Below are 55,701 nucleotides of genomic sequence, written 5' to 3' on the forward strand. Positions count from 1 at the left end.
GGGGAAGGCCATCGCTGACGTTGCTTCGGAGTCCGGTTTTTACGATCAGAGCCATTTCACGAGAGCTTTTGCCGGGTGCGTGGGGACAACGCCTCTTCGGTATGCAAAAGCGGCGTCATCTTAAACAAACCGCAATTTTATACAATACCGCCTCGCGCGGACGTTGATAGAATCATGAAGATCCCAATGTTGCGAGGTGTTTAACTTGAACGATTCTTTATCTGAACGGGCTTTTGCCGACGCTCTGAAGTCAGTTGCCCGTAACCTTCAGCTCAAACAATACGTCCGGCAATCCGCCGAATGGTATCCGGTCCTGCTGCGTGCAGCGGAGCGTTTTGTCGCGGGAGACGTGCTGGAACGAGGTTTGTTCTGCCGGGATGCACTGGATGCCCGAGGTTATCGGGCTTCGCTGGAATATATCGGTGAGAATACCCTGAACGAAGCCGAATGCACACAGGCTTTCCAGGAGTTCTCCCGGTTAATCGAAGCCTGTTCGAAAGGCCGGCCGGGCACCCGTATTTCGCTCGACCTGTCCCATATCGGATTATCGGTAGACGGGGATTTGGCTTACCGGCATCTTGAAGGGCTTGCCAGCCAAGCGGAGGTGGCCGATTTGGAGCTGGTCATCAGTATGGAGGAGTCCGCCAAAACGGATGCCATACTTGCGCTGCATCGCAAAATATCGGCCCGGTTCGCGAATGTCGGCATCACGCTGCAAGCCCAGCTGCCCCGAACCCTGGAAGATCTCGAACAAGTTCTTACCTACGGTTCCGGCACGATCCGCATCGTAAAGGGCGCCTATCAGGAACAAGAGGGACGCTATATTCCTCGTTCCGAGACGCTTACCTCTAGGTACATTCAAATGGTGGATTTATGCGTTCAGGCAGGCAGGCCGGTATCGGTCGCCACTCATGATGAACCTATCCTGCGGCATATGACCCGCAACGAAGTGTATCGCGGCGCAGCCGTCGAAATTGAAATGCTGTATGGCATACGAACGGACCTTGCCAAGCAACTGAAGGACGACGGCTTCCCCGTCCGAGTCTACCTGACATACGGCGAGGAGTGGTTCCTGTACTTGTGCCACCGAATCGCCGAGCACCCGCCGAATATCTATGATGCGGTGACCCGGTCGATCGCAGGCGGCACCGAGCCCATCACCCAATATTGATCAACAATTAATAAGGGAAGAAACAGCGAATAGGCGCTGTTTCTTCCCTTATTTATGATCTGGTACTAAAAAATATTTTCGGAATGCCGATGTAATAGGTGAAACTTTATTCTGGACGAATGCGTCATATTGTAGAGGAAAATAATAACAAAGCGAATTCAGGAGGTTGAGTGTGTGAAAAGAATATGGACTGCCTTGCTAGCAGCTATACTGTTAATCCCCATGACATTCCAATCGCAGGCCCAGGCGGCAGTGAACATCAGCGTCTTGATTGACGGCGTCAAGCTGTATACGCCTCAAGCGCCTGTCATGATCCAGGGGCGCGTCATGCTTCCGATGCGATCCATCTTCGAAGCCTTGGACGCATCGGTCAAATGGAATCAAAAAACGAAAACCGTCACGGCGGTCAAGGATGGCACGACCGTCATCCTAAAAATCAACTCCAAGACGGCCACCATCAATAGCAAGACGGTGGCGCTGGATGTACCGGCGAAGAACTTAAAAGGCAACACCATGGTGCCGGTCCGCTTCGTAAGCGAAGCCCTCGGCCAAAAAATCGGCTGGAATTCCAAAACGAAAACCGTAACCGTCACCACGACGAACAATTCCGGCGGAAACAATACCGGGATCGCACCGGTGAATTACGTAACCCTTCGGGATATCGGCAATGCCGGAGACGGCCGCGATTTGCAGGTCAGCTTCTCCAAATCGTCGACCGAACCTTTAATCTCGCATTACCGCGTCATGATTGTGAAGCAGTCCAAGACGTTAAACCAAACCGAGGCACAGCGCGTATCCTCCGCTGCTTACACATCGGTATATCCGACCGGCTCGGATCCGATGCTGACCCTTACATCCGGTTCAAAGGATGTGGACGGTGACCTTATCCGCGATAATCAAGCTTATAAGGCTTATGTATTGGCAGTCAGCAAAACAGGCGGCGCATATGCCCTTTCCTCGGCTTCCCCGTCGTTGACGCTGACCAACACCAATTCGGTGAACGGCGCAACCAACGTGAAAGCGAGCGATGTGAGCGACTACGGCGATGGCCGTGATCTTCAGGTCAGCTTCACGCGCGCCCAAAACGAGAGCAATGTAAGCAACTACCGAGTATTTGTCGTAAAAACGAAGGATGCAGCTAACTTCAATCTGGCGGCAGCCAAGTCTGTATCCAGCCAAAATTACTCAACGGTAAGCAAAACTAGCACGACGAACACAACGCTGTCCACGACGCTGAGCTCTTCCGCCCGCGATACTTCAGGCGAGCTCATTCGCAGCGGAGTCGCTTACACCGTATTCGTTCAGTCTGTCAGCAGCAACGAGAGCGTGCTTGCAAGCAACCTCTCGTCCGGTTCGGCCAGCATCACCCTCAGCACGGGGAATACAACGGTTCCTTTCATCACGCAGGTAACGGATATCGGCGATGCCGGTGATGGCCGCGATCTGCGCGTAAGCTTCAACAAGGTGTCCAACGAATCCAGCATTCATTCTTATCGCGTGTTTGTCGTAAAGGACAGCAGTTATAGCAGCTTCAACCTAAGCAGAGCCAACACGGCTTCCAGCTACAACTACTATACCCATGTCAATAAAACCGGCAATAACATCACGAACCTGACGCTGTCATCGGGCGCCAGAGACGTGGATGGAGCAACGATTCGCAACGGCGTGTACTATCGCGTATTCGTCATGGCGGTGGACAACAATAACGCTAATAACAACGTGCTGTCCGCTCCATCAAGCTCCATCATCTTGAGTTCCAGCTACAATGTGGGCGCGGTTACCAGCCTGTCCGTCACCGACGTGAACAACTACAATGACGGTCGCGACCTGCAGGTGTCATTCTATCGCCCGTCCGATCAATCGAATATTAGCCATTACCAGGTATTTGTTGTCAAATCATCGAATAGTTATTTTGATCTGTACAGGGCAAACAATTTAAGCAGCTATTATTATACGCAAATCAGCAAGAACAACAGCAGCAGCAACTACATGTCGCAAGTGCTGAATTCAGGCAGCCGCGATATTGACGGAGAACTGATTCGCAATGGCGTCAGCTATCGCGTTTATGTCCTGTCCGTAGGATATTCGACCAGTAACAATGCATTATCTGACTATGCTTCCATTACGCTTGGGAACGCCAATCAGAACGTTAACCCTGTTTCCACGCCGTCCCTGACGCTAAACGGCAATAACGGAAACGGAAGCGACCTGAAAGTCACCTTCGGTCCTGCTTATGGCGAAAGCTACATCGACCATTACCGGGTTATTGTCGTAAAGTCAAACAAAAGCCTGAACGTGTCGCAAGCTTACAGCAACGGGTATTACACGTTGGTTAACAAAACCGGCGGTACCATCACTCGGGATTTGGCTAACACGACCAAGGATAGCGATGGAGACCTCATTCAAAGAGGTCAAAGCTACCGCGTGTATGTCTTGTCTGTAGGCAACAGCTATTCGAATTACAGCAACGCGCTTTCGGCGGTCTCTAATGCGGTTACGATTCAAGGCGTGACCCAGGTAGCGGCAGTAACGAACGTTACAGCAGCGGATGTGAGCGACTTTAATAACGCAAGCGACTTGAAAGTATCATTCACCAATCCAGCAAATGAAGCCAATATCAAAGAATACCGAATCATGGTCGTAAAGCAAGCCAACGCCGGCAGCTTTACTGTAGCTCAAGCTAACAAAGTAGGTAATGACAACTATGATAGTGTAACGGTTGGCACCAATTTCAATAAGGTTCTGCGAGCTGAAACAAGAGACGTCGAAGGTCAGCCGATTCGCAATTCGGTGGATTACCAAGTGTTCGTACTGTCCGTAAGCAACAATGGTTCCATAAGCAATGCCCTGTCGGCACCATCGGCGACAATCAAGCTTACGGGTACGGCCGTCACGGTTCCTTCGGACGTATATGCCGGGATTGAAAGCACCAACGGGAATGCCAGTGATATTGTCGTTAGATTCACTCCAGCTTCCAATGCAGGCACCATCGCAGAATACAGAATTATGGTGGTACCATCTGATCAAGGATTTGGATTGGATGATGCCAATAGAATAACCAATGGAAATTTGTACACTTCAGTTGCACCAACAAACAGCAAGGTAGAGACAACTCTGTCTGCTAGAATAAAAGATGTAAACGGTGAGGATGTTAAATCCGGATATAAATACAAAGTATTTATTCTTGTCGTAGCCGATGGTACAGTTTCAACCACAAATGCTATGTCTAAATCGTCGAAAGAATTCGAAATCCCGAACCCGCTCCAAACCACGGCCGTCACAGCCAAACTGGATGCAAACGGGAAGCTTCAAGTCGATTTCAAGAGGGCGATCGATGAGCGAGGCATTACGGCTTACCGCCTGTTGTTTGTAGAGGAAGACAACATCAAGACCTTTACTCTTAAAGCAGCAACGGACGCCGCTGCCAAAGAAGATAAGAATGCAACAATAAAACCGGATGGCAAAGATGTCTCGACCCTCATCGATATCCCTGCCAAGGATGCCCTGGGTAAAGACATTAAAGACAATGCGAAGTACGCCGTTTATGTCCTGTCCGTGCAATCCCAGGATAAGAAACTTGCTTCGAGCGCACAATCCGCAACGCCTTTATCCGAAGCGTCCAAAACGCTTGTTGTATTAAAGAAAACGCCTTAATCCAAGGTGCATCAGAATAAGCCTTAACATGTAGAGCTGTACCTCATCACTAAGACGATGAGGTACGGCTCTTTTTTATCCGCTTCTTCCATCAAGCCCCCATTTTCAAAACACCTTGCATCTCATAACTAATTTTCACATGATTTTAAGATGAATTATCCGGGTACTTCCTCATGGAAAAATATGATAATTTAAAAACAGAAAACGCTTTCAAAAATATTATTTGGAGGTGAATCCTGACCTTAAAAGCCAATGTTGCAGCTAGGTCCTCAACAAACGGATAACGGTTATTGAATGGATCTAGTGAAAATACCGCTTCACAACTTCAAAACAAAGGAGATGCTAATGATAAACCTCAATAAGAAATCCATCTGTTCCTTGGCTCTCATCGTTTCTCTGGTCATCTCATTGTTCCCTGCTTACGCATCCGCAGCGAAACACGAACATCCAAGGCATCCAAAGAAAAATCTCCAAGCCTACGTCAATGATATGCAGCCCGGCTGGAACCTGGGCAATTCGCTGGATGCCGTGGGAGCTGACGAAACGGCATGGGGAAATCCGCGCATCACCAAAGCGCTGATCGACCAAATCGCGGCACAGGGATATAAGAGCATCCGCATTCCGGTAACCTGGAGCCATCACATCGGCAGTGCACCGAGTTATGCCATCGACGCCTCTTACATGGACCGGGTCGAGGAGGTTGTCGATTGGGCACTGGACGCCGATCTGTACGTCATGATCAATGTCCATCACGATTCGTGGCTGTGGATCAGCCATATGGAGAACAACCGCAACGAGGTCGTTGCCAAGTACAACGCCGTATGGACTCAAGTTGCCCAACGCTTCCGTACCCATTCGAACAAGCTGATGTTTGAAAGCGTCAATGAACCCCGCTTCTCGGATGGCGGGACCACCGACGAGTCCAAAGCCTTTCAGATGCTGGATGAGCTTCAAACGTCGTTCCATCGGATCGTCCGCGGATCTGGAGCACGCAATGCAACCCGGCCGCTTGTGCTCTCTACCCTTGAGGCATCCCCGACTCAAGCTAGAATGAACGAGCTGTACAACACCATGACCAAGCTGAATGATGCCAATCTCATCGCCACCGTCCATTATTATGGGTTTTGGCCGTTCAGCGTGAACATCGCGGGGTATACCCGTTTTGAGACGGATACCCGAAACGATATCGATCAGACGTTCAACCATGTATATGACACTTTTATCGCCAGAGGGATTCCCGTTATCCTTGGCGAATACGGGCTGCTTGGCTTCGATCAAAGCACAGGGGTCATTGAGCAGGGCGAGAAACTGAAGTTCTTCGAATACCTAACCTATTATCTCAAACAGAAGAACATTACCCATATGTTATGGGACAACGGCCAGCACTTTAAGCGAACCGCCTTTACCTGGTCCGATCCGGAGCTGTACAACATCATGAAGGCAGGTTGGAGCGTACGTTCTTCCACGGCTGATACCGATCTGATTTTTGTGAAAAAAGGAGCGGCTGTCCAGGATCAAAGCATCCCATTGAACTTGAACGGCAACGCACTGACCGAAATCCGCTCAAACGGACAACGGTTAGTCGCCGGGCAGGATTATACGCTGAACGGAAATACGATTACGTTTACATCCAGCCTGCTGTCCAGGCTGACCTCATCCGGGCAATTCGGAGTGAATGCCGTACTGACGGTCAAGTTCAATCGAGGCGCGGACTGGAACTTCAGGGTTGTCTATCATGATACGCCTGTGCTGCGCAGCACGCAGGGAACCACCGACTCGTTCAGCATTCCCGCGACGTTCAATGGGGATCAGCTGGCCACGATGGAGGCTGTTTACGCATCGGGAGGCAATGCAGGGCCGCAGGACTGGACCTCCTTTAAGGAATTTGAATACACGTTTTCCCCATCCTACGCGAGCCATGAAATCAAGCTTAAACCTGTCTTTTTTAACGAGGTCAGAGACGGAGAAGTCATCCTCAAGTTTCATTTCTGGAGCGGCGAGGTCATTACCTACAACCTAACGAAGAACGGCAGCAGCGTGACCGGCAGCACCTCCTAGGTTATGCTGCATGGGAATAACAAAAGCTCAAGTGAAATCACTTGAGCTTTTGTGTATTTAGGCCTGCGCAATATTTCGTTCAGCCAGAAACTGATCGATAATGGCCGAGATGACATTCAAGCTGACAGGCTTGCTGACATACTCATCCATGCCCATTCCTAAATATTTCTCCCGATCCCCCTTGATCGCATGGGCCGTCACGGCGACGATATAAGGTTGATGATCGGGCGGGGCCGATTCCTTAATGAGCTGGACCGCTTCCATGCCATCCATGAAAGGCATCTGTATATCCATGAACACCATATCATACGGATATCGCTTAAAGGCCTCTACCGCCTCGAGCCCATTAAGAACGGTAGTCGAATTGTACCCCAGCTTCTCAATCATCTTCTTGAGGACTAATTGGTTGACCTCATTATCCTCAGCAATCAAAATTTTCAGATCGCTGCCGTCGGAGTGATTCTCGTGAACCGTCCCGGCCTCCGGCATGTTGCCCGCGTTTGCACTAAACGAAAAATCGACCGTAAACGTAAAGACGGACCCCTGCTGATTCGGATTTCGCTCATACCAGATATCCCCGCCCATCAACTGAACGAGTTTTTTGCATATGGCCAGTCCGAGTCCCGTCCCTTCCACCTGCCGTGTCATATAATGATCCACCTGATAGAAGGGTTCGAACAGCTGCGCAATCTTCTCGCTTGGCACCCCTATGCCCGTATCCGTAACGGAGAATTGTATGAGCTCCGAGTTAGCTTGGTCCCTGACACACTGAACGGAGATCGAAACGGCACCGTTCGGCGTAAATTTAATGGCATTGCTGAGCAGGTTCATTAATACCTGCCGCAGCTTCGTCACATCCCCATAGACTTGATTCGGCACGTCGGACGCTACAGAGGTGGTCACCTCAATATTTTTGTCCAGCGCCTTCGGAAGAATCATATTCAATGTCTCGGACAGGGCCGTTCTTAGGCTGAATGTTTCCTCCACCAGCTCCGTTCTGCCCGATTCGATCTTCGAGAAATCCAAAATATCATTTATGATGTTCAGCAGGGTTGTCCCGCTCTTCTTGATGATCTGCACGTACTCCTGCTGCTCCTCATCCAGCTCGGTTTCCAGTATCAAATCCGTCATTCCGATTACGCCGTTCATCGGCGTACGGATCTCATGGCTCATCATCGCCAGAAACTCGCTTTTGGCTTTATTCGTCTTCTCGGCTGCTTCCTTCTCGATGATAAGCCTTTTCTGCTCCGTCATATCCTTGGCTATAATGTAGAAGCCCACATTTTTGCCATGAATGACAATGGGAGCAAGCGTCGCGAGCACTTCAACCTGATGCCCGTCCTTGTGATGGATGCAGTTAATCCCCTTCTCGGCGGCAACATAATCGGCCGCAGAAGAAAGCACTCGGGCGAGATTGCGTTCGCCGATCAAATTCGAGATTTTGGTTCCGATTAACTCCGGAATCTTAAAACCCGTCAGCTGCTCCGCCATCTGGTTCCCGTTAATAATCCTGCCTTCCAGATTGAAGGAAATAATCGCATCATGGTTATACTTCTTCAGCGAGGTGTATCGCTCAATACTCTCCTGGAGCTTCTGCTCGGCTACCTTGCTGTCGGTAATATCAACAATTTGCGAAATGAAGAACAAGGGAGTTTGATCCTGATCGTCGCGAACGAGAGAAACATGTATCGACGCCCAGATGACATTGCCATCCCTATGTACGAATTGTTTCTCCACCGAAATGGTTGAGGACGCTTCATCCAGAGATTGTAACAGCTTGTCTTTATTGTTAATGCATTCAGAGTAAATATAATCGGTTGCCGGCTGTGCCATCAATTCTTCGTCCGTGTAGCCAAACATCTTGCACGCCGCAGGATTTACGCTGATCCAGCTTCCTTCTATCGTAACCAGGGCAATGCCAATTGGAGCACTTTTATAGACATGTTCAAACAGAGCCTGATGGCCGAAAATGTTGATATCACTCATACTCTGCACCTCCTGATACCGCTTATTATACATCAGCGTCTTCAAAATAGGAGTTTTTTCAGAGTAATTTTATATTGCTAATCATTAGTAGAGTCATCGGTATACCTTATGATAGTCGTAATCCCTTGTTAGCTGAAATTACTTCCGCATTACCAAGCGATTCTTTGCCGTTCACGAAAAAAATTCCCGCTGGGTCCATCATCCTCCATCATCGCCAGCCATACCGCCGTATCGGCCCCTTCGGCAACGGTTAACGGAGCGTCTGCTCCTCCCATATCGGTCTGAACCCGGCCCGGGCACACCGCATTCACCTTTATTCCGGTATTGGCTACATCCTGCGAGACGAGGCAGGTTAACGCGTTCAGCATCGTTTTGGAGATGCGGTATGCCGCGGATGAGCCTTGTAAACCATAACCGCCCTGCATGATTTCGAAGGCTCCAAGACCCGAAGAGATGTTTACGATACGCCCGTATTGATGCTGCTTCATCAAAGGTATTGCAGCCTGCGTCATTCGCAGAGCCCCGAAAAAATTCGTCTCCAGCGTTGCGCGCAAGACCGACTCCTCTACATCGATCACAGAAACGCCTCGATCCAAAATCACCCCGGCATTGTTCACCAGCACGTCAAGGCGCCCATAGTCAGACTGTATTCGATTCATCATTCCTGCCACATCGCGGACCTCATGGACATCCGCTACATGCAGTTTCACACGGAGCCCCTCGGCAAGCAGTTCCAGGACTGCCAGCCTTCCATTCTCTTCGTCACGGGATGTAATCAGCACCTGAAGCCCTTTGGCAGCGAGCTGTCTGGCTATCTCTTTTCCAATCCCGCGGTTGCCTCCCGTCACAACGGCCATTCGCTGTACCTCTTCCCCTTTAGCCTTGTTCACGACGCCCGTCCCCCTTATGCAAAATAGCTTCCCATGTCGCAATGCTCTTCTCCAAATGGAGTTCCGCCTGTTTCAGCATCTCCATCTGCAGCTGGATGTCATCCAGCTTCCGCCTTCCCACCTCAATGGCATTAGGAAGACATTCGATTTTGATCTGCTCATCGAACGCGCATTGAAAAAAACTCATAATTTCCTTCACCGTCAATCCCAGGCTAAAATACATCTGAATCAAGCGGACCCGCTCGATATCCGTTGCCCTGTATTCGCGATAGCCATTATCCAGACGCTCCGGACACAGCAGCTCCTTCTCCTCGTAATAACGCAAGGAACGAAGACTTACGCCCGTTTTTCGTGACAATTCACTAATATGCACGCCAAGCAGCTCCTTTTTCATCGGTTATCCGCATTTTAAAGCATCACATCATGTGAGGGTCAATCCGTCATTTTACAAGGCTATCCCGGGAGCCCGACACCCCTACACTCAAATCATCCCGAACAGCATCAAACCGATCGCATTGATCGCAAAATTGGCAAACATATGCACCATCCAGGACGCATAAATATTGCCGTTTCGCTCATTCAGCCAGTTAAACAACAGTCCCGCCACAACCAGTCCCGCGATTAACAAGAGGAACAGTCCTACCGAGAACCAGCTGGACATCATCGCAACATGATACACGGCAAAAGCCCCGGCACTGAATACATATGCAAACCTGCGCCCAACCTGCTCCTTCAGCGTGAAAAAAGCAAATCCCCGGAAAAAGAACTCTTCCAGCAATGAATTCACGATGGATATGTAAAGGGAGACCAATACGAAATTGCCTGCATTGACACCCATATTATCCTCCAGTGCCCCTGTCACCTTGGTAAAGTCGAATAAAGGCCCCAGCCCAAAATAGGCGCCGAGTATGAAGGCGAATACGCCGAGTCCCAGCAGCAGGGAGGTTAGGAGACCCCTTCTCTCGAAAGCGAACAGCCTGCGAAACGGAACCCCGCCGGCGATGATGGCGTAGCCAATCGGCAGTGTCAGAAAGAGGATGATTTTGATGGCGGATTTGACGGCGTAATCCGGACGGATCACCGCGTCGACCAAGCTCATGGCTAGACAGCTAAATACGATGATGGCCATAAGAGAAACGATTTTCCTTCTTGATCTCATTGAAAGTATCTCCTTTAAACAGGTTAGATCCATACATCTTCCATATATTAGAGTTCGATACGCCGGGCGTAATGCCCTCTACTCCAAAAGAAAACGCCCCTGACATCACCATATCAGAGGCGTTTTCGCTATTCATTCATTTTATGATACATAACGGCCCAGCGCCGCTTGGTATACACTCTTCGGCCGGAGCCCTATCAGTTTATCTGCCGGTTCTCCGTTATGAAACACAATCACCGTCGGCATGGACATGATGCCGAATTGGGCAGCAAGCTCGGGGGATTCGTCACAATCCACCTGATAGATGTCCAGGCGACCCGCCTCCTCCCGGCTCAGCTCTTCCAGAATGGGAAGCAGCACTTTACAGGGCGGACACCATGCGGCTCCGAATTCAACAAGCGTGACCCCGTTCTGGTTGATCGAGCTTTGAAAGCTCCCTGCGTCTAATCGTGGTAAACTCATTTGCATTCCTCCGCTTCCTCCGATTTCCGTTCATCCAGAATCGATTGCATGCGTTCCTCCAGATTCATCTTGATATGATTCAGCTGGTGAATCTGCGCTTCGATCTCTGCGATTTTTTTGACGAAAAATCGGGAACACCTCCGCGCAAAACGCCTCTTTGTTTTTCAGGACGCAATGCAAGAAACCGGCGATCTGCTCGGTGGTCAATCCAAGGTTTAGATATAACTGGATGGTACGCACCTGCTCTTCCGCAAGCATCGAATATTCCCGATAACCGTTCTCGTTTCGGACCGGCGTCAGCAATCCTTGCTGCTCGTAGTACCGCAGCGAACGAATGCTGACGCCGGTACGGGCCGCGAGTTCTCCGATTTTCATGCTTTCACACCTCCTGGACAAACGATTCGATTTCATTGTAAACCCTGACACTAGTGTCAGGGTCAAGAGGATTTCGCGATTTTTTTCAAAAAGCGAAGATTAGTAGCGCAGGCTCACGCTCCCAAAGTCACTTTCTTTTCTTGGACTTGCTTCCAGCGCCCTTGCGAAGCTTCGGCCAGCGATTCGCAGGCACATGCTGGAGCATCGTATGAAAGACGGTCCCCCACTGCTCTTCGTTCAGCCGACCGATGGGGAGCTCTCGGTCCACTCTCAGCACTTTAACGAGCTTCGCCATCTGGGGAGGCGTAAACACGCCCGATAGAGCCGCAAATAACGGCAGCCGGGCATCCCGCAGACCATAGGCGGCCAGCGCCGTAAACTTGGGCTGACTCGATGCGGCAATGAGCGGCTTCTTCCTCCGGTGAATGGTCAGAATGGCTGAATCCACTTGGGGAGGCGGCGCAAAATGATGGGGCGAAACGGTCCGCACGAGCCGAATGTCGTATTGCATCCTCCAGCTGAGAATTCGCGGATCTTGAATGGGAACGGCCGTAAAACGTTTGGATGCCCCCATCTCCACAAGCAGTGCGGCCCGCTGCAGAGGGAGGCCGGGGCACTCCAAAAGCTTCCCCATGATCGGCGTGGTGATCGAATACGGAATATTGGCCACGACGGCAAATGGATTTCTCGGCAGCGGGATTTCCAGAAAATCCGACTGCTTGACGCGAATGTTGCTGCTATCCTTCATCTTGCCCAGCAGTTTATCCACAAATGCCGGATCCGTCTCGATCGCAAGCACGTGTCCTGCTTTCTCTGCAAGAGGAAGGGTTAACGCCCCTGTACCCGCGCCGATATCAAGAACGGTATCGGTGGAGCGAATCTGGGCCAAGTCGATCATATCATGAATCAGCCTTTTGCTGATTAACAGATGCTGCGCGGAAAAGTTGGACGGTTTCTTCAGCTTTTCACGATGTTTTTTATGATATTTGGACACAAAAAAGCACCTCATTCATTCGTATAGTAATGAAAAAGGCACAGCACAAATAATCCTTCGCATTTTTACATGAAAATGGATGGATGTAGATGTTCTGTACCCTCATTAACGAATACGTATGAATGCGATGCAGCACATGTCAGGACAATCCTCCCTTAGATGGAACGGATAAAATAACACTGACAGTATAACATAGCTCCCCCCGCTGGCTCACGGGTACATTCTGTTAAAAGGATTTTTTACCGCCGGTACATGCAGTACATATGGTATGTTGAGGAGGATAGCTAGCATAACCCGTGTTCGAATCCTGCGAACACCTCGCATCCGGCATACCAGAAGGAGTAAAACGATATGAGTATCTATTTCACGAATGAATCAAATGAAACCAATAGCGTGGACAAACATTACGTAAGAAACCAAATGATTGCGTATAATCTGAAGCATTTCCCTGACGAATTAAAAGGCCGTTACCAGGAAATCAACTTGTTGTTAAGGAAGGAGGACGGTCAGATTTTGGGCGGGGTCGTTGGGGAAATATGCTGGAACTGGCTGGAGATCCACTATTTGTTCGTGGATGAACCCTTCCGTCAATCGGGGTACGGTGCCAAACTGTTAAACAAGGCCGAAAACATCGCAAAGGAAAAGCAATGCGACTTCGTTAAATTGGATACGCTGAGCTTTCAAGCCTTGGATTTTTACCTCAGGCAGGGTTACGAAGTGTATGGCAAAATCGAGAACGCCGGGCGGCATACCCACTACTATATGAAGAAAAATCTATAAGATAAACGAAGGCAGCAAGGCTGCCTTCCCCTCCCGAGCACTTTGCCTACCTCTTCTTCTTCGCTTTGCTTTCTGCCTTCTCCAGGTTTTGCTGAACCCGATATTGGACGATTCGGCGTATCAGTTCATAAGGCAGCGGCTGATCGATCGGAAATTGCAAGGTTCCCTTGGACGTATGATATTCCTTCAGCTCATCCTGGAACGCCTCGATCCCGCTGGGCGCGGGGTAAAAGCCGATATGTTTCTTGAATGCCGCAAAATGCACGAGGTTCCCGTGGAGGTCGAAGGTTGGCATCTGGTAGCTGATTTTTTCCTTGGCATGCGAGGCTGATTCCTGTATCACACGCCTTAATGTCTGCAGAATTCCCTGGACCTCCGGTGCACAGCTCGAAATGTATTCGTCGATCGACCCGTATACGATTTTGTCATTCATCAGATATAACAGCCCTTTCGCAGGTTAATACGTTTCATAAACGAGATCCCCGTTCATTTCAAGCTTGTCATTAAACAGGACGTATATGTATAGTTGTCCCGCCGGCGTATCGCCTGCATCATACCCTAGCCGAAACGTGCCGTCCTTGTCGAAGGCAAGCTCGGATAGAACCAACTCGTTCACGTCTTCGTCGGGATGCATCCCGGCAATCAGATCCAGCGCTCGATCATTCAGCTCCCCAAAATTCGCCCAGGCATTCCGGATGACCGGGGACAGCCGGTTCATATCCGCTTCGGCAGAGGCCTCCGTGCTGACGGAGAGCTCCGTCTCCTTCCATTGAAGCCTGGCCCCGTAAAAAGACAGCGAGACATCGTATTCGAAGGTCCCAACGCCCTTAACGGTATGGTCCGGCTCCATGATGAGATTGTTGGAATGGTTCAGCCGCTCCAGCTTGGGATTACGATGCGTATCCAGTTTGGAGATTTTGTTCTCCGAGCAATAGAGCTCCGTTAATAGCACATTGCGAGTGAGATCCAATTCGGTGATGTGATTATTGAAGCATCTCAAGCTTTGCAGCGAAGGATTTCCGGTTACGTCCAGCTTCGTCAGATGATTGTGGTTGCAGCGGATTTCGATCAAGTCCGGACATTCCTCCAGGTGTAAGCTCATTAAATAATTGTTTGCGCAGTGGAGATAGGTTAGCCGGGGGTTCTGATGCAGCTCCAAAGCAAACAGGGAGTTGTAGCTGCAATCCAGCTCCGTTAAATCCACGTTCTGCTCGAGCCGCAGCTCGGATAGAATATTCCAGTAACAGACCAGCTTCGTCAGCATGGCGTTGTGACTGACATCCAAATTTCGAATTCGGTTAAACCCGCAATTCAGCGTTTTCAAGTTGCTATTCTTGCTGAGATCTAGCTCCGTCAGGCTATTGGACGAACAATCCAGTTCTTCAAGCGACGTGAAATGCTCGATCCCCTTTAGACTTGAGTATCCATGATTTGAAAGCTGCAGCGATATAATATGTTCTACATCGCCCGCCTGAATCCGTTCACGGTTCCCGCAATAGGTTTCGAGCACATAAGCTTTGAATCGTTCATCTATGAAATCCTGGGTTATATCCATCGTGTCCTCCTTAGGGCAAGCTCCTGATCAATTCGCGCTTAACCGGGATTCCGTTGTCCGACTTCCCGCAATTCCATTATAGGGTTCCGCCTTGAAAAAGGTCAGGGGTCTTTCTACCTACTTCCCAGGGGAATTATGGAAGAAATTGACGGGTAAAGAGCTTTCCTCTGCCAGCGCGGATTCCGATCAAGGGCTTTAACGAAAAAAAACGGCAATGGCTTCCCGATATTCGGGAAGCCATTGCCGGCAGCAGAAGCTAGATAGCCTCCGGTTGTTCCGACTGGACTTTCGGCGTTACCACCGATACAAGCAGCTCGTTGGCCGAAGAAATCGGCACGACACCATCGGGCAGCTTGAGATCCCCGACATGCAGCGAATTCCCGATCTCTAGTCTGCTGATTTCAACGGGAATCGTGGCAGGAATTTGGTCCGGAAAGGACTCGATCTCAATGAACGTGCTTTGGATTTGGACGACTCCTCCCGATTTGGCTCCTTTTGCGGTGCCGATGTAATCGAGATTCACTCTCGTCCGCACAACTTCATTTATATTGATACGTAAAAAGTCGACATGAATGTATTCACGAGTTACCGGATCACGCTGAACGGACTCCAGCAAAACCGGAATCGGCTCCCGATCTTCAAAATGAAGCTCAAGGATTCCTCCTTTGCCGTTCCGTGCCCATTTGCCGAACTCTTTGGCGGACAGTTGAATCATCATATTGTTTTCCCCTGTGCCAAATACAACCGCCGGAATTCGTCCCGAAAGACGAAGCTGCTTCAGTCCGGTTTTGTTCATCGCAGCGCGCGTTTCTGCTCGTAAATGTACTCTCATCTCAACAACACTCCTCAGATTATCGTTATTTGGGTGCACTCTCCATCGATCGTCCATGATGAACTACGGATTTCTCCCCCCGTAGCGGGGAAATCAGGAGCACCATTGCATCACCTCCAGATAGACATTTAATGTAAAAACCTTTTATATATGCGAGAAGGCACCTCGTTCCAGGGGAACGAAATGCCTAATTACTTGCTACCATATCATAGAAAGGGGGCGTTGTCGACCAAAGCAAAAATGGAAACTCGCTTACATGAAGCCATCATATGGCTTCTATGATTTCAGCTTCATCAATAAGACTGCCTCCACATGGCTGGTTTGCGGGAACATATCGACCGGCTGCGCCCATTCAAGCTCGTAGCCGCCGTCCAGAAGCACCTTGCAGTCTTTGGCTAAGGTCGAAGGGTTGCAGGATACGTATACAAACCGCTTCGGCTTGGTGCGGAGCACCGTTTCCAGGAAGCGTGGGTCCAGGCCAGTGCGCGGCGGGTCGGCAATGATGACGTCCGGCTTCATGCCCTCCTTGACCCAGCGTGGCAGCAGCTCTTCGGCTTGGCCGACGTGGAAGCTGGCGTTAGCCCTTCCGTTCCGCTGCGCATTCGCCTTGGCGTCCTCGACGGCTTCGGGTATCGTCTCGATTCCGCGCACCTCCTTGGCATACGGCGCAAGCCACAGACCGATCGTGCCAGTGCCGCAGTAGGCGTCGATGACGGTTTCCTTCCCGGTCAGCCCCGCTGCCGCCCGGACCGACTCGTACAGCTTGACCGTCTGCTGCGGATTCAGCTGGAAGAACGCTCTCGGCGACAGCGAGAATTGCAGGTCGCTCAGCGATTCCTGCATGCTCTCGGCGCCCCATAGCGAGATTGTCCGGTCTCCGAAGATGAGCGAGGTTTTCTTCGGATTGATATTGAGTGAAATTCCGCTTACCTCCGGAATGGTAAGGCGCAGCATACGAACGAGATCGTCCTGCCTTGGCAGCTTGCTTCCAGCCGTGATCAGCGTCACCTGCACTTCCCCGGATTGGAAGCCGTGACGGACTACGATCGTCCGCACGCCATCCTTGGCACCATTCTCCTTATAAAGCGGAATCCGCAATTCCTCGAGTACGGATTTGACCTTCTCCACCGTTTCATTGACCTTCGGATGCTGAATCGGGCAGCCGCTGATATCCACAATCGTATGGCTGTCCGCTTCATAGAGCCCTGCGATCACTTCATGGCCCCTCCGTTTCAGCTGCAGCTGCGCTTTGTTCCGGTAGTCCCATGGATGCTCCATCCCGAGAATCGGCTTAAACTTGACATCGTCCAATCCCGCGTACCGGCTGAACGCCTCGCGCACGATATCCGTCTTCGCCTGCAGCTGTCCCTCATAGGAAATATGCTGAATTTGGCATCCGCCGCAGATGCCGAATACCGGGCAAGGAGGCTCTATCCGGTGAGGCGACCGCTTCTCCACTTCCAGCAGCTGGGCCTTGATAAATTTAGGCTGAACCTCCCTCACCTCGGCTTTGACCACTTCATTCGTGATCGCTCCATCGATAAACACCGCCTTGCGGCGGTAGTAACCCACTCCCTCGCCGTTAATGCCGAGGCGTTTGATCGTAACGACTATCACGTCCCCGGCCTGCAGCTCATCCGCATGCTCGCGTCCGGATGACGGCTTCGGTCCGCGTACCTCTTGCTTATATTGATCCGCTCGTCTCCCCTTCGCATGCGGGGATGCCGACGACGAATTGCTGTTCTTCATACGGTCACGTTGAAAGGTCGGCTTTGCCCCTGCTTGGTTCGCTGCAGTCCGCTCGCCCTGCTTCTTCCCGTATGCCGCTGATTTGCTGTTGTTGGTTCCTTTTCCGGAACGCCGTTGTTCACTCATGCCTTAATTGCTCCATCCTTAATGGTATCGTGTCCAATATACCATGACGGTCCCGCGAATGCGAACGAGCCATGTACTTTTTTCCGGTGTTATACGGGGATTCTTTCGCTTCATTGGCACCAACATCTTTACTCCGCAAAAAACCGCAAAAAATATTTTTTCGATATGGAAACCAGAGACGATCCTCCAGCGTATAATTCCATTATCATACATTCTCTTATGGAGGTATCTTTTATGTCGTTTTTTAACAAAATGCTAGCCAGTGTAGGAATTGGAGCCGCCCAGATCGATACGCACCTCGAAAAATCCTCCTATTATCCGGGTGAGGAAGTACGCGGAATCATTCACATTAAGGGAGGAAACGTAGAGCAGACGGTCGACCGCATCTATTTGAAACTGATGACGGAATATACCAGGGAAAGCGACGACAAGAAATACATAGAATCCTATACCATTGCAAAAGTCAACGTCTCAAGCCGCCTCACGTTGAAGCCTGGCGATCAGCAGGAAATTCCGTTCGCCTTTCCTTTGCCGCTGGAAACGCCGCTCACCATTTCGCGGCAGCCGGTATGGATCCACACCGGACTCGATATCGATAATGCCATCGATCCGAAGGACCGCGATTTCATCGACGTCGAACCGAACGAGGACGCATCCATTGTCTTCGACGCCGTCGAAGCGCTTGGCTTCAGCTTCAAAATAGCAACATGCGAATATCATCCGCGGCTCGGCCAGGGTGTTCCATTCGTGCAGGAAATTGAATTTTATCCCGGCTCCTCCTATGCCGGTCATATCAAAGAGCTTGAATTGATTCTCTATCCGGAGCAGGAGGGGATTTCCATCCTGGTCGAAGTCGACCGTAGAGGCAGAGGCGTTTCAGGCTGGCTCCAGCGTTCGCTCGATATGGATGAACAGCACTCCTGGGTAACCCTCGACAAGCAGGATCTGGCCCAAGGACCATCCCACGTGGCCCAAATTCTGGACCGTGTCATCCGCAGATCGATCTAATGAAAAATGGCCCGCAAGGCAGGTCGCTTCCCAGGCGACTCTCCCAGCGGGCCATTATTTTTGAATGATGAATGTATATCGATCCCTTAGATGAAATAATGCGGATACTTCTCTCGCAAAATATCCTGCTCCACAACGACGAGGCGCAGATGACGCTCCATCACGTTCATGGCTTGCTCCGCCTGCCGATTGACGATCAGCTGATACATTTCTTTATGCTGCGAGATGATATTCTCCCAGTTGAAGTCCTTGGACAGGCGAAGCAGCCGCAGACGATTGAAATGGATGTTCAATTGCTGCAGCATCTTCCAGGTCCGTTCTTTGCCCGTCCCCTCAAACAGAATTTGGTGGAATTCCTCGTCCAGCTCAAACAGCTTATAGAAGTTATGGTTGCCCGCGCACACGTCCTGCAGCGCAATATTGGTTTCCAGGCGGAAGCGGAACTCTTCGGGAAAAGAACCGCAGGCGAGCGCCACGATTTCCTTCTCGATCTTCTCCCTGATAAATCGGCCTTCCTCAACATGCCGAAGATTAATACGGGATACGATCGTCCCGCTTTGCGGAATGATGTCCAGCAGCTCTTCCTCCGCAAGCTTCATGAACGCTTCCCGGACCGGTGTCCGGCTGACGTTCAATTCATCCGCAATTTCTTTTTCCGAGATTTTCGTACCCGGCTCCAGCTCCAGATGAAATATCCGATCCTTCAATAGCTGATAAGAATACTCTCTGGTAGAGCCTTTAATCTTTTGCTCTGTTGACATATATCGCTACCTCTTTCTTAAATGCTCTATGTTCTCTTTGCTTAAAGTTGCCCTTCCCTCTATATTACCCGAATCAAAGGCCCGGACGGTATATAATGTATAGGAATCGCCGGAAAAAACTCCCGCAGCCTATCGGCCACGCAGGCCATGCCGGGCTCCTCGCTAGCAGCATGGCCAAGCAGAAGCAGGGACGGGCCCCTGCCCTGCGCCGCCGCATCGCCCATGTATTCAGGCGTCTCCCATTCAGGGCCTTCCCCTACGATGAGAAGATCCAGCGACTCCTTCAGGCAGAGGGGAATGGCATGCGCGCCGCCGCCGCGATAGCCCACGGTTATGCCGATTCTGAAGCATGTGCTGCTTCGATTACCGACATAACGAAGGTAAGGAAGATTCAGCTTTCTTTTTACAAACTCCGCAATATCCGGCAGGCTCATCTCTTCCGGCAGCGTGACAATGGCCGCTGCCGGAAGATGCTTATCGACATAAGCCTCCCAATCCAGCGCCTGAACCAGTCCTTGCGTCATGATATCGGGAACGTATCGGTGAGGCGCATCATGGAACCGGTAAATCGTCAACTCTCCGGACTCCATCAAGCGGAGTTTATCCTGAAAGACAGGACTCGCCTCCACCCCCTCATATCCCTCCTCCTGATGGCTGTAAAACGCCCCTTCATGGGTAATGACAAGGTTGGCCCCAACTTCGACCGCTCTCTGCAGAACCGAATACGATGCCGCAAACGTGACGGCAATGCCGTGGACCACCGCTTCGGCGCTTCCCGCCGTAACCCTGTCCACCATGGATTCAAGAAATCCTGCGGGCTCTGTTAAGCGGTTGACGATGTCTTGAACGGTGACTCGCAATCTGGAATGCCCTCCTTTGGAACAACGCAAACGGCCGAACCGAAAAACAGGCTGCCCTTCCATCAAGAAACGGCAGCCTGTCGATCCGTCGGTTATTGTTGCTCTTTATATTTTTTATACGTTTTATTCGCAATCTCCAGGTATTGCCCCACGCCCTGGCTATCCAGCTCTTGCACGAACTTGTCGTACTCGGCGAGATCGCGGTCGCCCAGAATGAACTTCAGCGTGTTCTGATCCGTGTAGTCCTTCAGCGGCGTGCTCAAGAGCGTCACTCGCTCGCGCTCTTCTACCGAGTATGGAATCGGAGGCTCCGGCTTCACCACCGTTTTTGTTTCGCTCATGCTCTTCTGGAACTGCTGCTCTTCCTCGCTGAACATGGATTGCAGCAGCTCGGTCGTGCCTCCGTATGCAAACACGCCGCCCGAGAAGCCGTGCTCGATCCGCAGATCCTTCGTGCCCTTTGGATTCAGTCCGTTGTAGTTGATGTCGTCCATCAGCTTGCGTACGCCGCCTTCCTTCGTATACGTTACGCCTTCGACGCCCCACTTCGCGAATTCCTGTCCTTCGTCGCTGTAATAGAGCCAGTCGATAAACTGCAGAATGGCTTTGAAATGCTCGCTCTCCTTCACTTTGGATGAGATCATGACCCCGTTCTCGAGTCGGCTGCCGGACATCAGCTGGCCGGCCGGTCCGCCGGGAACCGTGATTTTGCTGATGGCATACTTGCCTTCGCCCAGCGTTTTGTCCATATCGTTGCGGTGCTGGACCACGGTCTGGGAGTTGCCGTTGATGATGAAGGATTTGCCGGTCACGAATTTTTGCACGGCCTGATCGTCATCCTGGGTAAAGCTCTCTTTGTCCAGCAGTCCTTCGTCCACCAGCTTGTGGAAGTAGGTCAGCATTTCCTTGTATTCGTCCGTAGCCGCCGTGTATACAAACTCATCCTGCTCTTCCCTATATGTCAGCCCGCTGCCGTAGCCCCATCCGCCTTTGGTGCCGAAGCCGGTAGCGGCGATATTCAGCGTACTGTTGAATTTAAAGCGGTCGGAGAATGGCGTAACGTCCGGATATTCCTCCTTCAGCTGCTTCATGGCCGTATACAGCTCATCCCAGGTGGCAGGAATCGCGATGTTATGCTTCTCGAAAATATCCGTGCGCACGATCAGGGTGTAGTCCGGCCACACCGCTTCATGGAGGCCAGGAAGCACATAATACTTTTTGTCCTCCTGGCGAAGCCCTTCCAGCTCGCTGTCCATGTCCCACTTCTCGATCTTGTCCTTGAAGTTCGGCATCAGGTCAATATAATCGCTGATCGGCAGAATCGCGCCGGAAGCCACGAACGCGGATTCCTCCCCCGGGTATGTCTTCGGAATGACCAGCGGCGCGTCGCCGGAGCTGATCAGCAGACTGCGCTTTTGGCTGTAATCGCTCATCGGCACGATTGTCGGCTTCAAGGTCACGTTTGTCATTTCTTTTAGTTTAGCAAAAAGCATCCAATCCTGCTTATAAGGATACGCCGGCTGGTCGCTGTAGAGGATGGACAGCTCAAACGGCTCCGTCGCCTTGAACGTTTCGCCTACGGCGTAGGTTTCCATGGCACCCTTATCCTGAATTTCAGCCTCTTTGCCGCCTGTTTTGTCGGTACACGCCGCCAATATCACAATGATTAATGACAGCAATAAAGCTTTGCCTGCAAACGATCGACGACTCTTTTTCATTTTCCCATTCCCCCCATGATATCAATAAATTGTCCTTACGGATGGTCCTATTGCTTGACGGAGCCCAGCATGATGCCGGTCACGAAATATCGCTGAACAAACGGGTAAATCGTCAATATTGGCAAAATGGTCAGCACCATGGTCACCGATTTGATGTTGGCGGAGATCTGAGTCAGGTTATCGGCCGAGGTGGCGCCAGCGGAAGTAACGCCCGTCGCGCCCGCAATCATGTTCCGCAGATAGATCGTGACCGGGAAGAGCTCCTTCTGGTCCAGATACAGGAAGGCCGGAAACCAGGAGTTCCAGTGCCCGACGGCATAGAAGAGAACCATGGTCGCGATGACCGCTTTGCTTAAGGGCAGCACGATTCGGAACAGCATGCCGTACGTGTTCAGTCCGTCAATGGCCGCGGCTTCCTCCAGTTCCTCCGGCATATTTTCAAAAAAGGACTTCATGATGAGCATGTTATAGATGCTGATGGCTCCCGGGATCACGATGGCCCAGATGGAGTTGCTGAAGCCCAGGCTGTTAATGAGCACATAGTTCGGGATCAGCCCCCCGTTGAAGAACATCGTGAACACGGCAAACATCGTCAGGAACTTACGGCCGACCAGCCTTTTTTTGGACAGGGCGTAAGCAAAAATCGTTGTTAAAAACATGGATATGGCGGTGCCGACCACGCTGTAAACGATCGTGTTTTTGTAATTCGTCCAGAACATGGCGTCTTTGGTCACGGTTTTGTAGGTATCGAGATTGAAGCCCCTCGGAATCAGATTCACCTTCCCAGAGTTGATGTACGACTCGCCGCTGAAGGATTGAGCGACCACGTTCAGGAAGGGGTACAGCGTGATGAAGACAACGAACAGCAGAATGATGGCATTGCACACTTTGAACACCTTATAGGATCTTGACTCCTTCATATGCGCTCCCTCCTCACCATAAGCTTCGATCCGTCAGTCTTCGCGAGATCGCATTCACGGAGAAGACCAATATAAGCCCGATCACGGACTCGAACAGCCCGATCGCCGTCGCGTAACTGAAGTTGTTCGATACGAGACCGACCCGGTACAGGTATGTCGATATCACGTCCGCCGTTTCATAAATGACCGGATTGTAGAGCAGCAATATTTTCTCGAACCCTACCGCTAAGAATGCCCCCATGTTCAGGATCAGCAGCGTCACAATCGTTGGCAGGATGCCCGGAATCGTAACAAACAGCGTTTGCTTCCAGCGGTTGGCCCCGTCGATCCTCGCCGCCTCGTACAGGGATTCGTCTATTGTCGTTAAGGCGGCCAGATACAGGATCGCGCCCCAGCCCATGCCCTGCCAGATTTCAGACGAGATATAGATCGCCCGAAACCACTCGGCCCGCTGCATGAAATTGATTCGTTCCCCATTAAAGAACTCCATAAGCGAGTTAATGGAGCCGTTGACCGACGTCAATTGCAGAATCATCCCGGCAACGATGACGATGGACAGAAAATGCGGGAGATACGAAGCCGTCTGGACGAATTTCTTGAACCGCTTGCTCTTCACCTCATTTAGCAGCAGCGCGAAGATAATGGGTACCGGGAACGTAAAGAGCAGGGACAGCGCACCGAGCAGCAGGGTGTTCTTGAACACGTTCCAGAACGCCGGGTCATGGATAAACATGTTGAAATAGTGCAGTCCTACCCACTTTTCCCCGTAGATGCTGCCCCCCGGCATAAACCGCCTGAAGGCAATCACGTTGCCGATCATCGGTCCGTATTTAAAAATGAGCAGATACATAATCGGTAGAACCAATAAAGAATACAGCTGCCAATCCTTCCGGATCAACGCAGCGATGGTTTTAAGCTTGGCTGGCTTCTTAGCCGCTTTCGCGGCAGGCAAGGAATGATTTGCAACTTTGGGCTCCATTACGTTCTTCACTCCAATCCGTAGGGCCTTTCCTCATACGTCTTCATTCATGGACTAAGCCCATGTTTCATCATCCATCTCCATTCAACCTTCAATGAGAAATCGTATTCCGTTTGCTGCTATTCAGCGTTCAGCAGGATGTCCGCCACCCTTTTATTCAGCCCCTCCCATAATTAAGCGCTTACATGTTTAGTTTGAAAAATAGACTCCCTCATCTTGAGCGTTAGATTCAAAAGATTCCGCTGCTGCTTTTACTTATGTAGAGAGTCGATATTTTGTATACTAGTATAACTAGTATGGTAGTTGGTTTTATTGTAATGGACGTTTTCTTCAATTTCAATACATTTTTTCCTCGTGCATACAATCCCGATCCCAAGCCTGAAAAAAAAGCCGTGAGCGCATTCAGGCCATGGCCTGCTGCGTCACGGTTTTAAGAATCCCTTTCTGCTTAGGTATTCATCATGCATAAGGGGCAGAATTCTTCGCTTCTCCCCCTTGTCTGCTCTAGATTTATTTCAGCTCCGTCACGTTGCCGTCAATGCTGACGCTTTTAATGTCCATATCCCCCAGAAATACGAGGTTATTCTTGCTGTCCAGATTATACAGCCACTGAAATCCGCTCTTTGTGGTGCTTGTCGAGCTGGCATGAAGCTTCAGTTCTGATCCGTCCGCGGCGATGACCTTAACCTCCGGCGTATATTCCGGCAGTTTATCCAGCTCACCGTCGGTACGCTTGCCTTCGATGGCTACACCGATGGATGAAACACTAATGGTGTGGAGAGACAGTGCTTCCTTACCCTCATCAAGCGCCAGATTCAGACTTTGTTCTCTTTGTTTGCCCGGAGAAATGGTGAATTGCACATTCCAAGGGCCCTCAACGGCTTGGGTGTTGTCCGCTGACGTGATTCGATCGGCTGTGATCCGTGCCTTCAGCCCCTCGAGGTCATTCATCGCATCCATCTCAAACACGGCGACAAGCTTTTTGTTATCGTCAAGAAGCTGCTGCCCCACCATATAATTCACATTCTGCTCCGTTTTCAGTTCAAGTAGGGGGATCGAAACACCCTCAGGGAATGGCATGCCATCCTCTTTCATGAAACTGACCACCAAATAACCGCTGTTGCCGACATAAACTCCTTCTTCAACATTCATGGTTACCCCGGACGCTGTATCCGTCCCTTGTATGGGTGACCGTTCGTCTTCCGCAATGGACGCGGACTGACCGAAAAATTGCTTCAAGCTATCCATGTATTGGCTCGCAAAAGCGGTCGTGCTAAGTATCATAATCATCGCGGCAGCGATAACGATACTGGCTTTATATTTTTTCACTTTCCTGTTTTTAAACACCATCGTTTCCTCCTTTTGAATACGGTTCATCGCTCGGTTCTTGATCCGTTCCATACTGATCTGCTGCGTCAACTCGCGTTCCTCTTCCTCCGTAAGCAGGAGGTCCTCCAGCTCCTGATTGTCGATATTGGCCATGATATCTACAATTCGCCGCTTCACTTGCATCCATCCCCTTTCGCAATCGATTTGAAGCTTCACTCCTATAGACACGGTCTTTATAGAAATCCTACGGATTCTCCGTTTCATAATGGATGCGCAGTTTGTCCCTTGCCCGGCGGATCCGGGCGGTGACGGCTTTCTCCTGCATATTCAGCCGGCTTGCAATATCGCGGACTTTCTCTAAATAGAAATACCTGCGGATGAATATTTCGCGATCCGGTTCGCCCATCCCCTGTACCATGCCGCTTATCGTTTCCTTCTCCTGCCGTAGAATAGCCAGTGCCTCCGCAGAGGGACAAGAAACGGCGTCATCTTCCAATTCGGATTCAATGACCCGCTGCCTCTTTCGCAAGGCATTCAAGGTATGATTACGCGCGGCTATGGCCAGATAAGGCTTGAGACTATCTCCGCGCAGCATGATTTTGGGCCCGTCTGTCCACAGCTTGACCAGCACGTCCCCGGTGATTTCCTCCACATCGAAGGAATTAAACCGCCCACCTGCCACCTTAGCGACCACAGCGGCTATGTAGCGTGAATAGCGGTCAACCAATGTTTCAAAACATCGCGGATCTTTCCTCGCAAGCCCATCCAGCAATGTCTGATCCTCCATGGATCCTCCCCCCTTTATAATCATCTCTTTTGGTAGAACCAAGCCACAGATCCCGTGCTACTATATAAGACACCTTTAATTCCGGAAACCCTACACATCTTTTGAAAAAATAATCGTTTCGCCAAGCAAACCGATCGGAGCAGCTTTGCTTGGGGTAACGGCAAAAAAAGCCGACCCCATCGGATCGGCTTGTTCTACAAACGTATGATTTTATTGCAATTGCGGAGAAGCCTCGGATTGCTGTCTCGATATGATGAACAGCACGATCCAGATCAGCAGGAATCCAAGGAGCTGAGGCCCTGTCACGATTTGCTGGAATACAATCCAGTTAATCAGCACGCCCACCATGGGAAAACTCAGTTCCGCGAGTGTAGCCACAGAGGCTTTGGTCGTGGTTAACCCTTTATAATAAACCAGCAGGCTCAGGAGACCCGGCAGCAGTGCCTGACCGATCAGGTTCAGCGATACCAAGGCAAAGGCGCCTGTGCCCCATGCCGGCATATTCCAAGCTGCCCCTTCGCTCCAAGTAATGACGGTCAGGAGCGGCAGCGCAAGCACAAACCGCAGCGAGGTTACCGTCTCGTACTTCAGTTTGCCTACCATCAAGCGACCCATGACCGTTGAGCCGCCCCATAAGGCTGCAGCGCCTAAGGACAGGAGGCTCCCGACTTGAACAAACTCGTTCCAATGGCCGATCGGCAGGGTTAAGCCGAAGGTGAGCAGATACGTGCCTGCCAAGGCGATGATAAGCAGTATCCCGAAATGGCGCGGAAGCTTCTCTTTCAGAAGCAGGCTGGCCAGAATGATGGCAAACAGCGGCTGCAGCTTCTGCAGCAGCAGGACGGCATTCAGATTGCCGCTCGACAGCCCCATCGTGAACAATACGGTAGCCAGTGCCGAACCGCCCCAGGATATAAACAGCAGCGCGCCGACATGATTCCAGCCAAGGCTCTTTAGTTCCTCCCGGTTCTTCCACAATACAGGAATTGCAATCAAGGAAATAATGATATGTTCAAGCAAAACGATCTGAGCCGAAGTCAGATTCTTGAGCAGAATAACCCGAAATAACGGGTCAACGCCCCACAGGGCGGCCCCCAAAACAACGAGCCAGAACCCTCCTTTAAAACGTCGACTTGCCTGTGCGTCGGAACCATAAGGTTTCACCTTGATCCCGGTATTCATATTACTCATCTTGCCCTCTCCTGTCTTGAATACGGAGGTCTTACTAGCAGAAAGCCCCCGTCATCGGCATGGCCGACATATACGGGGGCTGATCAAATAAGCCTGCGTCGAATGGAATTTTTCGCATTCACGGCAAACTCATCTTTGATCTTCTCCCATCCGGACTTTACCGTCGGCCTTGGAATTGCACCAAGTCAGTCGCTCATTCATGTTGCAAACTGAACGCAGCGAGTCGCGGGCTGAGGCTCGTTCGCGAAGGAACAGAGCCATCACCGCCGGTCAGGAATTTCACCTTACCCCGAAGATCCATATTCATGTTTTATTTTGGTCTTGCCATTAAACCGATTGACCGATAATTCCTATAAGCTTAGTTGATGTATTGAAATTATAACATGAATCCTTTCATGTAAATACATCTATTTTCAAAATAAACGAAATTACACATGAACACAATGAAAAATCTCACGTTCAACCAAGACTTACTGAAAATTATACAGCAAGTATCAATTTGTTACCAGCATGATTTTTTACCATTTCCTTGCGCCTATCTTAAATAACTTCCGGCTTGAATAGCAGCCACTCCTGCTTGAAGATTCAGCAGGCCCAGCGCTTCCTCGGTATTAAGGCTCATTCCGCCCCCATGAGGCTTAGATAACAACCGAGAAGCACTTTCTGCAGCTGTTTCCTCCGATTGCTTCGTCTCACTCAGCAATACTTTGCTTGCAATATGTATATTCAGATTCAATGCGCATGAACTCACATCCTTATCCAATCGTTATCAGGTCGTTATTTCCATCCCTTATTAAAGGTCTCGGAAGCCTGAGCACTTCACTTTAACCGGTCGCCATCTGCCTGAGTACGCCAAAAGACCGCCCTTAAGGTTTCAATCCACCTTAAGGACGGTCTAATCGCATGAAATGCTATCCTGCTTCGATCAGTTCATAAACTTCAACGCTGCCAAAGTACGCTTCAGCACAAGTGCTGCTTGCGCTCGTGTGACCGAATCGAGTGCTCCGAAATTGCCTTGGTTGTCACCCTGCACGATGCCTTGCTTAGTAAGACTGGCCACATGGGCGGCCGCCCAAACCGGAATGGATGCCTGATCCTTGAATCCGGCAGCGGCATTCGCGCCCTGATTGGATAGGTCTGCCGGATTCACCGCCTCCATGGCCCGGGTGATCATTACAGCCATTTCCGCTCGGGTCATGCTGGCATTCGGCGAGAAGGCACCGCCGTTTCCGCCCTCGATTAAGCCGTAGCGCGAGGCTGCGCCGATCTCGCCGGCATACGCGGAATGATCCTGAACATCCTTGAATGCACCGCTCTCGATGACCGGGCTGAGCCCCATCGCACGGACGAGCATGGCCGTAAATTCAGCTCGCGTGATCGCCTTGCCCGGTGCATAGGAGTCCGCGTTGACTCCGTTCACGAGCAGCTTGGAAGCCATGGATTCGATTTCCGATTGCGCCCAGTGGCCGTCAAGATCCGCAAACGTCTTCTTGTACTGCAGCAGCGCATAAACGCCGTTTCCGGCATGCTTGACTTCAATCGCTGCTTTACCGTTCCATGTCGTCCTTACGGCCGGTACAAACCGGAAAGTACCCGCAGCTTCGTCATAAATGACGGCAGCAACCGAATCCGGGTTCATCCCAGCCGGCAGCGGCATGATACGGCTGATGACGCGCTTCCCGAAATCCTTCAGTTCCTGCTCTGCGCCAGGCGCTCCAACCGCTGCGCCGAACCGCAGTCCTCCATTCGCTGCCAACGAGGCGCCCATGGAAGAGGCCTTGCTTGTCATAGCATCCGCTACCTTGCCTGCTGCCGGAGCCACCGACACCTTCACCTGGATGCCGCCGGACCCCTGTGCAGGCTCCAGAGCTTCATCCAGAGGCAGTGCCGTTATCGGAAGACGGATGGCTCCGAGTGCGGTCTCCAGCACCAGGGTTGCATTCGGATTCCGTTCCATGGCCTGCTTCAAGCCTGCTGCCGGAAGCGACAGCTCCGCGGCACGGTTCAATTCAGGAGCCCGAATAATCAGTTCCTGCTGCCCGTTCGAGGACAAGCCGGTCACGGCCTTTTTCCACGCCTCTTCCTTTACCGTAATGCGGTCCATCGTTCCGCTTGCAGCAGCACTAATATTCAAATTGCTGCCTGTCATCACGTTTGGCTCGGATGCATTTCCGCCAGTAGCAGGAGGATTAGGCTGCGTTGTCGGCGGCATTACGGAACCGCCCCCCGACCCGCCTGATCCTGATCCAGGAGAAGAGCCGTCGCCAGGATTCGCCGGCTTCTTCTGCTCCGTAATTCGGCCCTCGACCTTCGGCGATACCTTACCGCCCAGCTTGTTCACATATTCCATGAAAATTTCATAATCCGGGTAACCCAGATCCTCGTTGTATTTCCCTTCGGCAATCGCATCGGCAAAGGATTTATATCCATCTCCGCCCTTGGCTACAAAGCTGTTCGTTGCCATCCGGTACGATTCGGTCAATACCAGAGGTTTGTAGCTTCCGTCCTTCATGATCTGTACGTCGAACACTTTATCTCCTGCCGGTGCGCTAGGATCCCACTTGAATTTCATCCCGGCGATTTGCGGGAACTTCCCTGGCAGATCCGCCAGTTTGGCACCGCTTATTCCGTTTTCCAGCCCGTCTTTCAGCTGCTGTCCGGTGACGTCCATAACAAACAGCGTATTTCCGAAAGGCATCACCGTACGCAGCTCGCCCATCGTAATATCACCTTCATCAATCGCGGCGCGGATGCCTCCGCCATTCGTGAGGGCAATATCGGCGTTTTTTAGCTCTTTGGCTTTAGCCAGCATGCCGTCGGCAATCAGATTGCCCAGGTTCGTCTCCTTGGAGCGGACATTCTCGCGTTTGCCGTCAAGCTCGACTCCGGCAATGCCGATAACCTGCTTCATCAGTTCTTCCAATTCCGCTTTGTAAGGAGCCAGCATGTCCTTCGCTTGCGTGTCTTCCTGGACCGTGTTGTCTACCGGAATCAGCTTCCCGCCAAGTTCGCCGTCTCCCACGAGAACAACGCCGTTTTTATCAAACTGCAGATCTACCCGGCCGAGGAACTTGCCCCATTCATTCGCTTGAACGATGACGGTAGGGGTATGATGCTGACTGTCCGTCACCACTTCCGGCGCGTTTAGCGTCGTATGGGTATGACCTCCGACGATGAGGTCGATGCCTTCGACGGCTTCGGCCAGCGCCAGATCTTTAGCGTACCCCAGGTGGGAGAGGGCGATGATCTTGTCTAGCCCCTCCTTCTCCATCGCCTCAACGGTAGCCTGAGCCGAGGTCACCGCGTCACGGAAGACCACGTCTTTACCAGGGCTGGAGGTTTCCGCGGTATCTTCGGTCGTTAAGCCGAACACCCCGACCTTCTGGCCGTCAACCTGCAGTGTCACGTATGGGTATACCCCGCTATTTGCGGTTGTCTTGGGCTGATCGGCATCGATAACCGCCGGCTTGTTAATCAGATGTGAAATGTTAGCGTCGCGGCTAAGATCCACGTTCGCGCTGACGAGCGGGAAATGCGCCTTGCTCACGAAATCAGCAAGCGTCTTGGTGCCTTGATCGAATTCATGATTACCGAACGTCATCGCGTCATAACCCATATAGTTCATGAAGGCCAGATCAGCCAGCCCAAACCATTTGGTGAAATACAGATCGCCGGAAAAGACGTCCCCAGCATCCAGCAGCAGGCTGTTTCCGCCTTCGCTGCGGATCTCATGAACCAGCGTAGCCCGTCTGGCCACTTCCGCCAGATGCGCATGGGTATCGTTGGTATGCATCACTGTTAACTTCCACGGTTCTCCATCCGGCGAACCGTCCGTTACGTTAACCGACACTTCCGCCGAACCGTAGCCATCCTTGCTCAGGACGGTAATCACGGCTTGACCTGCGGATACCGGCGTAACCAGGCCGTTCTGGTCCACGGCGGCTACCGTTTCGTCGGTGGAACTCCAGGCCAGCTCGGCCGATCCGCCCTGAACCGGCTCAACGTTTGCTTGCAATGGTTCCGGGGACCCGCCCGTTTTCAACGTGAGCGAAGGCTTATCCACCGTAATTTTGGTCACCTGAAGCTCCAGCAGCACCACCGTTCCGCTAACTTCATTCGCAACCAGCAGCAGCGGACGTCCTGTTGGGCTGTCCGAAGCCGGAATAAAGTCCAGTCCCTCCGGTCCGGAATCCGATTGGATGCCTACGTTGAAATCCCGCGAGTTGAAGTAGTTCAGGAACGCCGGAGCGGCTGGATCCGTTACGTCATAGGTCATGACGCCGCCAATGCGCTCCAGTCCGACAAAAGCCAGCGTCTTCTGTCCGACCTTGCCCACGGCAACATATTCCGGCTCCGGGCCTTTCTTGGCGCTGCGGCTGTCCAGATCGGTTTTGTCATTGCTTGCATTGAAATGATTCGGCAAGCGCTCGGCCGTAATCTTCTCGAAATCACTCCCGCTGTCGTATGCCTGGGATAAATCCGCCGCATTCCAGATGGAGAAGGAACGCCCCCCGTACAGATACAGCCCTTCATTGCCCATATCGCTCGCAACTTCAACCTTGTCATAGGTTGTCCCTTTGCCAGCCAGGAATTGGGCTGCCGGCGACGATGGATCCAGATTGGATTTCATTTTGCCGATGTCGCTTTCGTTGCTTCGGTCATCCCAGCCGGTAGCGTCCCCTTCGTTCGCGGACAGGATATACTGATGCCCGTTCACGCTGTAGGTCGCAATTCCGTCCGGCATATACATGCCGTAAAAAGGAACATTCTCAAACTTGATTTGTCCATCCTTCAGCAAATCGAGCTGATTCTCCGATTGATTGAAATCCTTATATCCGAGTCCCCGGACCGATTGAATTCGCTTCGAGGCGATATCGACCACGGCTATCGCATTGTTTTCCTGCAGGGCCACGTACGCTGTCAGCTCGTCCTCCGACAATGCGATGTATTCGGGCTCCAGATCATGGACGGCATCGTTTTTCGTTCCGGTGCTGCGAATTTGACCGTCCGCTTCCACATTCCCGCGGATATGCACCCGATCGTCAATGATCGACGGGTCATCGAACTTCAAATGGCTTACTTCGCCAGCCAAAGCATCGATAATCGTGATGCTTCCTTCCGGATCCGGGGCGGTCTCCGTGCGGGGCTCGCCTTCATCCGCCGTCAGGATATAACGGCCATCGGACGTGTACTTGACCATATCCGGCTGGACGCCGGTTTCATAGGATCCGATCAATCCGCCGTCATAGTCGAGCACCAGGACCTTGCCGGCTTTCGTATGATCCCGCTCCTGAACGGCAACCGCGACCTGCTTCGTCTTGGTGTTGATATCCACGCTGGTCAAATCTCCATACAGGAAACCGCCCGTGTTCGCCAAATCTTCTACATGGATCTGCTTGTCCTTAACCAAGCTGCCATCGGCGCCTAGAGACACGATTTCGAGGCTGGCCGGCTGGGTCGATCCGTTAACCAAATAGAGCTTCCCGTTATCTTTGTTGTATTTTACAATCTCCGCTACGCCGCCATCCTTGTTGGAAGTACCTACGGAATAATGTCCGATCATCTTCATGGCCAGCTTGTCGGCCACAGGTGATGGACGCTTGCCCAAAATTTGCAATTTCACAACCGATTGGGCCGTAGCAGGTAAGGCTGCACTATCCTGCACCGTTACCTCAACCGTATGCTCGCCCTCTTGCCCAGCCGCAGGCGTACCTGAAATGGCTCCCGTATCAGAAGCGAGGGTCAAGCCTGCCGGTAAACCTGTCGCCGAGAACGTATACGGCGCTTGTCCGCCATATACATCTACGGTGACCGCATACGGCTCATCCGCATATGCATCCGGAAAGATCATATCGGTAATGCCCAAATCCACGGCAGCTATGGCTGCATCTTGTGATGTCGTCTCCATACTGGCGGTCTGGAGCAATTCCTGCCCCTCGCCAGCATACACGCTGCCCCCCGAAAACAGAGAGGCCATCGTGATTTCCGCTGCCATCAACAGCGAGACTACTTTCATGCTTTTATGCTTCAACTCCATATCCCCTCTTCTACCTTATTTACATTCAAGTGTAAGGAGGAAGTGTTAACGGATGCTCAATATCAGTCGCGGTTTATGTAAAATGGCTGCCAAGCAACAAAAAAAAGCCCCGACCTCCAAGTCGGGCTTCCCAGAGCAGCAGCTGCATTCGAGCTGGTGGCTTGCTTATTCTTTTCTTTCATATGTATTCTGGAATCCTGCTTATAACATGCGCCAGCCTCGGATCATCTCACACTTCAATCAAAAACCCCGAAATGCCGCATCGTTGCAACCGTGATCAGGATGAACCACCGAATGAGAATGATCCCCCAAACGATAAGAAGACCTTGGAACAGCCGCTCAACCATCCATTCGATCTTCTTGTTTGACGTATACCTGCGCCTCTGCTTAAAAAACCACGCCGCGAACCCTTTGGGAATATCGCTGAAAGTCGTCTTTGGCTCCATTGGCTGCAATCCTCCTCCATTATCTATCGATTTGTATGTCGGATATATAACGCAAGTCTTCGGTTGAACACGTTTCTTATGCATGAAACAGGATCCTGAACAAAATCTTCAAGATCGCATAGATGAACCCGACGAACCATTGAAGAATGAAGAAGGCCCATATAAGTAAAACGATTCTAAAAATGATGTCCACAATCCGTTCGACCTTCTTATTTGAAGTATATCTTCGCCGCGGCTTCAAAAACCAATGAGCAAGCCCCTTGAAGGCACCTAATACGGTTAACACCATTCTCACCCGGCGATTCTCCTCCTCCATGTTCGTTTCCCTTAGTTTGTTTGTTATAAGCTTACTTCGATCTTATCACCCCTTTTGGGATTTCACCAATTGAATAAAAAAACGCGATCCGGGAATCTCCCCGAATCGCGCCCTCGCTTTACATATCTTGCGTTTACTCCGCCTGATAGCGCTCATATGCGGCCTGGTAAACTTCCATGTACCGGTCCAGACCCATTTTGTTGAGCGTGTTCACATACTCTTCCCATTGGCTGAACGAGGCCGAGCCGTTCACGAATTTCGCTTCCATTTCCTTCACGTAATCCTCGATATCTTTACCGATCGAGGTCATGACGTCCGTTTCCTCCAATGTAAAGTTAAAGTTGTACAGGATCTCCTTCACGGCATACGGCTCTGCCTTTTCGGCAGCAGCCATGGCGTTAGGACGCGTCTCCGAAGCTTTGAACCATTTCTCCCGCACAAAGCCCGGATAGCTGCCCCCAAGCCAAGTGAAATTCTTGGCCAATGCCTGATCCTGCGTTAATCCGTTTGGATTCTCCGTAATCTCTTTCACATATTCCAACTGACCGTCCGTGTTCTTCGTGTAAGTCTCTCCTTCTTTACCCATGAAATAGAATTGGGCTCCCTCATCCCCGTAGAAATAATCCATCCAACGGATCGTGGCTTCCGGATTCGGGTTCTTATCGGTAATCGCAAATGCACCTACGTGAACCATCGGCACTTTGACGTGGGAATAGAGCTGGTCTCCGTGCGGTCCCTTAAGCGCCCCGAGCCCGATGTATTCTTTACGTCCCATGACCATCTCCGGATTCGGCACGATCGTGGCACCGAGCAGGCCCTCCTGCCCTTTTGCATTCAACGCGCCGCCTTCAATCGTGAAGATCTCTTTATCGAGCAGCCCTTCCTGGTGCAGCTTGTTGACGAATTGAAGCATTTCCTTGTACTCCGGCAAGGCCTTGGTAAAGCGCAATTTCCCAGTGTCCGGATCGACATCCACCAATTTATGGCCAAGTCCGCTCGTGCCAAGTCCCCAAGAGCCTTTCAAATGATCGATGATCCCGGTAATGCCTGTGGAGGAGAAAGGAATCTCGTCATGCTGTCCGTTGCCGTTCAGATCGGTTTCCTTGACCGCCTTCAAATAGGCATAGAATTCTTCGGTCGTCTGCGGTTCTTTCATCCCGAGCTGATCGAGCCATTCCTGATTAATCCATATCGGGGTGCCAATCAACATGGAGAGCAGTTCTGGATCATAAAAAGAAGGCAGGGAATAGATATTGCCGTCCGGCATCGTCAATCCTTTTCGAATATCCGGGTACTGATCCATCAGCTTTTTGAAATTCGGAGCATATTGATCGATCAGATCGTTCAGCGGTATAAATACTCCTTGCTCCCCATAGCGGGTCAATTCGGCGGAGCTGACCCTTGCGGAATAGAACACATCCGGATAATCCCCGCCTGCAAGCGCCAAGTTCCGCTTCTCGGTCAGCGTATCGAATGGAATGAGGTTCCAGGTCACATTTACATTCGACATTTCTTGGTAGGTTTTCCATACAAGGGTTTCCTCGAATTTGCTTCCGTTCGTTGGCGACTTCCCTGTGAAAAACGTAAGGTCGAGGGGCTCGTTCACAATCGGCATTCCGGTCTCGTTAAAATTTGCCTGCGGCGTTTCGCCCTTATCGGCTGCGCCCTCCCCGCTCTTGCTTCCACAACCAGCCAGCAATCCGGCGGCCAGCACGGCAGCCAATGTAAGCGAAGTCCATTTTTTCATCACCATAAATTTCATATCCCCCTCATCGATTGTCCGTAATCAACCTTTAATTGCACCAATCATAACACCCTTCACAAAATACTTTTGCAGGAACGGATACAGCAGCAGCATCGGCAGATTGGTCACGATGACCGCCGCATATTTGATCGCTTCCGCATCCATCAGGCTGCGTGCCAGTGAATCATCGCTGATATCCACCATCTCCTGCATTTGCCCCTGAACCAGAATTTCACGCAGGAACAGCTGCATCGGATAATTCGCACGGTCTGACAAGTAGATCAGTGCGCTGAAATACGAATTCCAGTGGCCCACGGCATAGAACAGCACCATCACGGCCAGAATCGGACCGGATAACGGCAGGACGATGCGCCATAGCACCCGCATGTTGGAAGCTCCGTCAATAAACGCCGCCTCCTGCATCTCCTTCGGAATGGAGCTCTGGAAGAAGGTCCGCATAATAATGATGTTCCACACGGATACGGCCGAAGGGATAATAATGGCCCAAATCGTATCCAGCATCCCTAGTTCCTTCACCAGCAAGTAATTCGGGATCATTCCCCCGCTGAAGAACATGGTGAATACGATGATCGCCGTAAAAATGCCGCGGCCGTTAAAATCGGCTCTAGACAACGGATAAGCAGCTGCGATCGTCATCAGTACATTCAAGGCCGTTCCTGTCGTCGTATACAGCAGCGTGTTCATGAATCCCCGCATGAGATCCGAGTTGGCAAATAATCGTTCGTAACCGACAAACGACAATTCCTTCGGCCATAACCATACTTCCCCCCGCATCACCGTTTCCGGGGCGCTGATGGAAGCAATCAGAACAAAAAATAAAGGATAGAGCACAAGGAGCGTAATAAATGATAATATAATGTAAATAAATACTCCGGCTATTCGTTCACTGCGGCTTTGCGGCATATGCCATCCTTCCTCCTTACCATAGGCTGTTCTCGCTGACTTTTCGGGCAATCCGGTTTACGGTAATCAGCATGATAAAGTTGACGATGGAGTTAAACAGGCCGACCGCAGCCGAAAAGCTATACTGGGCGCCCAGTATGCCGCTCCGGTATACGTTCGTGGCGATGACATCGGACGCTTCCATATTAAGCGAATTTTGCATCAGGAAGATCTTCTCGAAGCCGACGCCAAGAACGGAGCCGATGTTCAGAATGAGCAGAATCGTCATCGTGGGCGCGATCCCCGGCAGATTGATATGCCAGATTCGCCGGAGCCAGCCCGCACCATCCACCTTGGCCGCCTCATGCAGCTGCGGGTCGATCCCGGCGAGTGCCGCCAAATAGATGATGGAGCTCCAGCCCATGCCCTGCCACACGCCGGACCACACATAGATGCTCTTGAACCAGGAGGGCTCCGTCATGAATGCAATCGGCTCTCCGCCGAAGGAGGTGATAATCAAATTGACGAGGCCGCTTACCGGCGACAGGAACATCATGATCATTCCGACAACAACGACCGTGGACAAGAAATGAGGTGCATAAGTTACCGTTTGTACAAATCGGCGGAACCGGCCCGATCTGGCTTCATTAATCATTAGGGCCAGAATGATCGGAATCGGAAATCCGACCGCCAGCTCATATAACCCGATACCCATCGTATTTTTAATAATGCGCCAGAAATAAAAGCTGTCAAAAAAGCGTTCAAAATGTTTGAAGCCCACCCATGGGCTATCCATGATCCCTTTGTTAGCCATAAAATCCTTGAATGCAATCTGGACGCCATACATGGGTACATAATGAAATACAATGAAGTACAACAGAACCGGTGCAAATAAAGCGTATAGCTGCCAGTTTCTGCGCATCTGCATCATGGTTCTTCGCCAGACACTTTTCCTTTGAATTTTTGAATGCGCTTCCACGTTGCTTAGCTGACGTTGCAAAATCGGCAATCCCCTCTCTTTCGTCTATGCGTCTCCTTTGTGTCCCAAGGTCCACGTCTGCATCATAAACGACCCGAACGCATGAGGGGTATTGACCATTTTAATGATGTCTTGCCTTTCATTGGATGGAAGGGCGGAAGCCGCGTTTTCCTAAAGCAATGCTTAAAATCTAAAATATTGACTATCCCATTTTTACGAAAGATTAACACGATTCGGGCACATTCCTTAATACTTGTCCTATATAATGTTATGAAACCTGGAACGTCAGAAAAATACAAAGGGGGGAAGACTGTGAATTGGATCCGGCATAAAAGCCACAGTGTATTCTTTAAAATTTTTCTGAGCTTTCTGGCCATCATCGTGTTATTCGGATTGTTCTATGCGGTTATCTTCCAGCTCTTCAAGACCAGCCTGCAAAAAGAAATCATCGATAACAGCCAACGGTCGGTTCACGATACGGCAGAACGGTTCAACAACCAATTCAGCAGGCTGCAGGTATTAATGTTCGATATATATAACCAGTCCGAATTAATCGGCTTCAATAATCAGCTTCGCCACCAGACCGGAAACGAAGTCAATTACTTGAAGGCCCGAGATGTGATGATGCAGATGCGGAGCGATATCTATAACCCGCTGTTCTTTCTGGAGGACACCCTGATTTATCTTCGCGAGTTTGATTTTGTGCTCAGCAAATCCGGGAGCGGCGATGCTGCCTATATGTTCAATCGTTCCTATACGAGTCCGATGTACCCTTATTCGTTCTGGAACGGTTATACGGGCGATCCGGAATCCTTCAAGCTCCTCCCTGCTTCAACCTATCGAATCAACAACGATTTGTCCGAGAAAACGCTGATGCCTTTTGTTTACAAGCAGCCGGACAGTCCATATGAGGTCATTGCCCTCATCGATATCGATAAGGCCGCCCAATCCTTCTTCGGCGAGTCGAACGATCGCGCGCTTGCCATTCTGAATGCCGAAGGGCAAGTGCTGTATACGCTGGGCTCCATGGACCAGGATCAGCTGCCGCCGTTCGAGGCCGGTCAAAAAGCCGTGCTGGAGGATGGAACCTACTATTTTGCGGAAGCCGGATCCGACGGATTGACCTATGTCTCGGCCGTGCCTTACAGCCATGTCTCTTCCCAGCTGAGCCGGTTAACCGGCGGTTTGCTGCTTATTTTCTGCCTATCGCTCGGGGTAGCGCTTGCTGCATCCTATTTCCTCAGCCGACGGCTGCATAAGCCGGTGAAGCAGATCCTGACGACCGTGCTGAACAGAGCCAGCAGCTCGGCGATGCCGGAAACCGGCAGCGTCACGGAATACGACCTGATCCAGAACCGCATTCAGGAGCTGTTCCGGGAGAAGGAAGAGATTCGGGACCGCATGAACAAACACAAGTCCGTCCTGACCAGTTACTCTTATATCAGTCAGCTGAAGAGCATTAATACCGATATTAGCGAATGGGAGGATTTCCTGTCGGATGACGGAAGCTTCATCGTGGTTCTGTACCATATCCGGTTCCGGATGAATCCGGTCTATGAGCTTCCCCTCCAAACCGATCAGGCCGTCCGCCATATGCTGGAGCATATTCATCTGATCACGGCCGAGCGCTATCCGGGCTCCCATACGTTCCAGATCGAGAAGAACGAGATCGTCTCCATCTTCAAACGGGAGGAAGCGGCCCGCCTGGAGGAATTGCTGCTGGAGATCAAGGGCATGTTGAATGAGGAGAAGGAATTGTTCCTGGTCACGATTGCGGTCAGCTCCCAGGTAAGCGATTCGTCCGAATTCAATCAAGCCTACCATCAGGTCAAAGGATTGGCTGCGCAGGCTCCGCTGCTCGAGGAATCGCAGATCGTGACCACGCAGCGGGTACTCCCTACCACCGTGAGCCTAAGCCCGCCGCAGGAAAAAGGGCTGCTCGACGCACTGCAATCCGGCAGCGACGGCCGCTCCCTGCAGATCATCGACCAGGCGCTTGAAGCCATGCAGCGCAAGGAGGCCGGCATCGCGCAATTTCGTTTCTTCGCCGATTCCGTCGCTTCCAAAATTCTAAGTTTTATGGAGATGGCCCAGATTGACAAAACCTCCGTCCAATCCTTGAAGCAGTGGAGCGCAAGATTGGCGGAATGCCATTGTTTATCTGATTACCAAGGCGTATTCCGTCAGCTCGTCGAAGCCTCCTGTGCCCTCATCCGCAAGAAAAAGGATACCGGGGAAGAGCCGCTCATCGCCATGTTCATGAACATTGTCCATAACCAGTATGCCGATGATCTGTCTCTCGACTATCTGTCAGCCAAGCTGAACCTGTCGAGCGCCTACCTCTCCGTTTATATCAAGGAGAAGACCGGTCTCAACTTCAGCGATCACCTCCTCGGCATCCGCATGAACAAAGCGAGGGAGCTGCTGGCGTGCACCGACCTGACCGTCAATGAGATCAGCCAGCGCGTAGGCTATCTCAACATTACCTCCTTCAACCGGACATTCAAGAAGGCCGTCGGCATGACGCCGGGCGCATACCGCAGGCAGCATGTGGTGCAGACCCATGCGAGCGGATCCTGAGAATACGGTAACAAAAGAAAACCTTCTCTTTCTCGGCATGGACCGGGCGTATGCCCGGCCGGTATCCCGGAAGAGAAGGTTTTTTTGCGTTTCATTGTTCACTCACACGATGGAGGTAACCGAATCTGTATCTAGTCGGCCTTTATGGTCTGTTCCGTCTGTATTTGGCTCTTGCGTCCTCTCAGCTTCCCAGACGCGAATAACGCTTTGTTCCACCTGGACAACCCGAGCAGAACCCGGGCATCTACGAGCCGGTAAAACCAATGGGTCACCGCGGCGATAACCGCAAACGTGAGAATCGTGGTAAGCAGCACGCGGGGACCATAACTCAGAAACGGGCTGAGTTGCAGAAAGACATAGCTCCCGAACGAGCAAATCACCGTAAAGTGTACGAGGTACAGCGAGAACGAGATTTTACCCAAATAAGCAAAAAACCGATGGCTGAATATCGACTGCATACGGCTTGAATGCAGCAGCACCGTTAGGATCAGGAATGATCCGATTACATGATAAAACACAAAGAAATCGAAATTGGGAGCCCCCCATTGGAGGACCGAATATACCGTTCCTTGCGGTGCAATGTAAGGATAGGAGCCTAAGTAAATACCGGCGCAGAGCAGCAGAAGCTGGATCCAGGACCGATGGATAAGTGCCGGCCGCTCCCTCCCGTTGTTCTTTACATCGCTTAACAGCATGCCCAGGACGAATCCCAAATAGTAGGAATCGATGAATAAACAGATGAGGATTGCATACACGGCATAACGAATCCGATGGCGGCCGCAAACAATCAGAAAAACGAAGATCATGAACGAACCGAACAGCTCGTACGTCATCGTCCACAGCACGGGATTGTACTGCGAGCCATAGGTGAAAAAGGTATGCAACAAGCTTTCCTTCAGCATGACCAGCAGATTGGCGTCGGCGGCAAACGGATCGGGCATCGAAGATAACGTCATCCCGCGTATATTGTCATAAGCTCCGAGATCCAATACGAGGATCAGATAAGCAAGGAAAACGGATGCCAAGGCCGGCAAGGCCAGGCGAAAATAGCGGCGGATGGCGGAAGAATAAACGATGAACCTGTCCCCTGTTCCAAAAAAACGATAGCTGAGCACATATCCGCTGAGCACAAAAAACAGACAGACGGAGAAGTTGCCGTTAAACAGCAGATTGAACGGCGTTCGCGCGGCAATCCCCTCAAAAGCGAAATGCTCGATCTCCTCCCTCCCCTCAAAAACCGACGGTGCAAACACTTGAAAAAAATGAGATACCACCACGATCAAGGCGGCAAGCCCTCTCAAGCCGTCCAAATATACGATTTTCATAAACAACCCCACGTTCCCCTATGAAATAGGCTGATAATGTAACCTATAATTCTTAGGGAGGAAGAGGAATTCTGTACACGATCCGGATGTTTTAGGGATAATCATGTTTAAGAAAATGGCTGCCACATAAAATGAAAGCGTTTTCTTAAACTAAGGAAAATCATAGGGGAGGGAAAAAATTTGAGTATTTATTGGAGTCAGGTCGATATTGAAGAACTAACGGGATCAGGTGTCGTTTATTTTAACTCAAAGATGGAGATGTTGGAAGGTCTTCCATGCAAAATGTATAAATTGACCTATCAGCAGAGCCTATGGACGCATTGCCATGATTATTTTCAGATATGGTATGTGGCAAAAGGCGCTTTCCTGCACACCGTCCAACAACAGGTATACGAGATACGCAAAGGCGATATTTTTGTTATTCCTCCATTTACTCTGCACAGTGTAAGCATTTCACCCGATGAGGACATCGAAATTTACGGATGCGAATTCATGCCCTCCTTCGTGAACGAGAGATTTCAGGAACAGCCGACAGAACATGCCTTTTTCGATGTGGCCTTTCTGGAATACTTTCTGCGCAAGGAAATGAACGCCCAATCCCAAATCACGCTGGACAGCGTGACCGACGTAACGGTCCGAAATGTCCTGAAGGATATGCTGATCGAATACGAGAGACGCACCCCTTTTTTTCAAATCTCGCTCAAAGCCAAGCTGCTTGTGCTTCTCTCGATTCTGGCACGGCAGGTCAACGGCGAGCTGCTGCGTGAAGGATTCGAGAAATCGGAGAAATACCGGGAAATCATGACGAGAGTCGTTGATCACATCCATAACCACTACCAGGAAGATATGAATTTGAATGATCTATGCAGCCTATCGAATTTATCAAGGTCCACGTTCTGCATCCTCTTCAAAGAATGGACAGGCAAAACATTCAACCGTTATCTCACCGACCTGCGGATTCTGCAGGCCATGATGATGCTGAAGCAGCCGGAGTTATCCGTAACGGATGTTTGCTACTCCACCGGATTTAATGAACTCTCCTATTTCTGCAGAATCTTCAAAAAGTATACGGGCATCTCTCCCACCGACTTTCGTAAACAAGCGATGAAATAGAGTGTTCAAAGCCATACGATAATCCTATTTTTGAACACGATAGTGAAATGAAATGATTTTTTTACATGCTACGATATCCATAATTCTTGCAAATAACTGGATCAGGGCCGGTTGTTTAGTCAACTGTGTTGGGGAGGGAATTGATAGAACTTCGATGAATGACGTTGCACGATTGTACACGATTGCTCAAGGGGAGGAAGAGGAATGAAGAAGAAATCTTGGATCTGGAGCCTTATTCTATTGTTCTCTATCGTAACAGGATGCTCGGGCGGTAATGCGCCCCAAGCGGGCAGTGATGCTGGTGACAAGCCATCCGATAATCCGCCTGCCCAGGATGCCGTAACACTCGACTTCTGGTACGGATGGACCGGACCGGAAGCGGAAGCGTTGGAAGCGTTGATTGCCAAGTGGAACAGCGCCAATCCCGACATTCAAGTGAAGGGGTTATCCCAAAGCGATTACCAGAAACAGCTTACCGCGATCACCGGGGGCAATCCTCCGGACATCGCATCCCAATTCGGACAAAATGTCGTGCCGTGGGGACTCCGTGGCGCCATGATGCCGCTGGATGATTATATAGCGAAGGACGGCGTCGATCTTAAGGATTTCGTGCCGGCTGCCCTAAGCACTTCCCAGCATGAAGGCAAGACGTATGCAATCCCGACGGCCATGCACGTGTCCATGCTGTTCTACAACAAAGATATTTTGCAGGAAGCCGGTTATGACGGTCCGCCGGAAACAATAAGCGATTTGAAAGAGTATATCAAGAAGCTGAGCGTCGTCGAGGATGGAGGCCGCCTCCAGCGGCTCGGATTGTGGCCGGGCATGGATGCGTATACGTTCAGTTATGCCTTTAACGGATCGTTTTATGATGAAGCAGCGCAGCAGGTGACGCCTGATCATCCGGGGATCCAATCGGCCATCAAGCTCTCGAAGGAGATCTGGGATCAATACGGTTCCGATAATCTGGACCGATTCTCCTCCGGGCTCGGCCAATACATGTCGGCACAGAATCCGTTCTTCTCGGGCAAATATGCGATGACGATTGACGGAGAATGGCTGCCCACCTTCATCAAGCAATACTCGCCTGATCTGAACTACGGCATAGCTCCCATTCCTTATGATGAGAACAACCCGGAACTTAAAAACTCCGGAAATGTAACTACCAGCGTATTCTATATTCCGAAAGGCGTCAAAAACCCGGACGCTTCCTGGAAATTCATCAAATGGATGACCGAGCCGGAGCAAATGGCTGAGTTTACGGCTGCCCTCGGGAATCTCCCGACGCGAAATTCGGCCTTCTCCAACCCACTCTATGAGGATGTGCCAGGGTTTAAGGAATTCCTCGACTATTCGGGGAGCGAAAACCTGAAGTCCTTCCCGGCTTCTTCCTACGCGAACGAGTACATGACGGAGTTCAGCGCGCAATATGACGCTATTCTCCGAGGCACCGTCAGCATGCAGGAAGGCTTGGACAAGGTGAAGGCCAAGATTCAGCCGCTGGTGAAATGATGAACCAAGCAGGCTCTGTCCAATGCAGCGATGGGTTGGGCGGGGCCGCTGCCTAAATATCTTGAAGCGGAAGGAGAATCGCGAAGATGAGAGTCTCCACAGCAAATCAACGAAAGCCCGTGTCAGGCTGGTCCAGGAAGGAGCGTCATTATGTGTATCTTGGCCTGGCGTTCGCCTCTCCTTGGATCATCGGGTTTCTGGCTTTTACCGTCTATCCGTTCTTCGGTTCGCTCTATCTGAGTCTGACCGAATACGATTTATTCAGCCCTCCCCAGTGGGTGGGGCTACAGAATTACGAGCAAATCCTGGCGGATGACCGCTTCTATAAGTCGCTCGGCAACACCTTTTTCATGGCGTTCATATCCGTGCCGATCACGCTGGCTGTCTCACTGTTGATAGCCGTGATGCTCAATTTCAAAGTGAAGGGGATCAATTATTACCGCACCATCTTCTACCTTCCGTCCGTCATACCGATCGTTGCAAGCGCTCTATTGTGGACATGGATGCTGAACCCCGACTTCGGGTTGGTTAACATGGCACTTCGCACCCTGGGTTTAACAGACCCGGCGTGGCTGCTGGATCCCCGTTATACGAAGCCGTCCCTTATCCTGATGAGCCTGTGGGGCTCGGGTGCGGGCGCTTTAATCTTCCTGGCTGCCCTCCAGGGCGTGCCAAGGCAATATTATGAAGCGGCTCAGGTGGACGGAGCAAACTGGTGGTACCGCTTCTGGAAGATCACGGTCCCTGCCCTGTCCCCCATCATTCTTTTTCAGCTCATCATGGGGTTGATCGGCGCCTTTCAAATCTTTACGGAATCGTATATTTTGGCTGGCGGCAAGGTGGATGGAAGCGGCTCATTGGGGGGGCCGGAGCAATCGCTGCTGTTCTATGCGGTCAATTTGTACCAGGAAGCCTTTGTCTTTCTGAAGATGGGTTATGCCTCGGCGCTTGCCTGGATTCTGTTCATCATTGTGCTGCTGATTACGTTCATCCTGTTAAAAACGTCGGGCCGCTGGGTCTATTACGGAGGTGAGTAACATGGCTGTCAGGTTGCGGGTGATCTTGCCGCATGCGGTCCTTCTTCTATTCGCTGTGATCTTCCTGTTTCCATTTGTATGGCTGGTGATGACCTCGCTGAAAACGCCGGAGGAGATACTCGAGTTCCCGCCGAGCATTTTCCCGGAGACGTTCCAGTGGTCCAATTATAAAGAGGCGCTCCAAGCCATTCCGTTTACCCGCTACATGATGAACACGTTTGTGATTTGTATGGTGAATATCATCGGCCAGCTATTCTCTGCACCACTGGTAGCCTACTCGATTTCCCGCATCCCCTGGAGGGGCCGGAACATCATCTTTACCATCGTCGTGGCAACCATGATTCTGCCGGCTCAAGTGCAGATGATTCCGCAGTACATCATCTTCACCAAGCTCGGCTGGGTCAATACGATCATGCCGCTTACCATCGGCGCATTCTTCGGGGCGCCGTTCTTCATCTTTTTGCTTCGGCAGTTTCTGCTTGGCGTGCCGACCGAATTGTCCGAGGCAGCAAAGATCGACGGGGCTTCGGAGCTGCGGATATATGTCAAGATCATCATGCCGATCCTGAAGCCGGCACTGGCGACCGTTGCTTTATTCTCTTTTGTATGGTCGTACGTGGATTTCATGGGACCGCTCATCTATCTGAACGATTCGGCCAAATGGACCATCACCGTCGGCCTGCAAAGCTTTCAGCAGGACCACGGAGCGCAGTGGGAGAAACTGATGGCGGCATCCACCATCATGGCGATTCCCATGATCCTGATCTATTTCTTCGGACAGAAGTATTTCATGAAGTCGGGATCGGCGTTGACCGGGTTTAAATAATAGGTTGAATGAGAACCTTCTCTTCCATCGCAGTTAGGCCAATCAGGCCCGCTGCGAATATGGAAGAGGAGGTTTTTGTGCTGATCGGGCAGAAATAAACAACTATGAAGAAACATTCAATAGACAAAAAGGATGAGAACAATGCCTTATCACATCACAGCCATGACGGAGGCGATTGCCGATCAAATCATGTCATGGAACTATGAGCCTCCCTATGACTTCTACGACAGCGGACAGGATGAGGAGTTTCGAAAAGAGCTTCTGGAATGTTCGTATTACGCCATTCTGGACGCTGAGGAGCAATTGATCGGTTTTTGCTGCACCGGCCCATCTGCCCAAATACCGATGGCGATCCCGTTAGGGGCATACGATGAGGATCTGCTCGATATCGGACTCGGCATGAAACCGGAGCTGACGGGAAAAGGCTTGGGACACAAGTTCCTCTCCTGCGTGCTGGCATCCATGGGAGAACTTCACCAACGCGAATCGTTTCGGCTGACCGTGGCCCGATTCAACGAACGAGCCATTCGCCTGTATGCCAAGCTTGGCTTCTCGGAGGCTGCATCGTTCGATAAGGGCGGCACCTCCTTCATGACGATGGTCAAAAAGCGGCAGGCCTAACCTCTTGATGGAAAAGTAAAGAGTGATCCTCCTTGGGATCACTCTGCTTTAGGTTATCGCTATTTCCGGAGGGGTACATTCCGGTGCAATCGTCTGCTCCATTTCAGCCACCCGAACCGGTCTGCCGCTGCTTCACCGCTACTCAATGGAGATGTAAACATCCACCACGGTATGGGCAGAATCAAACTGCCGCATATCATAGCGTTCGTAATCGCCAGTAAACGTTCTTTTTTCCGCTGCTTGCTGGAAGTAGCTCCAAATTTCATGCCATACCTGCGGGACGATCTCCATAAGTGGCCCGCGTCTTGTCCGGAATACCAAGTACCTGGATGCCGGGACGTACGCTTGCTGCAGCTCGCCGGAGGTTTCCGCAGCCGCGACCTCATCCGCCTGATTGCCGATGATCAATGTGTACGCCCCGGACGCATCGCATTCGTATTCGGTATATAAGGCATACATAGCTTGATCGTCCCCGGATATTTGGGACTGCAAGCCGCTTTGGAAATACCGATCCCATAACTGCGGTATTTTGCCTTGCGGTCCTGCCTCCGCTTCGTTTGTCGTTCGGACGCCGACGCCCTGAATGGACATGGCTGGCCTAACCTCTATCCATCGTTCACTCTGATTCTGATTGCTGTTGTTCATGCTGTATCCTCCTTGTCATGAATATAGCTTCATTCTACAGAGGTAACGTGGACATCTATCTGTCCTGGTTATCGTAGCGCTGCATAATCAATCGCGCTCTTCGTTTCACTTCCTCTGCCGCTTCGCCCGGTTGCTCAACCAGCACCTGATTACCAAAGCTTAGAATCATGCCGTAGAACCATTCGTCCAATTTGTATAACGCTTGAACGCGTAAGGAGCCGTCCGGGTTGACGGTCACTTGTTCCGGCGGAAACATATCCGCCACCCGCTGGCGCGCGGCAGCTTCGAATAGCAGTACAGTCTCCCTCTCCAGCGCGCCCGACCATGAGGAATCCCATTCCAGTCGTTCCATGCTCGGTATCATTCTTGTCTCCGAAGTCTGGTGCAGGATCTCGATATGCTGCATGCGCGATAACCGAAAGATTCGATGGTCTTGCCGCTCCAGGCAAAAGGCTTGTACATACCATATGTTTCCCTTCAGAATCAGGGATGCCGGCTCAATGGTTCTTCGCTCCGCGTGGCCCTGATGATCAATATACTCCATCTGCACCCTGCGCTTGTCATGAATGGCTTGTTTGAGCAAGCCCACGGCGGATTTCAGTCCCTGACGCTGTCCCCAAGGCTGAAAGTCCATGACTACGGGCTCCTTCCGATATTCGTCGCCAAGTCCCTGCTCTACCCTGCGCAGCAGCGCTTTGACCTTCTCCAGCAGCACGCCCATCTGCGGATCCTCCAGTGCGCTGCTCAGTCCCTTAACGGCTGTCACCAAGGTGCTCATCTCCTCGGCGGACAGCCAGTACTTATCGATCATATAATGCTCCATGATCTCAAATCCGCCGGTGATCCCCTGGTGGGCGACAATCGGAATCCCGGCTTGGCACAGCGTATCCATATCTCGGTATATCGTCTTGCTGGATACCTCGAACCGATCCGCCAGCTCTTTGGCGCTCAGTCTCCCACGGTTAAGAAGCAGGACGGTTATGGCTAACAGCCGGTCTATTTTCATGATCAGCCATCCTTTCGTTCTCGATCATTTCATCAGCTTTCTTAACTCAAGCTTAACAGATTCGGGATGTGTTCATGCAACCGTTAGGTCGGGTTCAGATGATCGTTAATCTGTTATGCTACAATGATAAGCACGGCAAGCAAACAGGGGCGGAATGAAACGCAGTTTCCCCTAGCACGTAGACATACATATAGGTAAGGAATGATCGAATCTTTAACATCAAGGAGGAACCTACATATGGACCATCGGCTTGACGCCATGCGCAAGTGCCACCCGGACTCCGTCACGATCTCCCGCATAACGGGCTTCATCACGGACGGAATTATTATGCTGGCTGCAGCAGCTTATCTGATCATCGCGGCTATACTCGGATGGACCCTCATTCCCGGGTGGATCACCATCGGACTCTTGGTTCTCGGAGCATGGTTTACTTGGGCTGTGCCCTCTTTCACTTACAAACAATTCGGCTTTAAAGTCAGCGAGGAGGAATTGGAGCTTCGCTCCGGCTGGATCTGGCTCAGCGACACCCTTGTTCCCATGACGCGGGTGCAGCATGTCGAGCTGGAACGGGGGCCGCTTCTTCGCAAATACGGCTTAGCCAAGGTCAAGGTGGTCACGGCCGCAACGACCCATGTCATTCAAGCGCTCAAGCTGGAAGAAGCAGAGGAACTAAAGAAACAGATCGGCGAGCTGGCCAGAGTGGTGGATCATGATGAATGAACCGACAAGGCTGCACCGGCTGTTCATCCTGTTCCCGCTCGCGGACAGCGTAAAATCGCTCATTCCGATCGCAGCCCTGGTATCCATCAAATTCCTTAACGGAAAATCGCTGCGCGACATCCCCTGGTATTGGCTGTCCGCCGCCATCGTCATCCTGGTCTCGCTTCTGCTCCTGTACGGGTATCTAAAGTGGAAACGCTTCGTCTATACGCTGGAAGAAGACAAAATCCTCATCCGCCGCGGCGTGCTGTTCCGGGAGGAATTGTCCATCTATACGGGTCGCATCCATTCCATGAATATGGAGCAGCCCTTGCTGCAGCGCTTATTGGGGCTTACCCAGGTCCGGATCGAAACGCCCGGCAAAAAGGAAGGCGGAGGCGGCATCCTGCCGGCCGTCACCAATAGCGAAGGCGAACGGCTGCAGCGCTGGCTGCGCGAGCAAACCCAAACCAGGCAGGCGGATATCGAGGTTCACCCAACTGCGGAAAGCTCCGGCCCATCCGGCCAGAGCCTTTCCGCCGGTACGGAGGGACCGCCTTTTCCTTCTCCGGGGACCCCGGAGGTTTATGAATCTATTCACAACCCGTTGGATCATAACCGGGACTACGCGAGCGTTCCGTTGATGGATTCCGAATCCGACGACGCCGGCGGCAGAGAGAAGGCAAGCCATCCCACCCCGGCCGAGGAAGAACGCAGCACGCTGCTCCAGCTATCCTCGGGCCGTCTGCTCATTGCCGCTCTATCCTCGCCCAACCTGTCATTGGCTTTAGCCTTTGTGGGCGGTATCGTGTCTTTTGCCGATGATCTGCTGCCGGATCGGATGTACCAATCGCTGTTTCAATCGGCTGGGAAACTGCTGCCCGGCAGCTGGATCAGCATCGCGGCATTGGCGCTCATCGTGTCCTGGCTGCTCTCGGCCGTGCTCTACACGATCAAATATGCCGGATTTACCGTCGAGCGTTTCGGGAAACAAATCTCGGTCAGCTGCGGTCTGCTGGAGAGAAAAAGACTGCTCTTCTCCCCGGAACGCGTATTGGCTATAACCGTAAAGGAAGGCATATTCCGGCGATGGTTCGGTTACGCCGAAGTGAAGGTTCATGTGCTCACGTCAGAGTCCGAGAAGCATTTCATGCTGCATCCTCTGCTGAAGACCGGGGATATCCCGGCACTGCTGAAGCGGGTTACGCCTCAATTCAGCGCTCAGGCCGTTTCGGCTTCGCCGCCGCCCCGCGCCAGATGGATGTACGTCCGCTGGAAGCTGGCTTTTGCCGCAGCGGTCAGCGCCGCATGCATTTGGTATTTTGACAGGCTCGGTTTATTATCGCTCCTGCTGCTTCCGCTCTCGTTCGCCTGGGGACTTCTGTCGCACCGGGATTCCGGACTGAACGTCACGGGTAAACAGCTTACGATCCGCAGCCGGTTCATTGCCATGTCCACCAGGTACATACGCCGTCCGCAGATCATTGCCATGGAGGTCAACGGTACCCGCAGACAGCGAAGAAAGGGGCTTCTCTCTCTTCAAGTGAAGATGATATTCAGCGAAATCAACGAAAGTTTAAGCGGAATGGAACAGCAAGAGATCGAGGCCGTACGGGCATGGTTCCAACAGAAAAAAGGCGAGACCTTAAACTCTGCAGGGCAGGGAGGTCACACCTCGTCGAGCGAGCGCCTATAAGCGTTTGGCCTCCGTTCTACCCGAACGGCCAAAGCCCGTCAAGCGGTAAACCAGAAGGGTTATGGCAAGAAATACGCCATATACGCCTATGGTGATTAGAATATGGGATGGATTGGAGATCAGATTGTCTCCTACCATCGAGAACAGCAGCATGGCGGGAATTTTGCCCAATGCGGACGCCAAGCTGTACGATACGAGCGTTACCTTGCTGAGCGCTGCGTACACGTTGATGACAATGGAAGGAATAAACGGGATCAACCGGGTAAACAGGATGGTCAAAAAGGCGTTCCGTTCAAACATCGTGGTCACTTTTCCAAGGCTGTTGTAACGATGAAGCGCCCGGTTACCCCATTCCTGGTACCCGTAGCGGATGAATATGAACATCAGGATCGAAGCAGCTGTGGAGCCGACCCAAGTAACCATCCCGCCGATAACCGGACCCAGGGCCGCCCCGATTACGCCGCCGACAACGGGATAAGGGATCACAGGGAACAAGGCCATGGCGACAGCGACGAGCATGATCAGCATGATGCTGTCTGTCGAACGAATCCATGCCAATATGAACTCGCCTTTATAGTAAATAAGACCACCCACGGCAACGTAGACAAGTGCCATTCCTAATTTTTTGACCATGCACCACACTCCAAGACATAATGCCTCTATTGTACCATGGAGCATGTCGATTGAAACAAGCAGCAAAAGGGACATCCTAAGGCATTATGCCTAAGGATGTCCCTTTTTTTTGATACAGGCCAGTCCGTTCTCTAAAGCGACATCTTGCTAGAGAAGCCAACCCGCCGTGAACCGGTATGGGTTATAATCTACGGCGCATGTAAGCTCACGGCTTGCTCGGTTTCCCCGGTGGATTTACTGGGGGCTTTCCAGGCTTGCCACTATGTTTCACTTTCACCGTGACCGGTTTGCTTGGGGCACTCTCGTTATGCAAACGATCGACAGCCGTCACCACATACGTATAGGTTTGTCCCTTCACAACGGTACGATCAACAAAAAACTGCGTCGTACCGGCGTTTTTCCTGACAGTCCCTATTAAATTCGCCGGTTCCTGAACGCTGCCGGTTTCCCGACCGTTAAAGCGATAAACCGCGTAATACGTCTCGTCGTCAGACGAAGACCAGCTGAGCTTCACACCTTCCTGTACATGGTCGGCCTTTGGCTTCTTGGTCGCAGCCGGTGCCTCCGATTCGATCCAAGGCATGGCCGGGATGAGCGCCGGGTATCGGTACAGATCGTCTTTCAGTCTGTCCGTAAATCCGAGCGCGTTGTCCTTAAACCATTTGGAGCTGAAATACATGCTGCCCCGAACTTCCTCGAAGTTTCGATTGTACCGGATCTGGTTCGGCATTTCGTCGGGATTGGACCAGTCCGCATTCGACCCGATTTTATATACGGCTTGTCCGCTGTACAGATGAACGTTCTTGCCGGACACGATCCCGCTCCACCAATCGATCAGCTTATCGTAAGCTGCTGCGGAGTACCCGATGTTCCAATAAATCTGCGGCGTGATATAGTCGATCCACTCTTCTTCGACCCATTTCTTCGAATCCGCGTAAATCGCATGATAACTCTCAAGTCCCGTCGTTTCGGAGCCGGCCGGATCGCTGGATTTATTTTTCCAAATACCAAACGGGCTGATGCCGAATTTCACGTAGCTCTTCTCCGCCTTGATGGCTTCCTTCACGTTTTGAATGAAGGTATTGACGTTATTTCTTCTCCAATCGCTCTTGTTAGTAAAGGAGCCCTTGTACTGATTAAATGTATCCGTATCCGGGAAATCCACGCCCGTTACGGGATACGGGTAGAAATAATCGTCAAAATGCACGGCGTCGATATCGTAATTCCGAACGACCTCCATGATGCCGTCAATGATGAACTGCTGCGCCTCCGGCACCCCTGGATTGAAATACAGCTTGCCGCCGTATTCCTCGACCCAGTCGGGATGCTGTCTGGCCGGGTGATCCGCTACCAGCTTGTTGATGTCTCCCTGCAGACTGATTCGATACGGGTTAAACCAGGCGTGGAACTCCATGTTTCGCTTATGCACTTCCTCGAGCAGGAATGCCAGCGGATCGTAACCCGGATCCTTGCCTTGTTCACCTGTCAGCCACTCGGACCAAGGCCCGTATTGGGAAGGGTAAAAAGCATCCGCCGTCGGTTTGATCTGCATGATGACCGCGTTCATTCCGGCATCCTCCAGTTGATCAAGCAGCTGAATGAATTGCTGCTTCTGCTGCTCCGGATCGGTAACCCCTTTAGCCGGCCAGTCTATATTATCGACGGTGGCGATCCATGCAGCCCGCATCTCGCTTTTCGGATGCCGGTAAGCTTCATTCACGGTGATATAGAGCGAATCGGTCTTTCCTTGGAACGCGGCTGTTATTCTAGCGGAGCCTACCTTCAAACCGCTCACCACCCCTTTATCAGAAACCGAAGCGACGTCCGGGTTGCTGCTGGTAAACGTAACGCCTTCCTCTATGGTTTGCGGTTCAGCCATCCATGAGTACGTGGCGGATACCACCGTTTCAAAAGAATCTCCAACCGTCACGGACGTAAGCCCCTGAAGTTTAATGCTTTGCAAAACAGGAACCGGATCCGTCACGGTAATGGTATGATGGGCGGATGCTCCCCGGTACGAGGCCGTAATGGCAGCCGTCCCTTCGGAAACCGCGGTCAGTCGACCCGCTTGATCGACCGATACAACGCCAGGCTGATCGCTTGTATAGCTAATGCCTTCGGTCATCCACACCGGATCCGTCTGGTTTCCGTAGACGGAGTAAACCACGCTGCTTCTCATTGTACCGGTGACGCTCGTCTCCATATGAAGCGGTCCGGACAACAGCAATTCATGGGGAGCCGGAGCATCCGCCGCCACATGCAGCTCCAGCTGGGCTTTTGGCGCATCGCCGTACTCGGCCGTGATGGTCACCGTTCCCGTTGCCAATGCTTCAATGGTGTCGTATGTAGCGCCCGTCACGGTGGCAACGGATTCGTCGCTGCTGGTCAGTTTCACGCCGGATGTCAGTAACGTTGGTTCCGACTGTCCTTCATAGGTTGCATAAACTTGCGGTTTGACCGTTTCACCGACGCCCATAGGCGTCAGTCCGCCGATGTCAAGCCCATAAACCGGAGAAGCCGTATAGAAGGCGGACAGCCTGTCGAAGTATAAGGTACCTTTGTTTTTATTCGTGTCTTTTAATTCGGCTACGTAGATTTGATTTACTTTGAGAGGAGCCTGAATGGTAGAAGGAATGTTTAATTTGACGTATTTCCAGCCCTTCCAGTTAAGACCGGAGGTGGCTGTAAAATCAACGGTATGCTTGCCGCCGGAAGAATCCTGGAGCTGTGCACGGAGCCAGTGGTTGCCGCCGTCGCCGTAAACCCACAAGCCGAGTGCCTTCGGTGATCCGGGAACGCTCCTGCCTGTTGATCCATCCGGGTCTCTGAAATTGAGATAAGCCGCCGAGGTGCCGGATTCGCTGCCCACAAAATCATAGCTTAAGGCTGCAGCATGATGTCCGTAATAAATCGGCTCCGGCCTCCCCGCCAAATCCAGCTGGGCCTTCCCCCTTGCGGAAGACGCAAATAAATTCGTTACCGATTCGAAATCCTCCAGCACCACAGCTTCCGGCTGTCCTGCGCTTGCGTTCGTTTCAACGGAACCGCCCCAAACAGACACGGCCGAGCTGAGCATCACGGCGAATGCCAACGTCATGGACAGAATGGACTTACTGCTTCGATAGACACGCCTTTTGGTTATCATTCATCAATTCACTCCCTATAGTATGAGTGCTTGCTATCCGAACCGAAGCCCGATTTTCAGCAAAATCGGCTGCCGCTCACCTCCGATCATGCGACTGAAGTAGATGACGTCCTGCTGTTGCACCAGCATTCATCTCTATCACTATCATATTGAAATTTTATTTCAAATTTCAATAGTTTTTGTAAAATATAATTTTAAATCTCCGGCAGGAATTTTAGTCATCATGACGTACAATGACCAAAAAAACCAGCTAATACTTGTCAAGCATTACAACTTGGTTAAATAATAGAATACTGATATACTTTTCTAAACAGCACAAATAACCTTCATTGGCGTGAAGGTTATGGGAAAATATGGTTTTTAGGCTTTGTAGGGTTCGCTTTTACTTAGGATGGCATAAATGTGATGGAGAAGCTTGTTGGCGCAAGCGATCACGACCACCTTGTAGGGCTTGCCCTCTTTTCTTTTTTTGTCGTAGTAATCACTTATCCTGCGGTTTGCACGTCTGCGAATTCCGCACTGTACGGCAAGATAGAGTGCTCGCCGTAGTCTTTTTGAGCCTCGTTTCGTGATCCGGTTGCTTGTAGCCGTGAATTTTCCTGAGCTGTAGATCCCCGGATCTAATCCTGCGTAGGCTACAAGTTGCTTCGCATCCTTGAACTGACTTGCATCGCCAAGCTCTGCCACGATGGCTGCCGCAAGTTTGTTCCCTACACCCGGGATACTTTGGATCAATTCCACTTCAGGCAACTCCTTAGCCAGTTCTTCCATCTGCTTTTCCAAATAATTTAACTGCTTATCGAATTCCAACAGCAGGGAGACCATGCTAGTCAACGCTATGCTCTGGGATTGACTCCTCTCTTGTGTTTTCCAGCCCAACAAGAGTTCTTTCAACCGTTTTGTTTTCTCCGTAATCCATCCTTTGGAGTGGGATTTACCTACACATTCAAGGATGAGATCACCCACATCTTCGACCTTATTCTCCAAACATCGCTCTAGCACTTTTAATGATGTGGTCGCATACAAATTATGAAATAATCCGATGAAGTCCGGAAACACCTGCTCAAGCAAAGCTCTGCTGTTTAACTTGGCCT

43 protein-coding genes, 1 pseudogene and 1 riboswitch are annotated in these 55,701 nt (G+C 51.3%); of the genes and pseudogenes, 14 read left to right on the forward strand and 30 right to left on the reverse strand.

What is annotated here, in order from left to right:
• Nucleotides 1–10: 10 nt before the first annotated feature.
• The 4 genes from HMPREF9412_RS32315 (at nucleotide 11) to HMPREF9412_RS28480 (ending at nucleotide 6,883) form a co-directional block, all read left to right on the forward strand.
• Complete coding sequence (locus HMPREF9412_RS32315) at nucleotides 11–124, forward strand: helix-turn-helix domain-containing protein (protein ID WP_254664128.1); 114 nt, start codon at nucleotides 11–13, stop codon at nucleotides 122–124.
• Nucleotides 125–196: 72 nt separating this feature from the next.
• The gene (locus HMPREF9412_RS28470; protein ID WP_254664126.1) at nucleotides 197–1,171 is read left to right on the forward strand and encodes a proline dehydrogenase family protein; all 975 of its coding nucleotides are present in this window, start codon (nucleotides 197–199) and stop codon (nucleotides 1,169–1,171) included.
• 174 nt (nucleotides 1,172–1,345) lie between these two features.
• Nucleotides 1,346–4,825 (forward strand): copper amine oxidase N-terminal domain-containing protein, encoded by a 3,480-nt coding sequence (locus HMPREF9412_RS28475; protein WP_009595352.1) that lies wholly within the window; start codon nucleotides 1,346–1,348, stop codon nucleotides 4,823–4,825.
• 345 nt (nucleotides 4,826–5,170) lie between these two features.
• On the forward strand, nucleotides 5,171–6,883 hold the full coding sequence (locus tag HMPREF9412_RS28480) for a cellulase family glycosylhydrolase (RefSeq protein WP_009595361.1): 1,713 nt from the start codon (nucleotides 5,171–5,173) through the stop codon (nucleotides 6,881–6,883).
• 57 nt (nucleotides 6,884–6,940) lie between these two features.
• Here the strand turns inward: HMPREF9412_RS28480 and HMPREF9412_RS28485 are convergent, their stop codons facing one another.
• From HMPREF9412_RS28485 to erm, 7 genes and pseudogenes are all read right to left on the reverse strand, one after another.
• Nucleotides 6,941–8,869: a PAS domain S-box protein gene (locus HMPREF9412_RS28485; RefSeq protein ID WP_009595367.1), complete on the reverse strand. Its 1,929-nt coding sequence runs from the start codon at nucleotides 8,867–8,869 to the stop codon at nucleotides 6,941–6,943.
• Between the two features lie 149 nt (nucleotides 8,870–9,018).
• Nucleotides 9,019–9,759, reverse strand: a complete 741-nt coding sequence (locus tag HMPREF9412_RS28490) for an SDR family oxidoreductase (protein ID WP_009595381.1) — start codon at nucleotides 9,757–9,759, stop codon at nucleotides 9,019–9,021.
• Nucleotides 9,746–10,153: a MerR family transcriptional regulator gene (locus HMPREF9412_RS28495; RefSeq protein WP_009595358.1), complete on the reverse strand. Its 408-nt coding sequence runs from the start codon at nucleotides 10,151–10,153 to the stop codon at nucleotides 9,746–9,748. The genes HMPREF9412_RS28490 and HMPREF9412_RS28495 overlap by 14 nt, the downstream gene beginning before the upstream one ends.
• Nucleotides 10,154–10,240: 87 nt before the next feature.
• On the reverse strand, nucleotides 10,241–10,918 hold the full coding sequence (locus tag HMPREF9412_RS28500; protein ID WP_009595377.1) for a CPBP family intramembrane glutamic endopeptidase: 678 nt from the start codon (nucleotides 10,916–10,918) through the stop codon (nucleotides 10,241–10,243).
• A 141-nt stretch (nucleotides 10,919–11,059) separates the two neighbouring features.
• Nucleotides 11,060–11,380 (reverse strand): thioredoxin family protein, encoded by a 321-nt coding sequence (locus HMPREF9412_RS28505; protein WP_009595391.1) that lies wholly within the window; start codon nucleotides 11,378–11,380, stop codon nucleotides 11,060–11,062.
• A pseudogene (locus tag HMPREF9412_RS28510) lies at nucleotides 11,377–11,755 on the reverse strand (MerR family transcriptional regulator). The gene HMPREF9412_RS28505 and the pseudogene HMPREF9412_RS28510 overlap by 4 nt, the downstream one beginning before the upstream one ends.
• A 127-nt stretch (nucleotides 11,756–11,882) precedes the next feature.
• Nucleotides 11,883–12,749, reverse strand: a complete 867-nt coding sequence (gene erm, locus HMPREF9412_RS28515) for a 23S ribosomal RNA methyltransferase Erm (RefSeq protein ID WP_009595350.1) — start codon at nucleotides 12,747–12,749, stop codon at nucleotides 11,883–11,885.
• Between the two features lie 351 nt (nucleotides 12,750–13,100).
• On the opposite strand from erm, the gene HMPREF9412_RS28520 reads away from it, so the two are divergent.
• A complete protein-coding gene (locus HMPREF9412_RS28520) occupies nucleotides 13,101–13,529 on the forward strand; it encodes a GNAT family N-acetyltransferase (RefSeq protein WP_009595348.1) in 429 nt (142 codons plus the stop codon).
• Nucleotides 13,530–13,575: 46 nt separating this feature from the next.
• Here the strand turns inward: HMPREF9412_RS28520 and HMPREF9412_RS28525 are convergent, their stop codons facing one another.
• The 4 genes from HMPREF9412_RS28525 to rlmD form a co-directional block, all read right to left on the reverse strand.
• Nucleotides 13,576–13,962 carry an iron chaperone gene (locus HMPREF9412_RS28525; RefSeq protein WP_009595364.1) on the reverse strand — a complete coding sequence of 129 codons (387 nt, stop codon included), beginning with the start codon at nucleotides 13,960–13,962 and terminating at the stop codon, nucleotides 13,576–13,578.
• A gap of 24 nt (nucleotides 13,963–13,986) precedes the next feature.
• Nucleotides 13,987–15,084, reverse strand: a complete 1,098-nt coding sequence (locus HMPREF9412_RS28530; protein WP_009595390.1) for a leucine-rich repeat domain-containing protein — start codon at nucleotides 15,082–15,084, stop codon at nucleotides 13,987–13,989.
• Nucleotides 15,085–15,340: 256 nt separating this feature from the next.
• Nucleotides 15,341–15,916 carry a 50S ribosomal protein L25 gene (locus HMPREF9412_RS28535; protein ID WP_009595356.1) on the reverse strand — a complete coding sequence of 192 codons (576 nt, stop codon included), beginning with the start codon at nucleotides 15,914–15,916 and terminating at the stop codon, nucleotides 15,341–15,343.
• 276 nt (nucleotides 15,917–16,192) lie between these two features.
• Complete coding sequence (rlmD, locus tag HMPREF9412_RS28540; RefSeq protein WP_009595379.1) at nucleotides 16,193–17,791, reverse strand: 23S rRNA (uracil(1939)-C(5))-methyltransferase RlmD; 1,599 nt, start codon at nucleotides 17,789–17,791, stop codon at nucleotides 16,193–16,195.
• A gap of 234 nt (nucleotides 17,792–18,025) precedes the next feature.
• Between rlmD and HMPREF9412_RS28545 the strand changes: the two genes are divergently transcribed.
• Nucleotides 18,026–18,799: a sporulation protein gene (locus HMPREF9412_RS28545; RefSeq protein ID WP_009595388.1), complete on the forward strand. Its 774-nt coding sequence runs from the start codon at nucleotides 18,026–18,028 to the stop codon at nucleotides 18,797–18,799.
• An 86-nt stretch (nucleotides 18,800–18,885) separates the two neighbouring features.
• Here HMPREF9412_RS28545 and HMPREF9412_RS28550 read toward each other — a convergent pair whose 3' ends face one another.
• The 13 genes from HMPREF9412_RS28550 to HMPREF9412_RS28620 form a co-directional block, all read right to left on the reverse strand.
• A complete protein-coding gene (locus HMPREF9412_RS28550) occupies nucleotides 18,886–19,560 on the reverse strand; it encodes a GntR family transcriptional regulator (RefSeq protein ID WP_009595351.1) in 675 nt (224 codons plus the stop codon).
• 59 nt (nucleotides 19,561–19,619) lie between these two features.
• The gene (locus tag HMPREF9412_RS28555; RefSeq protein WP_009595378.1) at nucleotides 19,620–20,420 is read right to left on the reverse strand and encodes a Nif3-like dinuclear metal center hexameric protein; all 801 of its coding nucleotides are present in this window, start codon (nucleotides 20,418–20,420) and stop codon (nucleotides 19,620–19,622) included.
• A gap of 92 nt (nucleotides 20,421–20,512) precedes the next feature.
• Nucleotides 20,513–22,138, reverse strand: coding sequence for an ABC transporter substrate-binding protein (locus tag HMPREF9412_RS28560; protein WP_009595347.1), 1,626 nt, complete (start codon nucleotides 22,136–22,138; stop codon nucleotides 20,513–20,515).
• A gap of 47 nt (nucleotides 22,139–22,185) precedes the next feature.
• Nucleotides 22,186–23,058: a carbohydrate ABC transporter permease gene (locus tag HMPREF9412_RS28565; protein ID WP_009595383.1), complete on the reverse strand. Its 873-nt coding sequence runs from the start codon at nucleotides 23,056–23,058 to the stop codon at nucleotides 22,186–22,188.
• Between the two features lie 13 nt (nucleotides 23,059–23,071).
• Nucleotides 23,072–24,037: an ABC transporter permease gene (locus tag HMPREF9412_RS28570; protein ID WP_009595363.1), complete on the reverse strand. Its 966-nt coding sequence runs from the start codon at nucleotides 24,035–24,037 to the stop codon at nucleotides 23,072–23,074.
• Between the two features lie 510 nt (nucleotides 24,038–24,547).
• On the reverse strand, nucleotides 24,548–25,549 hold the full coding sequence (locus HMPREF9412_RS28575) for a DUF4179 domain-containing protein (protein WP_009595389.1): 1,002 nt from the start codon (nucleotides 25,547–25,549) through the stop codon (nucleotides 24,548–24,550).
• 61 nt (nucleotides 25,550–25,610) lie between these two features.
• Nucleotides 25,611–26,153, reverse strand: a complete 543-nt coding sequence (locus HMPREF9412_RS28580; protein ID WP_009595393.1) for an RNA polymerase sigma factor — start codon at nucleotides 26,151–26,153, stop codon at nucleotides 25,611–25,613.
• A 210-nt stretch (nucleotides 26,154–26,363) separates the two neighbouring features.
• Entirely contained in the window at nucleotides 26,364–27,344 is a 981-nt protein-coding gene (locus tag HMPREF9412_RS28585) for a DMT family transporter (RefSeq protein ID WP_009595345.1), read from the reverse strand.
• A 134-nt stretch (nucleotides 27,345–27,478) separates the two neighbouring features.
• Nucleotides 27,479–27,645: riboswitch (FMN riboswitch) on the reverse strand.
• A 624-nt stretch (nucleotides 27,646–28,269) separates the two neighbouring features.
• On the reverse strand, nucleotides 28,270–33,381 hold the full coding sequence (locus HMPREF9412_RS28595) for a choice-of-anchor I family protein (protein ID WP_009595365.1): 5,112 nt from the start codon (nucleotides 33,379–33,381) through the stop codon (nucleotides 28,270–28,272).
• Nucleotides 33,382–33,617: 236 nt separating this feature from the next.
• Nucleotides 33,618–33,827 carry a hypothetical protein gene (locus HMPREF9412_RS28600; RefSeq protein ID WP_009595353.1) on the reverse strand — a complete coding sequence of 70 codons (210 nt, stop codon included), beginning with the start codon at nucleotides 33,825–33,827 and terminating at the stop codon, nucleotides 33,618–33,620.
• Nucleotides 33,828–34,276: 449 nt separating this feature from the next.
• Nucleotides 34,277–35,896 (reverse strand): extracellular solute-binding protein, encoded by a 1,620-nt coding sequence (locus HMPREF9412_RS28610; RefSeq protein WP_009595384.1) that lies wholly within the window; start codon nucleotides 35,894–35,896, stop codon nucleotides 34,277–34,279.
• A gap of 33 nt (nucleotides 35,897–35,929) precedes the next feature.
• A complete protein-coding gene (locus HMPREF9412_RS28615; protein ID WP_009595368.1) occupies nucleotides 35,930–36,811 on the reverse strand; it encodes a carbohydrate ABC transporter permease in 882 nt (293 codons plus the stop codon).
• A 16-nt stretch (nucleotides 36,812–36,827) separates the two neighbouring features.
• Entirely contained in the window at nucleotides 36,828–37,718 is an 891-nt protein-coding gene (locus HMPREF9412_RS28620) for an ABC transporter permease (RefSeq protein WP_254778116.1), read from the reverse strand.
• 363 nt (nucleotides 37,719–38,081) lie between these two features.
• Between HMPREF9412_RS28620 and HMPREF9412_RS28625 the strand changes: the two genes are divergently transcribed.
• On the forward strand, nucleotides 38,082–40,349 hold the full coding sequence (locus HMPREF9412_RS28625) for an AraC family transcriptional regulator (RefSeq protein WP_009595387.1): 2,268 nt from the start codon (nucleotides 38,082–38,084) through the stop codon (nucleotides 40,347–40,349).
• Nucleotides 40,350–40,480: 131 nt separating this feature from the next.
• On the opposite strand, the gene HMPREF9412_RS28630 is transcribed toward HMPREF9412_RS28625, so the two are convergent.
• On the reverse strand, nucleotides 40,481–41,674 hold the full coding sequence (locus HMPREF9412_RS28630; protein ID WP_036673932.1) for an acyltransferase family protein: 1,194 nt from the start codon (nucleotides 41,672–41,674) through the stop codon (nucleotides 40,481–40,483).
• Between the two features lie 180 nt (nucleotides 41,675–41,854).
• Here HMPREF9412_RS28630 and HMPREF9412_RS28635 point away from each other — a divergent pair, with 180 nt between their 5' ends.
• The 5 genes from HMPREF9412_RS28635 (at nucleotide 41,855) to HMPREF9412_RS28655 (ending at nucleotide 46,783) form a co-directional block, all read left to right on the forward strand.
• A complete protein-coding gene (locus HMPREF9412_RS28635) occupies nucleotides 41,855–42,787 on the forward strand; it encodes an AraC family transcriptional regulator (protein ID WP_009595346.1) in 933 nt (310 codons plus the stop codon).
• Nucleotides 42,788–42,991: 204 nt separating this feature from the next.
• The gene (locus tag HMPREF9412_RS28640) at nucleotides 42,992–44,299 is read left to right on the forward strand and encodes an ABC transporter substrate-binding protein (RefSeq protein ID WP_009595349.1); all 1,308 of its coding nucleotides are present in this window, start codon (nucleotides 42,992–42,994) and stop codon (nucleotides 44,297–44,299) included.
• An 86-nt stretch (nucleotides 44,300–44,385) separates the two neighbouring features.
• The gene (locus HMPREF9412_RS28645) at nucleotides 44,386–45,336 is read left to right on the forward strand and encodes a carbohydrate ABC transporter permease (RefSeq protein WP_012819401.1); all 951 of its coding nucleotides are present in this window, start codon (nucleotides 44,386–44,388) and stop codon (nucleotides 45,334–45,336) included.
• Nucleotide 45,337: 1 nt separating this feature from the next.
• Nucleotides 45,338–46,162: a carbohydrate ABC transporter permease gene (locus HMPREF9412_RS28650; protein ID WP_009595355.1), complete on the forward strand. Its 825-nt coding sequence runs from the start codon at nucleotides 45,338–45,340 to the stop codon at nucleotides 46,160–46,162.
• A 141-nt stretch (nucleotides 46,163–46,303) separates the two neighbouring features.
• Complete coding sequence (locus HMPREF9412_RS28655) at nucleotides 46,304–46,783, forward strand: GNAT family N-acetyltransferase (RefSeq protein WP_009595366.1); 480 nt, start codon at nucleotides 46,304–46,306, stop codon at nucleotides 46,781–46,783.
• 138 nt (nucleotides 46,784–46,921) lie between these two features.
• On the opposite strand, the gene HMPREF9412_RS28660 is transcribed toward HMPREF9412_RS28655, so the two are convergent.
• Nucleotides 46,922–47,428, reverse strand: a complete 507-nt coding sequence (locus HMPREF9412_RS28660; RefSeq protein ID WP_009595386.1) for a GyrI-like domain-containing protein — start codon at nucleotides 47,426–47,428, stop codon at nucleotides 46,922–46,924.
• Nucleotides 47,429–47,483: 55 nt separating this feature from the next.
• The gene (locus HMPREF9412_RS28665) at nucleotides 47,484–48,434 is read right to left on the reverse strand and encodes a helix-turn-helix transcriptional regulator (protein ID WP_009595362.1); all 951 of its coding nucleotides are present in this window, start codon (nucleotides 48,432–48,434) and stop codon (nucleotides 47,484–47,486) included.
• Nucleotides 48,435–48,671: 237 nt separating this feature from the next.
• On the opposite strand from HMPREF9412_RS28665, the gene HMPREF9412_RS28670 reads away from it, so the two are divergent.
• Nucleotides 48,672–49,154 carry a PH domain-containing protein gene (locus HMPREF9412_RS28670; RefSeq protein WP_009595380.1) on the forward strand — a complete coding sequence of 161 codons (483 nt, stop codon included), beginning with the start codon at nucleotides 48,672–48,674 and terminating at the stop codon, nucleotides 49,152–49,154.
• Nucleotides 49,147–50,829 (forward strand): PH domain-containing protein, encoded by a 1,683-nt coding sequence (locus HMPREF9412_RS28675; RefSeq protein ID WP_009595395.1) that lies wholly within the window; start codon nucleotides 49,147–49,149, stop codon nucleotides 50,827–50,829. Before HMPREF9412_RS28670 ends, HMPREF9412_RS28675 begins: the two co-directional genes overlap by 8 nt.
• Here the strand turns inward: HMPREF9412_RS28675 and HMPREF9412_RS28680 are convergent.
• The 3 genes from HMPREF9412_RS28680 to HMPREF9412_RS32320 form a co-directional block, all read right to left on the reverse strand.
• On the reverse strand, nucleotides 50,824–51,462 hold the full coding sequence (locus tag HMPREF9412_RS28680) for a TVP38/TMEM64 family protein (protein WP_009595357.1): 639 nt from the start codon (nucleotides 51,460–51,462) through the stop codon (nucleotides 50,824–50,826). The two genes, HMPREF9412_RS28675 and HMPREF9412_RS28680, sit on opposite strands and share 6 nt — an antisense overlap.
• A 205-nt stretch (nucleotides 51,463–51,667) precedes the next feature.
• Nucleotides 51,668–54,607 carry a family 10 glycosylhydrolase gene (locus HMPREF9412_RS28685; RefSeq protein ID WP_009595371.1) on the reverse strand — a complete coding sequence of 980 codons (2,940 nt, stop codon included), beginning with the start codon at nucleotides 54,605–54,607 and terminating at the stop codon, nucleotides 51,668–51,670.
• Nucleotides 54,608–54,967: 360 nt separating this feature from the next.
• A partial coding sequence (locus HMPREF9412_RS32320) for an IS110 family transposase (RefSeq protein ID WP_036673941.1) occupies nucleotides 54,968–55,701 on the reverse strand: 734 nt, incomplete at its 5' end.

The organism is Paenibacillus sp. HGF5 (genome assembly GCF_000204455.1).
GTDB lineage: Bacteria > Bacillota > Bacilli > Paenibacillales > Paenibacillaceae > Paenibacillus_AQ > Paenibacillus_AQ lautus_A.

Coding starts and splice junctions, on each gene's coding strand:
- HMPREF9412_RS28680 (WP_009595357.1), bottom strand. CDS start 51,462: ATGGTCAAAAAATTAGGAATGGCACTTGTCTACGTTGCCGTGGGTGGT.
- HMPREF9412_RS28685 (WP_009595371.1), bottom strand. CDS start 54,607: ATGATAACCAAAAGGCGTGTCTATCGAAGCAGTAAGTCCATTCTGTCC.
- HMPREF9412_RS28545 (WP_009595388.1), top strand. CDS start 18,026: ATGTCGTTTTTTAACAAAATGCTAGCCAGTGTAGGAATTGGAGCCGCC.
- HMPREF9412_RS28495 (WP_009595358.1), bottom strand. CDS start 10,153: ATGAAAAAGGAGCTGCTTGGCGTGCATATTAGTGAATTGTCACGAAAA.
- HMPREF9412_RS28505 (WP_009595391.1), bottom strand. CDS start 11,380: ATGAGTTTACCACGATTAGACGCAGGGAGCTTTCAAAGCTCGATCAAC.
- HMPREF9412_RS28525 (WP_009595364.1), bottom strand. CDS start 13,962: ATGAATGACAAAATCGTATACGGGTCGATCGACGAATACATTTCGAGC.
- HMPREF9412_RS28575 (WP_009595389.1), bottom strand. CDS start 25,549: ATGCAAGTGAAGCGGCGAATTGTAGATATCATGGCCAATATCGACAAT.
- HMPREF9412_RS28570 (WP_009595363.1), bottom strand. CDS start 24,037: ATGGAGCCCAAAGTTGCAAATCATTCCTTGCCTGCCGCGAAAGCGGCT.
- HMPREF9412_RS28650 (WP_009595355.1), top strand. CDS start 45,338: ATGGCTGTCAGGTTGCGGGTGATCTTGCCGCATGCGGTCCTTCTTCTA.
- HMPREF9412_RS28620 (WP_254778116.1), bottom strand. CDS start 37,718: ATGCAGATGCGCAGAAACTGGCAGCTATACGCTTTATTTGCACCGGTT.
- HMPREF9412_RS28480 (WP_009595361.1), top strand. CDS start 5,171: ATGATAAACCTCAATAAGAAATCCATCTGTTCCTTGGCTCTCATCGTT.
- HMPREF9412_RS28535 (WP_009595356.1), bottom strand. CDS start 15,916: ATGAGAGTACATTTACGAGCAGAAACGCGCGCTGCGATGAACAAAACC.
- HMPREF9412_RS28600 (WP_009595353.1), bottom strand. CDS start 33,827: ATGGAGCCAAAGACGACTTTCAGCGATATTCCCAAAGGGTTCGCGGCG.
- HMPREF9412_RS28500 (WP_009595377.1), bottom strand. CDS start 10,918: ATGAGATCAAGAAGGAAAATCGTTTCTCTTATGGCCATCATCGTATTT.
- HMPREF9412_RS28645 (WP_012819401.1), top strand. CDS start 44,386: ATGAGAGTCTCCACAGCAAATCAACGAAAGCCCGTGTCAGGCTGGTCC.
- HMPREF9412_RS28565 (WP_009595383.1), bottom strand. CDS start 23,058: ATGAAGGAGTCAAGATCCTATAAGGTGTTCAAAGTGTGCAATGCCATC.
- rlmD (WP_009595379.1), bottom strand. CDS start 17,791: ATGAGTGAACAACGGCGTTCCGGAAAAGGAACCAACAACAGCAAATCA.
- HMPREF9412_RS28595 (WP_009595365.1), bottom strand. CDS start 33,381: ATGGAGTTGAAGCATAAAAGCATGAAAGTAGTCTCGCTGTTGATGGCA.
- HMPREF9412_RS28670 (WP_009595380.1), top strand. CDS start 48,672: ATGGACCATCGGCTTGACGCCATGCGCAAGTGCCACCCGGACTCCGTC.
- HMPREF9412_RS28615 (WP_009595368.1), bottom strand. CDS start 36,811: ATGCCGCAAAGCCGCAGTGAACGAATAGCCGGAGTATTTATTTACATT.
- HMPREF9412_RS28630 (WP_036673932.1), bottom strand. CDS start 41,674: ATGAAAATCGTATATTTGGACGGCTTGAGAGGGCTTGCCGCCTTGATC.
- HMPREF9412_RS28485 (WP_009595367.1), bottom strand. CDS start 8,869: ATGAGTGATATCAACATTTTCGGCCATCAGGCTCTGTTTGAACATGTC.
- HMPREF9412_RS28640 (WP_009595349.1), top strand. CDS start 42,992: ATGAAGAAGAAATCTTGGATCTGGAGCCTTATTCTATTGTTCTCTATC.
- HMPREF9412_RS28560 (WP_009595347.1), bottom strand. CDS start 22,138: ATGAAAAAGAGTCGTCGATCGTTTGCAGGCAAAGCTTTATTGCTGTCA.
- HMPREF9412_RS28665 (WP_009595362.1), bottom strand. CDS start 48,434: ATGAAAATAGACCGGCTGTTAGCCATAACCGTCCTGCTTCTTAACCGT.
- HMPREF9412_RS28520 (WP_009595348.1), top strand. CDS start 13,101: ATGAGTATCTATTTCACGAATGAATCAAATGAAACCAATAGCGTGGAC.
- HMPREF9412_RS28655 (WP_009595366.1), top strand. CDS start 46,304: ATGCCTTATCACATCACAGCCATGACGGAGGCGATTGCCGATCAAATC.
- HMPREF9412_RS28550 (WP_009595351.1), bottom strand. CDS start 19,560: ATGTCAACAGAGCAAAAGATTAAAGGCTCTACCAGAGAGTATTCTTAT.
- HMPREF9412_RS28580 (WP_009595393.1), bottom strand. CDS start 26,153: ATGGAGGATCAGACATTGCTGGATGGGCTTGCGAGGAAAGATCCGCGA.
- HMPREF9412_RS28530 (WP_009595390.1), bottom strand. CDS start 15,084: ATGGATATAACCCAGGATTTCATAGATGAACGATTCAAAGCTTATGTG.
- HMPREF9412_RS28660 (WP_009595386.1), bottom strand. CDS start 47,428: ATGAACAACAGCAATCAGAATCAGAGTGAACGATGGATAGAGGTTAGG.
- HMPREF9412_RS28610 (WP_009595384.1), bottom strand. CDS start 35,896: ATGGTGATGAAAAAATGGACTTCGCTTACATTGGCTGCCGTGCTGGCC.
- HMPREF9412_RS28675 (WP_009595395.1), top strand. CDS start 49,147: ATGAATGAACCGACAAGGCTGCACCGGCTGTTCATCCTGTTCCCGCTC.
- HMPREF9412_RS28585 (WP_009595345.1), bottom strand. CDS start 27,344: ATGAGTAATATGAATACCGGGATCAAGGTGAAACCTTATGGTTCCGAC.